Raw genomic sequence first — 57,280 nt, 5'->3', positions numbered from 1 at the left:
GCGGACTCGAGCTCGCTCCAACAGAGTTGCGGCAATGGGCATGCCCATCGCGAAATTCGTCGCGAGGAAAAGCTGGAGGGCAACCGCCTGCTGATCCATTGCCCCACGCACCAGAACGATGGGCCCTGAACCGAGCGCGGTCGCAATTATGGCGACGGCCGTTATAACGAGTACCGCCACAGCCGTGCCGACCAACCCGGTCCTGAACGCAGCATACAGGACAAGCGGTGAAGCTAGAAAGAGAAGCGGCAGATTGCTTTGACGGAAGATTAGAATGGATCCGACAGTGACCAATGCGATCATCAGGACCCAGTCATGGAATTCGCTGGGTGTCAGCTTTCTGCGCGCGTGCCACGTATCATAGGCGATCAGAAAAGTCGGGAGACCGATAATCAGACTCAAGGAATCTGCCAGCAACCATCGCTGCCAAACTGCCACTGCGCTGGACACGCCGCCATCGGCGAACAGGAAAGCGGCAACCAGCCCCGAGAAGGCCGATGCCGCAACCGAAGCGATGATGATCCAGACATGACTTGAAACCCGGGTGAGATCGAGATGATCGCCGCAAGCACGCCGCAGAACCATTGCAATGGCCGCGACTTCGGCCGCGTTAGCAATCGCCAGTCCGACCGCTATCTGCGTCGGATCCCCCACATAGAGATTGACGGCGATGTTGGCTGCGAAGCACGCACTTATGCAGTAAGGGGCGACTGCACGTGGGTGACGCAGCAGCCACGCTGCAGCGAGCGCATTGGGCAGCCAAAGCAGGGCGATCCGGCTCGTCTGACGGCTCAGCATGATGCCCCCATAGGCCAATAGGCCGAAAGCGAAGGCCACGACCAGAATCTGGAACACTTCGCGGCGGCTCGGAAGGGTCATCAGAGGAGAACTCGCATATGGTTTCCTAACTGGGGCATTCACCATCATAGACGTTCAAATGAGCGCGGAGTCGTCAATTCGCGAGGAAGTTTCAGTTCACCTTGACGTGCTCCCCAAAGCTCCTCCACTCATAAGTAGAGTCCGGGGTTGCCAGGATGCCCTGACGGGTGGGGTTGCGCAACGCGCCTGGCAGCATCGGCGGGCGTCAGCCCGCCTATCCCGCTATGCGGCCGCACGTGGTTGTAGTCGTCGCGCCATGTCCTCAGCACCGACCGCGCATGGCTGAGGGATGCGAACAGCGTCTCGTTCAGGCATTCGTCGCGCAAGCGACCATTAAAGCTCTCGACGTAGCCGTTCTGCTGCGGTTTGCCCGGCGCGATATAATGCCACTCGATCCGCCGGTCCTGTGCCCAGCGCAAGATCGCCAGGCTGGTCAACTCGGTCCCGTTGTCGCTCACGATCATCAGCGGCTTGCCGCGCACCGCGATGATCGCATCGAGCTCACGCGCCACCCGCGCACCGGATAGCGATGTGTCGACCACCAGCGCGAGGTTCTCGCGCGTGAAGTCATCGACAACGGCAAGGATGCGGATACGCCGGCTGCACACCAGCGTATCGCTCACAAAGTCCAGGCTCCAGCGCTGGTTTGGTCCTTGCGGCAGCGTCATCGGTGCCCGCGTTCCCATCGCTCGCTTGCGGCCCCGCCGACGCCGCACACGTAGGTTCTCCTCGCGATATAGCCGCAGCAGCTTCTTGTGGTTCATCACGATGCCCTCGCGGGCCAGCATGATCCCCAGACGCCGATAACCGAACCGGCGACGTTCCAGCGCGATCTCGCGAAGACGCGACCGAAGGTCGCCATCATCACCACGCCGATGCGCATAGCGCATCGACGATCGATCCACGCCAAGGATGGCACAGGCCCGACGCTCGCTGATGTCGAAGAGCTGCCGAACATCCTCGACAGCCCTCCGACGAGCGGCAGGCCTCACCAGTTTTTTGAGGCAACCTCCTTCAGCACCGCATTGTCGAGCATGGCATCGGCCAACAGGCGCTTCAGTCGCGCGTTCTCGTCTTCAAGCACCTTCAGCTTGCGCGCCTGCGACACGTCCATGCCGCCATAGGTCGCCTTCCACTTGTAGAACGTCGCACTGCTCACGCCGTGCTAGCGGCACACGTCCGCCGTCTTCGATCCAGCCTCCTGCTCCCGCAGAATCCCAATAATCTGCTCCTCGGTGAACCTGCTGCGCTTCATCGTCGTCCTCCTTCATGAAGGACTCTAGCTCAGACTGGCGGAGTTTCAGGGGAGCACGTCAATGGTGCCCAAGCGCGGCTGCAGCCCCCGGTTGGATTTCAAGCGCGGTGACATTGTCGATCCGCGGCGCCGCCAGTTCCTTTTTGCTCTTCTGCTCCGCTACCCACCAATCCGCGACCGCCAGATCGCTCAGATTGAGGACCACGGTTTGCGCGCCCTGTCGCACGGGGAATTGGATCTGGTTCGGCTTGTTCGCTCCAGGTTCGCTGGCGGCAAGTGGATTGTTGATCAGAGCAATCTGCATCTTGTCGCCAGGGCCGGTGTATCGAAACTTGATCGTCACCTGCTGGAAATCGGAAAAATCGATCCCCGTGCGCTGCGCGGACTGGTCGAACAGAATTCCGTAGCCGCAGAAGGGATAGGCATAGCCGGGCCGAAGATCGCACGACCATTTTAGTGCACGCACCGGGTCGATTGTGGCAGTGGAGCGTCCGCCGCTTGTCTGATCGCCATAGGAATATGGCGCGTATAGTGAGCGATTATAAGGGGTTATTACCAATTCGTTGGCTGTGAAGAGCGCCTGGAACTGGATCGCGGCGAAGGTGAATAGCAGAAGCGCGAGAACCACAGCCTCGAACCTGAGGCGGGACAGAAGTCCCCGGATCGTGCCGGGAAGCACATCGCTGTCGTCTGCGCGCGCCCGTGACTCGCTCGGAACGCTCGCCATGCGCAGTTCTCCGCCTCCTTCAGCCATTCCAGCTCGCTCCCCAATCCATGATCGGTAGGCAGCAGCCATTAAGGCCAGCTAAAGCCGCACTGCGGGATTCCCCTTATGCCCTAGTATAAGCCCGCCCCATTGTCGGAAGCCGGCGCGCATGGTCAATGTCGCGCACGTTCGGAATTTCGATGGCTAATTCAGCCCAACCTTGGTCACAGATCTATGCCGACCGAGACTGCGAAGCGCTGGCGACCGGTTACGCTGCGAGCTCGAAAAGTCTTCGGTGCCATGCGAGCTGACTTCTGAACGCATCAGCCGCTCAAAAAATCAGCCCATTCGTTCATCAGCACGCGACGGCGATCGAAGAAGTCAGTCCGGCGATATGCAGCTTCGACTGCGTTGGGGATGCGATGCGCGAGTGCCTTGTCGGCAACCTCCTTGGGCACGTTCGTGCACTCTGCCACCCAATCGGTGAAGGTGCTGCGGAATCCGTGCACCGTCGCATCGGTGATCTTCATATCCCGCAACACCTTGAGCATGGTCATGTCACTGATCGGCTTGCAGCGCGAGACGCTGAACAGGAGGCTGTCCGGGTGAACTGTTCCATGAAGCTCAAGGTGACGTTGATGGATCGATCGCAGCAGCTTCACGGCGGCGGGAGCCAGCGGAACCACGTGCGCCTCCTTCATCTTCATCCGGGCGGCAGGGATCGACCAGACCGCCTTATCGAGGTCGAACTCGCCCCAGGTCGCCTTCCGCGTCTCGTTCGAGCGGACAGCAGTCAGAACCGTGAGGCGGAGCGCGTCGCGCCCCAAGGTCGAGGGAAACGCCGTTAGCGCCTTCATGAAGGCGGGCGCGTCTTCGTGCGGCATTGCGGCTCGGTGTGTCACCCGGTGGTTCTGGCGCGGCAGACCTCGCGTCACCGATCGAAGCGAAACTTCCTCCGGCACCAGCCCCTTGATGTGCGCGAAGTCGAGAACCGTGCCGATACGCTGCAACACGCGTTTCGCGGTGTCAGGGATCTTGAGCCAGATCGGCTCCAACACGGACAGAACCGCCGCGCTATCGACGGCGGTAACTGCCTTGCTGCCGATGTGGGGAAACACATGCCGCTCGAAGCTGGAGATCCACGACGCATGTCGCTGATCCTTCCAGCCGCCCTTCATCGCCTCGTAGCAGTCACGGGTAACCTCCTCGAATGTCGAGACCGACTTGCGTCCCCTCCCCTTCCTCGCGCTCAGATCGACACCAGCTCGGACCGCCTTTCGCAGGTCGGCAGCGAGTAACCGCGCTTCTGCCAATGAAACCTCGTGCGCGGGTCCCAATCCGAAGTCACGCCGCTCACCCTCATGCTGAATTCTGAGCACCCAGGATCGCGTTCCGCTGTCGCGAACAAGGAGATGAAGCCCATGCACATCGACATGCCTGCCCGGCCCGGCATTCCTGACTTTGAGAGCGGTCAACGCCATAGGAAACCTCGTCCTGAAGTCCCACATCACGTCCCACGTTTTGACCCAGATTTTGCGAGAAACTGTGGGACCGAGTGGCCCGACGAATTTCAAATAGATTTCGCTAAATCAATAGGTTGAGACGCTTTGAGTGTTACTGGAATTTCAGAACGATGCCCGTAGGGGTCACCAGGCCGCCTTCCCAAGGCATCCCAAAACGTGCCGTAAACGGCTGTTTTCTGCGGTATAATCATCATAGCCGGATCAGTGGGAAACCACAGCGCAGCAATATGATGGGGCAGCACAGATCGGCATCGGCGGAGATACCATCATGGCGTCCTCGGTTGTCGCGATCAAAGCGGCCAACTTACAAGCGGGCTCTATCTCCTGGCGCCTCCAAGCGGTTGGCAATGGCGAATCGACTATCGATATCTCGGCGGCGAATTAGCCAAGGACGAGCGCGCCCGACGACACAGGGCTCCACGACATGAACGTGGTTTTCCTGTCCTTGCCCCCATAAGGACCCTAACGGCAGCAACCGAACCGCCAAACGGACGGCCGACCATCAAGGCCGCGCCAGACGCGTCCATTTATGCGCGCCGGCGCTGTTCTCGATCATCGCCTCGACAAATGCCATGGTGCGGAGGCCGTCCGTAACTCCGGGAAACCAATCCGCCGCGCCGCGACCAGGCGCGGCAGGCGCTCCGGTGCGGACCGCCCGCCCGAAACTGCGGTAGAGATTGGCGAACGCCTCGATATAGCCCTCGGGGTGTCCGGCGGGTGTCCGCAGCATTGCCACGGTCGACGGGGCAAGGCCAGGTCCGCCCGCCCGGACGATTTCTGCGGGACGGTCGAGCCAGCGCAGGGTGAGCGTGTTGGGCTCCATCTGCGACCAGTCCAGCCCGCCCTTTTCGCCATGGATGCGCAGGCGCAGGCCGTTTTCGTCGCCCGCCGCGATCTGGCTGGCCTTGAGCACGCCGCGCGCGCCGCCTTCGAGGCGCAGGAGCGCCGCGACGTCATCGTCGAGGCGGCGACCCGGGACATGCGTGGTCAGATCGGCGCTGAGTTGTTCGACCGCGAGCCCCGAGACATGCTCGGCGAGATGGAAGGCGTGGGTGCCGATGTCGCCGAGGCACCCGCCAAGGCCTGCGCGGGCGGGATCGGTGCGCCACTCCGCCTGCTTGTTGCCTTCGCGGTCCAGCGGCGCGCTCAGCCAGCCTTGCGAATATTCGACCTGCACCAGCCGGATCGCGCCGAAATCGCCCCGCGCCACGCGAACCCGCGCTTCTTCGACAAGCGGATAGCCGCTATAGGTGAAGGTCAGCCCATAAAGCCTGCCGCTACGCTCCACCGCCGCCGCGATCGCGCGCGATTCGGCGAGGTCCAGTGCCATCGGCTTGTCGGAGATCACATGGAAGCCGCCGTCGAGCGCGGCGATCGCTGCCGGGGCGTGGAGATGGTTGGGCGTGACGATCGACACCAGCTGCATCCGCTCGCCCTCCGGCAGCGCAGTTTCGCCCGCGAGCATGGCTTCAAGCGTGGGATAGGTGCGTGCCGGATCGAGGCCCAGCGCCACGCCGCTGCGCTGCCCGCGCGTCGCATCGCTGCTCAGTGCGCCGCACACCAGCGCATAGTCGCCGTCGAGCGCCGCCGCCATGCGATGCACCCCGCCGATGAACGCGCCCTCGCCGCCGCCGACCATGCCGTAGCGTATCCGCTGGTGCGCGCGCATCTCCATTGCCCCTCTCCCAATCTGTAAATCCGCGCGGTCCCGACAGGCAGGGTTGCGCTACCCGCCGGCATCCGCTTAGATGCTGTCAACGATGTCAACCTGAAGGTTGGCACAATCGGAGGGGTTAGTGAAAGCTCTCATCGCACTGCCCTTCGCGGCAGCACTTCTCGGCGTGGTAGCGCTAACGGCGCCAGCGCCCGGCGTTGGGGCAAGCCCCATGCAGAATCAGGGCGCGCAGGCATTTGCCGCATGTCGCGCCTGCCATACGCTCACCCCAGGCGGGAAAAGCGTGATGGGTCCCAATCTCAACAAGCTGTTCGGACGCAAGGCGGGAGCGGCGCCGGGGTTCAACTATAGCCCTGCGCTCAAGGGGTCCGGCATCGTGTGGGACGCGAAGACGCTCGACCAATATCTCGCCGCGCCGACCACCAAAGTGCCGGGCACGCGCATGGTGATGAAAGTGGGTGATCCCGCGCGCCGCGCCGCGCTGATCGCGTATCTCAAGGCCGAAACGAAATAGATCCAGTCTGCGGAGGGGTGTCATGAAGGGTCCGGCGGTTTTCCTCGCACAGTTTATGGGCGATGCTGCGCCGTTCGATACGCTGCCATCCGCGGCGCGCTGGATGGCGGAGGCGGGCTATCTCGGGGTGCAGATCCCGACCTGGGACAGCCGCTGTATCGATCTGGCGCTGGCCGCAGAGAGCCAGGATTATTGCGACGAACTGGCTGGCACCTGTCGCGAGGCGGGTGTGGAGATCACCGAGCTGTCGACGCATCTGCAGGGCCAGCTGGTCGCGGTGCACCCGGCCTATGACGTGGCATTCGATGCGTTTGCGCCCGATGCGCTAAAGGGCAAGCCGTCGCAGCGTCAGGCATGGGCTGTGGTGCAGCTCCACCTCGCTGCAAAGGCAAGTCGGCGGTTGGGCCTGAACGCGCACGCGACCTTCTCCGGCGCGCTCGCCTGGCCCTATCTCTATCCATGGCCGCAGCGGCCGGCAGGGCTGGTCGAGGAAGCGTTCGGCGAGCTTGCGAAGCGCTGGCGGCCGATCCTCGATGCATTCGACGAACAGGGCGTCGATCTCGCCTATGAGATCCATCCGGGCGAAGATCTGCACGATGGCGTGACCTTCGAACGCTTTCTGGCGGGCGTGGACAATCATCCGCGCGCCAACATCCTCTATGACCCCAGCCATTATGTGCTGCAGGCGCTCGATTATCTGAGCTTCATCGACATCTATCACGAGCGGATCCGGATGTTCCACGTCAAGGACGCCGAGCTCAATCCGAACGGGCGCTCGGGGGTTTATGGCGGCTTCCAGGATTGGGTGGACCGTCCCGGCCGCTTCCGCTCGCTGGGCGACGGGCAGGTCGATTTCGGCGGGATTTTCTCAAAGCTCACCCAGTATGGCTATGCCGGTTGGGCGGTGCTCGAATGGGAATGCTGCCTCAAGCACCCCGAGGACGGCGCGCGCGAAGGGGCACCGTTCATCGCTGCGCACATGATCCGCAAGGCCGACAAGGCATTCGACGATTTCGCCGGGGGCAGCGATCCGGGGCTTAACCGGGCGATGTTGGGGCTGACATAACTAAAAAAGGGGGGGAAGCGGCGATGGCCGAGACATTCAACAAGGGCCGGCTGTTCTGGCTGGGCATCCTCGCGCTGTTCACCGCAGCCGCAGGGCTGGCGATCCGGGGCGCCATCGCCAGCGGGCTCAAAAGCGAGTGGATCGATCCGATCGCGCCGTTGCAGGCGGGTGAATTGCTCGCCGCCGCACTGGGCGCTGCTTTTCTGAGCTTCGCGATCACGCTGTTCGTCGCCAGCGCGTTTCTCGACCAGATCGGCATGAAGCGGTGTCTGGTCGCCGCTGGCCTGTGCTTCTTCGCCGGGCCGCTGCTGATCGTCAGTGCGGGCCATCTCGCGACCGGCATGACCATTTACACGATCGTGTGGGTCGGCATGCTGCTGAGCGGGATCGGCTGGGGCCTGACCGAAGCGGCGATCAACCCGCTGACGACGCAGCTATATCCCGATGACGCCACCCACCGGCTCAACGTACTCCACGCCTGGTTTCCCGGTGGCATCATCATCGGCGGTCTGGCCGGGTTCTTCCTGTCGGCAACCCTGCCATGGCAGGGGATCATGGCGCTGGTGATGATTCCGGCGGCCGCGACGATCCTGGTCGCGGCGACCACCCACTTCCCGCCGCCGCTGCGCAGCGAAACCGGCGTGACTTTTGGCCAGATGATCGGCGAGGTGTTTCGCCGCCCGAGCTTCTTCATCTGGTTCGGTGCGATGTTCCTGACCGCCGCGTCCGAACTGGCGCCCGGACAGTGGATCGACGTCGCCCTGTCCAACCGCGTCGGCATGCGCGGCATCCTGCTGCTGGTGTATGTCAACGCGCTGATGTTCGTGTTTCGTCATTTCGCGGGGCGGCTGGCGAACAGGATCTCCAACCCCGGCCTGCTGTGGGTGTCGAGCCTGCTCGCGGGGATCGGGTTGTTCATGCTGTCGCAAGCGCAGTCGCCAGTTACCGCGATCCTCGCCGCCACTGTCTGGGGGCTGGGCGTGTGCGTGATGTGGCCGACGATGCTCGCCTCGGTCGCCGAACGCTATCCGCGCGGCGGGGCGTGGGCGATGGGGCTGGTCGGATCGGCAGGTGCGCTCGCCAGCTTCTTCGTGCTGCCACGGCTCGGGGCGATGTTCGATCAGGCGAAGATCGAGTTCGCGGGCGGGCCGGAGGCGTTCGCTGCGCTGACCGGCGCAGCAAAGCTGGCGGTCGAGGATGCGGCGGCGTCGGTGTCGTTCCAGAAGCTGGCGATCATGCCTGCGGTCCTGCTGGTGGTGTTCGGCTTCATCTGGATGCGCGAGCGGGGCAAGTCGCGCGCAGCGCTGGCGGGTGAGGCGGCGTGAAGATCACGCGGCGTTCCGTTCTGGCGACTGGTGCCGCCGCTGTGGGAGCGGTGGCGATGGCGCCCGGCGCGGCCAGATCGAACGCGCCGCGCTTCTCGCTCGGCTTCGCGCCGCATGAGGGCAGCTTCAAAAGCCGGGGCAGCCGGCTGGAGCAGATCGCCTATGCCGCCGATCAGGGCTTTACCGCGTGGGAGGATAATGAGGCCGCCGGTCGGCCGGTCGAAGAGCAAGTCGCGATGGCCAAGGCGCTACAGCAGCGCGGCATGACGATGGGCGTGTTCGTCGCCTCGATGCCCAAATGGGCGCAATCCCGCCCGGTGCTCGGCGCCAATGACGGTGGCGACCGTGACCTGTTTCTTGCCGATATCCGCGCGTCGATCGACGTCGCCAAGCGCCTCAACGCCAAGTGGATGACGGTGGTCCCCGGCTTTCTCGACCCCAGGGTGCCGATCGATATCCAGACCGGCCGGGTGATCGACACGATGCGGCGCGCCGCCGACATCGTCGCGCCGCACGGGCTGGTGATGGTGATGGAGCCGCTCAACACGATCGTCGATCATCCGGGCGTCTTCCTGCAGACGGTGCCGCAGGGCTATGCCGTTGCGCGCGGCGTCGACAGCCCGGCGGTGAAGATCCTCGCGGACCTGTATCACGAGCAGATTCAGGCCGGCCATCTGATCCGCACGCTGGACAGTTGCTGGAGCGAGATCGCCTATCTCCAGTTCGGCGACAATCCGGGCCGCAAGGAGCCGGGCACCGGCGAGATCAACTATTCCAACATCGTCCGCTGGCTGCGCGCGAAGCAGTTCGCGGGCGTGATCGGCATGGAACACGGCAATTCGATCGAGGGTCGCGCGGGCGAGGAACGCCTGCTCGCAGCCTATCGCGAGACAGACGCGGCATGAAGGGGAAGCGCGTGAAACTGATTCTGCCCATCGCGGCACTGGCGATCACCGCGACGAGCGGTTCCGCGCCGGCTCAGGAAAAGCCCGGTTTTCGGGATACGCCGACGCTGCCGGGTGGCGCGTGGAAGGTGCACGATAGCGAGCGCCCCTACCCCACCGTTGTGACACCAGCAGCCCAACCGGGCGGCGCGCCGTCCGACGCGGTAGTGCTGTTCGGCGGCACGTCGCTCGACTCGTGGCAGCCGCAGCAGACGCCCTGGACGATCGCCGATGGCGCGGTCACTTCCCGCCCGCGCACCGGGGGCGGAGGCGAGAATGCGCTGGTTAGCAAGCAGAGCTTCGGCGACGTCCAGCTTCACCTCGAATTCCGTTCGCCGAACCCGCCCGAGAAAAGCTCGCAGGACCGTGGCAATAGCGGCATCTGGTTCATGCAGCGCTACGAGATCCAGATCCTCGATGGCTATAACAACCCGACCTATGCCGATGGCACCGTCGGCGCGATTTACGGGGCGAAGCCGCCGCTGGTGAACCCGTCGCGCCGCCCCGGCGAATGGCAAAGCTACGACATCGTTTTTGAACGGCCGCGCTTTGCCCCCGACGGCACGCTGCTGCGCCCGGCGTATATCACCGCGTTCCTCAATGGCGTGTTGGTGCAGAACCGCCAGCCCTGGCTCGGCACCACCGTGTGGCGGCAGGTCGGACGCTATACGGCGCATGGCGATGCCGCGCCGATCCAGCTTCAGGATCACAATTCGCCGGTTTCGTTCCGCAACATCTGGGTGCGTCCGCTCCCCGAAGCCGCGGCGAGCCACGACCATCAGGGTGAGGTAAAATGAGACTGGATCGACGCGATGCGCTGGCCGGGATGGCGGCGATGTTCGGGACTGCCCTGTTCGCGCCGATCGCGCGTGCGGCAGCGGCACAGGTAACGCCGATCAGCGATGGCCCGCCGAGCGCGCCGGTGTTTACAGCGGAGCAGCGCGCGCTGATGACCGCGCTCAGCGAACGCATCATGCCGACCACCGACACGCCGGGCGCGATTGCCGCCGGCGTGCCCGAGTTCATCGAGAAGATGCTCGCCGACTGGGCGATGCCCGAAGAGCGCAAACCGATCCTCGCCGGGCTCGACGCGATCGAGACGCGCAGTCAGGCGGACTTCCAACTGCCCGCAACCAAGGCGTCGCCGGAACAGCAGGACGCGTTGCTCACGCTGGCGATGGAGGACAAGATTCCCGACGGCCTGAGCTTCTTCGACAAGTTCCGGCAGCTCGTCATCACCGGCTATTTCACGTCCGAAATCGGCATCACACAGGAGCGCGACTATCTCCCGGTCCCGGGGCGATATGACGGCGCCCACCGTTATTCCCCCGGCACGAAGGTGTTTTCCTCATGATGATCGACCGACGCCAATGGCTGGCGGGCGGCGCCGCGCTCGCGACCGCCTTCGCGGCGGCACCGTTAATGGCGCGGGTCAGCCCGGCGCGACCAATCGGGCTTCAGCTTTACACGGTGCGCGAACTGTTCGCCCCCGACCCGATCGGCACGCTCGAGAAGGTCGCGGCGATCGGCTATCGCGAGGTCGAATATGGCGGCGGCGGCTATGACAAGATGGACCACGCCGCACTGCGCAAGGCGATGGACCGGCTGAGCCTGAAATGCCCGTCGATCCATGTCGGCTATGAGGCGCTCGCCGCCGATCTGCGTGCCGTGGTCCGGATGGCGAACACGCTGGGCGCCGACACGATCGTCCTGCCCTGGCTGACCCCGGCGATGCGCGACCCGCAGGTGTTTCAGCGCGCGATCGGCGATTTCAACCGCTGGGCGGGGCAACTTAAACAGGCCGGGCTCGGCTTTGCCTATCACAATCACGATTTCGAATTCACCGTGAAGGCGCCTGACGGGCGCAGCCTGTTCGATATGCTGGTCGCGGACGGTGATCCGGCTTTGGTCAAGATCGAGCTCGACCTGTTCTGGACGGTCGCGGCGGGCGAAGATCCCAAAGCACTCATCAAGCGCCTGCCCGGCCGCATCTATGCCTATCACGTCAAGGATCGCGCCGCGGACGGCCGGATGGTCAGCGTCGGTGCCGGAACGGTCGATTTCGCCGACATCTTCACGCTCAACAGCCAAGCCGGCGTCCAGCATCTCTATGTCGAAAATGATCAGGCGCCCGCGCCCTATCTGCCCGACATCAAGGCCAGTTTCGACCATTTGCGCCGGATCGGCGCGTAACCGGATTTAGGGGGAATCGGCATGGCCGACATGTTCGACGCGATCGTCATCGGCTCGGGGGTGAGCGGCGGATGGGCGGCCAAGGAACTGACCGAGAAGGGGCTCAAAGTCCTGATGCTCGACCGCGGCGTGATGGTCGAGCATGGTCAGGATTACGACTATGACGGCAAAGCACCGTTCGAGATTCCCGCGCGCGACATTATGCCCAAGCATCTGATCGACAGCGATTATTTCATCGCGAAGAACGGCTATATCGCGCCCTCCAGCCAGAAATTCTACAATAACGACCGGCTGAACCCCTATGCCTATGGCGAGGGGGACAAATTCTACTGGATCCGCCCCGGCGCGGTTGGCGGCAAGTCGCTGATCTGGGGGCGGTGGAGCTTTCGCTGGAGCCCGGAGGATTTCGAGGCGAACAAGAAGGAGAATGTCGGGATCGACTGGCCGATCCGCTATGACGACCTCGCCCCTTGGTATGACTATGTCGAGAAGGTTGTCGGCGTATCCGGATCGCGCGAAAACCTGCCGCAGCTTCCCGACAGCCTGTTCCAGCCGCCGATGCAGATGAACGTCGCGGAGAAATGGCTGAAGGAAAAGCTCGAAGCGAGCTCGCCGGGACGCAAGCTGATCCCGTCGCGCCTGTCCAACATGACCGAGGACAAGCCCGATCAGGGGCGCAGCAAATGCCAGTATCGCAACCAGTGCGGTCGCGGCTGCTCGTTCGGCGCCTATTTCTCGACCCAGGCGGTGACGCTGCCCGCCGCACGCGCGACCGGCCGGCTGACGCTGCGCCCGGATTCGGTGGTCACCAGCCTGGAATATGACGCGCCACGCCGGCGGGTGACCGGGGTGCGCGTAGTCGATGCGAAGACCAAGCAGGTCGAAGTGATCCCGGCGCGGATGGTGTTCCTGTGCGCATCGGCAATGGCATCGACCCAGATCCTGATGAACTCGCGCGCGCCGGGCAGCGGGAAGAGCCATTTCGACAGCAGCGGCACGCTTGGCCGCTATGTCATGGACCATATCTTCCGCGTCGGCGCTGCGGGTGAAATCCCGGGGTTCAGCGAGTTTATCGAATATGGTCGGCGGCCCGGCGGCGTCTACATCCCGCGCTTCCGCAATGTCGGCGGCGAAGAGGGCATCGGCTTCCGGCGCGGCTATGGCTTCCAGGGCAGCGCGCGGCGCGAGCCCGCCACGCCCAAGGGCTTCGGCGCGTCGATGAAGCAGGGGATGCGCGACTATGGCCCGTGGAAATTCGCGATGGGCGCGTTTGGCGAATGCCTGCCCTATGAAGACAATCGCGTCAGCCTGCATGCCGACAAGCTCGACCGGTTCGGCGTCCCGCTGATGCGCTTCGATGTCCGTTTTCGCGACAATGAGATCCGCATGATGGATGACGCGCGGATCGAGGGTGAGAAGATGCTCAAGGCGGCAGGCCTGCGCAACGTGCACAGCTGGCGCGGCGAGCATGTGCCCGGTGATGCGATCCACGAGATGGGTGGCGCGCGCATGGGGCATGATCCGCGCCACGCCGTGCTCAACAAATGGAGTCAGGCGCACGACGCCGCGAACCTCTTCGTCACCGACGGCGCGCAGATGGCGTCGGTGTCGTGCGTGAACCCGTCGCTGACCTTCATGGCGCTGACGGCGCGCGCGGCCGATCATGCGGTCAAGCAGATGAAGGCCGGGGTGATCTAGTTCATCGCGTCTTGTCGGCGGCCAGACGACTTCCGGTGTGCGGCTCGGTGCGCCCCAATGGCGGCGTAGTCGACGTCCAACACCCCGTCAGGTCGCCGACAAAATTGATGTTGCGCAGGTCGAGCGCGGTATCATCTACGGCCTCAACGCCGCTCGATGCGATCCACCCACCGATTGAGCGCTCGCCCGAAGCCAAATACCGGTCGAGCTGCGGCGCGAGTGCGGCCGGCCAATAGCCGATGGCATGTTGCCGCAGAAGCGTCCGCGGCGGTCCGCCCGCAAGGCGCGCGCGCAGATCAAGCGGCAGAGGAAATACATCGACCGGCGCGCTCAAAACACCGTCATGCCCATGGACCAGCGCATAGTGGAGCGCCGCATTCAGGCCGGCCAGGGGCCCCAATCCCGGGGCAGGTCGATCGGGAATAGTCTGGAGACCAGGCCACGATCGCCCGCACACGACCAGGGCATCGACCTGCGGCGTCAGGGCAGCGACGACGTGATCGATCAGTTTGATGCCGTCGATCGTTGCCAGCGCCTTGTCGCTTCCGAACCGCCGCGATTGCCCGCCCGCGAGGATGGCGCCGAGAATGGAGTCCGCCACCGCTTAAAACCTCAGTGTCGGCACAAGCGTGCCGACAGGCAGAGTGGGTCCTGACCCCGCTAGCCGCACCAGCCGATCCGCGCGGGCGAGCAGAGCCTGCGACCCGGCGGATTGGCGCTCGAGAATCCGCACGGCACCCCCATCGGTCGCTCCGCACAGGAAGCGCTCCCGTCCGGTGCCGGGCGGAGCGGTGGCCGCCAGTGGCTGATCGCTCCACGCAAGCCCTGCATCCACGCCGCGCCCGGCCAGACCGGTCAGCAGCGGGACCAGCAGCAAGCGGGCCACGGTCATTGCTGCGGTCGGATTGCCGGGCAAGCCGATGACGTGTCGCTCACCAACGCGCCCGTACCAGACCGGCTTTCCCGGCTTGATCGCAAGCTTTGCGAACTGAATGTCGAGACCGAGCGGCTCCAGCGCCGCCCGGGCAAAATCGCGACGCCCGCGTGAGGCACCGCCAAGGAGGACCAGAAGGTCGCAATCGGCCAGAAGGCTGGCGGCTACCCGAGCGATGGTTTCGACATTATCGGGCGCACGCCGGTGCTCGACCGGCTTGGCGGCCCATTGATGGCACAGCAGCAGCACTGCCTCCGACAGGCTGTCTGGGATCGCATAGGGCGAGTCGGCATTCGCGGCGGTGCCCGGAGCGACAAGCTCGTCGCCGGTTGCGAGCACCGACACGCGCGGCCGTTTCCAGACTGTGACCATACCGGCGTCGGCAGCCCCGGCGGCCAGCAACGCGCGCGGATCGAGGATGCGGCCAGCGCTGAGGATTGCATCGCCGCGCGCGAAGTCGGATGCGCGCCGCCGCACGTTGCGGTTCGGGGAAAGCGCTCCGGCGAGCGTCAGAATGTCTTGCGCCTCGGTCGCATGCTCGCTCATCACCACACAGGTCGCGCCCTCCGGCATCGGCGCCCCGGTGGTGATGCGGACCGCTTCGCCCATCGCAATTCTGTGCCCGAACGGTGCGGCCGGGAAGCTGGCACCGACGATACGAAAATGGGTGCCCCCTGCTTCCACATCGGATGCGCGCAGCGCAAAGCCGTCCATCGCCGCAGTATCGACGCGTGGCGCATCGATCGCAGCATACACCGGTGCCGCCAGCATGCGCCGACCAGCCTTGGCCAACGCGATCACCTCCTGCCCGAGCGGGACGGCGTGCGATGCCAGCACCGCCAATGCGGCATCGAACGTCATCTCAGGGGCCGCCGGAGGCCCTGGTTCAGCGCCGGAAATCATTTAATGGGGGCCAGCAACGCGTCGCTGCGAACCAGAACCCGCAACGGCAAGCCGGCAGCCTCGGCACGCTGCATCGCCAGCGTGGTCGGTGCCGAGATCGTCGCAAGCAGCGGGCAGCCCGACAGCGCGGCCTTCTCGACCAGTTCATATGAGCAACGCGACGTCAGCAGCGCGAAACCCCCGTCCCAGCCGCTTCCGGCCCGGAGCATCGCGCCGATCAATTTGTCGAAGGCATTGTGCCGCCCGACATCCTCGCGCACCAGCCATGGCACGCCCAGCGCCGAACAGGCAGCGGCGCCATGCACCGCGCGCGTTTCGCGATTGAGCGGCTGGTGGTCGTCCAGCGCGGCGAACGCGCGAAAGATTGCGGCGTCGTCACCCTGCCAGATCGCCGACACGCGCGGGATCGGTCGCAACGCCTGTTCAAGATTTTCGATGCCGCACAGCCCGCATGACGACTCCGAAATGCGGTGCCGAACCCGTTCGACGACGCGATCCGCGACGGCTTGCGCGAGTGTCACGCGAAGCAGAATCCCGTTCTCGGCAGGATGAGCGTCGACATCCAGTATGTCAGCGGCACGATCGATCAACCGCTCGCACAGTGCAAAGCCATAAGCGAGGTCGGCCAGATCGGCGGGTGTCGCCATCAGCACCGCGTAGCCGATGCCATTGAACTCGATCGCGATCGGCGTCTCACTCGCGATGGCGCGCTCGATTGCCATCGCCTCGCCACCCGATCGCACACGATCGAACGGCGACCGCGCGCTCTCGGACAGGGCGTCAGTCAGCGCGGGTCGCCGCGCGGCTATCGATGAACTGCATGGCCATTGCGCGCCTCCCTTAGACAAACCGTGTCCCTGGTAGCAAACGGAACGCCAACCGGTTTGTTCACGCAGCCAAACTGGCTAGGGTCGGATCGTCTTCCCTTGTCAATTCTAGCACCGTGGCGGAACCGAACCGCAGCGGGTTATTTACCCTAAAAGCCAAGACAGCGGAGCAGGCCATGACCGACCAGCCTAAAACAGTCGAGTATAAGAGCGCGACCGGGGGCTGGGGCTCGCTGCGCGGTATGGGCCAGACGGCACTGAGCGAGATGCCGACGCCGGGGGTGCTCAGCACCTTGCTGAGTCAGAACAAGACCGGCGGGTTCATGTGCACCAGCTGCGCCTGGGGCAAACCGAAGCACCCGCATGCGTTCGAATTCTGCGAGAACGGCGCGAAGGCGACGATGTGGGAGCTGACCTCGCATCGCTGCACACCGGAGTTTTTCGCCAAACACAGCGTCACCGAATTGCGCGGCTGGAGTGATCACGATCTTGAGCATGAGGGTCGGCTGACGCATCCGATGCGCTATGACGCCGCGAGCGATCATTATGTCGCGTGCAGTTGGGACGAGGCGTTCACCGCGATCGGCGCGGAGCTCAAGGCGATCAATCCCAAAACGGCGATCTTCTACGCCTCGGGCCGCGCGAGCCTTGAGACTACCTACCTCTACGCGCTGTTCGCGCGGCTCTACGGGCACAACAACCTGCCCGACAGTTCGAACATGTGTCACGAAACGACCTCGGTCACGCTGAACAAGCTGATCGGCTCGCCGGTCGGCACCTGCACGCTTGATGACTTCGAGGAATGCGACGCGATCTTCTTCTTCGGGCAGAATACCGGCACCAACAGCCCGCGCTTTCTCCATCCGCTGCAAAAGGCCGTCGAGCGCGGCTGCAAGATCGTCACCTTCAATCCGATCCGCGAGAAGGGCCTGATCGAGTTCATCAGTCCGCAGAACCCAGCCCAGATGGTTACGGGCAAGGGAACGCCGATCAGCTCGCAATACCTTCAGGTGCGGTCGGGCGGCGACATCGCCGCGATCATGGGCCTGTGCAAATTCGTATTCGCCGAGGACGAGCGGCGTAGCGGCACACTGCTCGATCGCGCCTTTATTGCCGAGCATTGCACCGGCTTCGACGAATTCCGCGCCACCGCGGATGCGACAAGCTGGGAGCGGATCGAGCAGGAATCGGGGCTCAGCCGCACCGATATCGAGGCCGCGGCTAAGGTCTATGTCGAGGCCGAGCGCGTCATCGGGGTCTATGGCATGGGCCTGACCCAGCATGTCCATGGCTTCGAGAATATCGCGATGCTGGTGAACCTGCTGCTGATGCGCGGGAATATCGGCCGCCCCGGCGCCGGAATTTGCCCGGTACGCGGACATTCCAACGTTCAGGGCCAGCGCACCGTCGGCATGTCCGAGAAGCCCGACCTGGTGCCGCTCGGCAAGTTCGCCGAGCAGTTCGGTTTCGATCCGCCGCGCGACCGGGGCATGACCACGGTCGATGCATGCGAAGGCATTCTGGACAACAGCGTGCAGGCGTTCATCGGACTTGGCGGCAATTTCCTGCGCGCAATCCCCGATCAGGGGCGGGTCGAGCCGGCTTGGGAGCGCATGCGCCTGACGGTGCAGATCGCCACGAAGCTCAATCGCAATCATCTGTTCAACGGCAAGACCGCCTATCTGCTGCCGTGCCTTGGTCGCAGCGAGGAGGATTTGCAGGCCGGCGGTCCGCAGACGGTGACGATCGAGGACAGTTTCAGCCACATCCACGGCTCGCTCGGCCACCGCAAGCCCGCCAGCGAACACCTTAAGTCGGAACTGGCCATCGTCGCCGGCATCGCCATGGCCACCCTGCCCGCCAACCCAAAGGTGCGCTGGGCGGACTGGACCGGGGATTACGGCCTGGTCCGCGATCTCATCGCGGAAACCTATCATGAGCAGTTCCACGACATGAATGCGCGGATGTTCGAGCCCGGCGGCTTTTATCGCGGCAACAGCGCGCGCGAGCGGATCTGGAAGACCGAAAGCGGCAAGGCCGGGTTCACCGCGCCCGAGATGCTCTGCGCCACCGATGTCGCGGACGCCGAGGGCCGCTACCGCCTGGTCACGGTCCGCTCGAACGATCAGTTCAACACAACTATCTATGGCTATAGCGACCGTCTGCGCGGGATCGAGGGCAAGCGCGACGTGGTCCTCATCAACCCCGCCGATATGGCGCGCGCCGGGCTGTCCGCAGGCCAGCGCATCACGCTGGTCGGCGATGCGGAGGATGGACATGTCCGCCGGATCGAGCGCCTCGAAATCGTGCCCTTCGACCTGCCCGACGGGACCATCGTCGGCTATTATCCCGAACTCAATCCGCTGATCCCGATCCAGCACCATGATCGCAATTCCAAGACCCCTGCCAGCAAGGCCGTCCCGGTCCGCATCGAGGCGGGTTGATGGTGCAGGAAGCGACACAGGAGGATCCCAGCGGCGAGGTGATCGCAGGCGCGGCCCCTGAACTGCTGGTCGCCAAGGCGCAGCAGCCTTGGGCGCGGATGTTCGTGCTGGCGATCCTCGCCGGCGCCTTCATCGCCTTCGGGTCGGTCGCGGCAGTGGTGGCACAGGCGAATATGGGTGACGGCGGCGCAGTGCGGCTGTTGTCGGGCGCGGCCTTTTCGGTCGGGCTGATGACGGTGATGATCGTCGGCGCGCAACTCTTTACCGGCAACACAATGATGCTGCTCCCGTGCGTTAGCGGCGATCTGACGGCCGGGCGGTTGGCGTCCGCCTGGACAATTGTATGGCTGGGCAATCTGGTCGGTGCGGTCGGGGTCGCATTGCTGTTCGCCGCCAGCGGCGGATTGGGCGATGGCGTGGGTGAGGCCGCCATCGCGCTGGCCGACGGCAAGCTGGCCAAGGCACCCGGCGCCGTGTTCTCCTCCGCAATTCTGGCGAACATGCTGGTCTGTCTTGCGGTGTGGATGTCGATGGCGGCGCGCACCGTGCCCGCCAAAATCCTCGCGGTATTTGGGCCGGTAACGATCTTCGTGGCCGCCGGACTTGAGCATTCGATCGCGAACATGTCGATCCTGCCGCTCGGCTGGCTTGCCGCGCCCGCCACAGCCCCCGACCTTACGTCGGGTGCGCTCAATCTGCTGTTCAGCACGCTCGGCAACATTGTTGGCGGGGCTGCGCTCGCGATCGGCACTGCCTATGGCCACGACGCGCTGGCCCGGCAAAGTGGTTCGAAATGAGCAGCTACTGCGGGGAGCCACCCCTGCCCCACGACTGGCTGCTGCGCTGGAACCTTGATCCGGTCCTGCTGCTCGGCCTTGTGATCTGCGCCGCGATCGCGCTGCGCTCGGAACGCCCTCGCCTCGCGCTCGGCGGCGTCGGGGTGCTCGCGATCGCGTTCGTATCGCCGTTATGTGCGCTGAGCGTCGCTCTGTTTTCCGCGCGGGCGGTTCATCATATCGCGCTTGTCGCCATCGCGGCGCCGCTGATCGCGCTCGCTTTCCCCGCACGCCGTTCCGGGCAGCTGGCGGTGGCGCTGCTGGTCGCGACAATCACGCTGTGGTTGTGGCACGTCCCGACATTCTACGATCGGGCGCTGGCGAATACTGCCCTGTACTGGGTGATGCAGTTCAGCCTGATGGCGAGCGCGATCTGGATGTGGCGCAACGTGTTTGCAGCACCGCCGGTACCGGCACTGCTCGCGGCGATCTTCGCCATGGCGCAAATGGGGATGTTGGGGGCATTGCTGACCTTTGCCCCCGACGCGCTTTACGCTGCGCACGCCGGTACCACGCTGGCCTGGGGCATCGGGCCGTTGGCCGACCAGCAGCTTGCCGGGCTGATCATGTGGGTCCCGGGGGTCTTCCCCTATGCCATCCTAACGGCGTTGCTCGCGCGGCGCTCTTGGATGCAGGCGGCGCGCGCAACATGATCGTTGCGGTCAAGCTGTTGCACATCGCAGCCTTGTCGATCTGGTGCGCCGGGCTGGTGGGCTTGCCGCTGCTGCTCGCCAAGCACGAGGCGGGCGACGAGCAGGAGGACTATGCGCGCCTGCGGATGCTCACGCATCACGCCTATATCCGCATCGTCACGCCCGCCGCCGTCATCGCCATCGTGCTGGGGACAGCGCTGATCTTCATGCGCGGCGTATTCGTGCCGTGGATGTTCGCCAAGCTGGTGCTGGTCGGGGCGCTGGTCCTGCTCCACGCCTGGATCGGGCATGTTACCGTCAATATCGGGGAGAGCCGCGGCGGTTACACCCCGAAACGGGCCTGGCCGTTTCTCGCCGCTGCGCTGGCCGCGATGCTCGTCATCCTGGTGCTGGTGCTCGGCAAACCGCTTCTCGACGGTGAACGATTGCCGTCCTGGCTTGTCGCGCCGCAGGATCAGCCCTTGCCGGTCGACGAGGTGCCAAGGTGATAGTCGAAGACCAGCTTGCCCCCATGCCATCCGGTCACCGCAGTGAAGCCGGCAGCAAAGGCCGACAGCAAGATGCCCCACGGCAACACTGCCTGCTCATAGCCGGACGTGAGGCGATAGCCCCAGTTCGCACCGAGGATCGACAGCAGCATCACCGCGATCACAAAATGCGTCCAGCTCGCAGCGCGCGCGCGGATGCCCGGAACGAGCAGCAATTCGACGGTGCCCGAAAGGCCAGCAAGCAGACCGAACAGGAAGGCCATGCCGCTGGCCCACAGCGCCGCGCGCGCCCAGAAGACATCGCCAGTCCACCAATAAAACCCGTCGGCGCCCAGCGTGCACATCGTCAGTGCAATCGGAAACGCGACCAGCATCGCGTGGATCGGATGCCCAGCGATCGCAATCTGCGATTCGGTTCGGTGAAAACTGGGTTCAGCCGAGATCGGATCGACCAGCGCCCCCGTGTTTTTGGGTTCGTCATCCATCCCCCGGTCTTGCACCGAAGCGCAGCAACGATACCAGCCCTGATTGCAGGCGGCTGCGCCGGACCGTTGTCAACGCTGGACACGGCAGGGCCGGGCGCGGACGATGTTGCGACCCTGTGGTGGGTGATGGCGGCAGGGGCAGCCGTGCTGGCGCTGTTCACCTGGAGCCTGCTTGCGCTGGCCTTTCGCCGGCGGAGCGGCAGCGGCGCGCGCGGCGTTTCGCTGTGGATCGGCTGGCTTGGCCTCGCCATGCCGGCCGCCGTCCTGACGGTGCTGCTGGGCTATGCCTTCATTCTGGGTGAGCGTCACCTCGCCCGCCCCGCGCCCGACGTGGTGACGGTCGAGGCGACTGGGCACCAATGGTATTGGAGCTTCCGTCAGCCCGGCGCGGCGGGCGTGATCGAAACGCGCGATATCCTTCACATCCCCGCCGGTCGGGCGATCGACGTGCGGATCGCGTCCGCCGATGTGATCCACAGCTTTTGGGTGCCGCGGCTCGGGGGAAAAATGGACGCGATTCCAGGACAGGTGAACGTGCTGCGGATCGAGGCGGGCAGGCCCGGCATCTATGAGGGCCAGTGCGCCGAGTTTTGCGGGCTGAACCATGCCAGCAACCGCTTCCGCGTCGTCGCGCATGACGCAGCCAGCTGGTCAGCATTCCAGCGCGGAGGCGGGCAATGAACGCGCTCCAGCGCCACCGTGCGTTGACCGCCATCTGGGGCAGCCCAAAGGGCTGGCGCGGGACGATCGTCTCGGTGAACCACTCCGATATCGGCCGGCGCTTCATCCTAACGGCATTCGCCTTTTTCGCGATCGGCGGCGTGCTGGCGATGCTGATCCGCGCGCAGCTGGCGACCCCCGACAGCGCGTTCGTCGGTCCCGCAATCTACAACCAGCTGTTCACGATGCATGGCAGCATCATGATGTTCCTGTTCGCCATCCCGATGTTCGAAGGACTGGCGCTCTACATGCTGCCCAAGATGCTGGGCAGCCGTGACATGGCCTTCCCGCGGCTCTCCGCCTATGGCTGGTGGTGCTATCTGTTCGGCGGGAGCATTCTGATCGCGGCGCTGGCGTTCGGCGTCGCGCCCGATGGCGGCTGGTTCATGTACACCCCGCTCTCGTCCAAGGCGTTCACCCCCGGAATCAACGCCGATGTCTGGCTGCTCGGCATCACCTTTGTCGAAATCTCGGCGATTTGTGCGGCGATCGAGATCACCGTCTCCATTCTCAAGCTGCGCGCGCCGGGGATGCGGCTCGACCAGATGCCGCTGTTCGCCTGGTATCTGCTGATCACCGCCCTGATGATGATCCTTGCCTTCCCGCCGCTGATCCTCGGCTCGATCCTGCTCGAGGTCGAGCGAGCGTTCGGCTGGCCGTTCTTCGATCCCACGCGGGGGGGCAGCCCGATGCTGTGGCAGCATCTGTTCTGGCTGTTCGGTCACCCTGAAGTCTATATCATCTTCCTGCCCGCCGCCGGTGTGGTTTCGACGGTGCTGCCGGTGATGGCCCGCAACGCGATCCTTGGGTATGGCTGGATCGTTGCCGCGTTGCTGGCGCTGGCATTCCTCAGCTTCGGGCTGTGGGTCCACCACATGTTCACCACCGGCATCCCGCACATGGCGCTCGGCTTTTTCTCCGCCGCCTCGGCGCTGGTGGCGATCCCCACGGCGGTGCAGATTTTCGCGTGGATTGGAACGCTGTGGACTGGACGCCCCGAGCTCAAGCTGCCGATGCTCTATCTGCTCGGTTTTTTCGTGGTGTTCGTGCTGGGCGGGCTGACCGGGGTCATGCTGGCGATGGTGCCATTCGACTGGCAGGCGCATGACAGCTATTTCGTCGTCGCACACCTCCACTATGTGCTAGTCGGCGGGTTCATCTTTCCGATGCTGGCCGGTGCCTATTACTGGCTGCCGCACTTCACGGGTCGGGCGCGCGTACCGCGGCTGGGCGAGGCGGCGTTCTGGCTGATCGTGATCGGGTTCAACCTCACCTTCTTCCTGATGCACCTCACGGGCCTGCTCGGCATGCCGCGCCGGATCTATACCTATACCGAAGAGATGGGCTGGACCTGGCTCAACCTGCTCTCTTCGGTGGGCAGCTTCATCATGGCGTTCGGCTTTGCGCTGTTTGCCGTCGATGTGGCGCTGCAGATCTTCTTCTCGCGGCGCAGTCGCCGCAACCCGTGGCGCGCGGGTACCCTCGAATGGGCGATGCCGACCCCGGCGGCAGCCTATAACATCGCCAGCCAGCCGCATGTCGAAAGCCGCGAGCCGCTCGCCGACGACCCCGAACTCGCCGTGAAGCTGGCGCGCGGCGAAGGCTATCTGGGCGAGCCGCGTCACGGCTGGCGCGAGACGATGGCGGTGGACTCGGCCAGCGGCGCCGTCGACTATGTCGTGATCCTGCCCGGCAATACCCGCCTGCCCGTCGTAACGGCAGTGGTCACGGGTGGCTTCTTCCTCGCGTTGCTGTTTGGTTATTACTGGCTGGCACTGATCCCGCTGGCGGGCGTGGCCGCCCTCGGCTGGCGCTGGGCATGGGCTCTCGGCGCGCGCGAAGATGTTGGCCCGGTAGCGATCGGACGGGATCAGACTGCGCCGATCCATCGCGAAGCCCCCGGCGCACCCGGGTGGTGGGGCACGGTCCTGTTGCTCGTCGCCGACGGAACCCTCTTCGCCGCGCTGCTGTTCGGCTATGCGTTTCTATGGGTGATCGCGCCCAACTGGCCTCCGCCCGAACGGATCGATGGCGGCACGATCACCGCGCTGATCGCGGCCCTCGCGTCGATCACAGCCATGGTCCTGGCACGCGGTGCTGGCCGCGCGATCAGCGCTGGATCACTGCGCGCAAGCCGACAGATGGCATTGGCCGGCGCTGTAGCCCAGGCCGTTTCTGTCGCAGCGCTGGTGGCGACGGGCGCCAGCGCGCTGCCGATACCGGATACGCACGCCTATGCCGCTGCAAGCTGGGCGTTGATCGCCTATGCCGCCATTCATGGCTTCATCGCACTGCTATGCGCCGCATTCGCCTGGGCGCGGATCGGCGCCGGATTCGTCTCGGTCGCGCGCGCGCAAGAACTGGCGATCGCGCGCTTGTTTGCCGACTATTCGGCGGCCGCCACGATCCTGGTGCTGCTGTGTCTGTTCGTGCCGGGACTTTTGGCATGAGGCTCCTGATCCGCGCCAGCGCCGGGCTGTGGCTGTGGGCATTGGGCTTCTCGTTGCTCTATGGCCTTCATGGCATCGGCTGCGCGCAAGGATGGAACCGCGTCCCGCTCCTCGGTGGAACGATCTTCGGATGGAGCATGCTCGCCTTGTGGCTCATCCTGGTTGCAACCGCCGCCGCGATGATCATTTGGGCCCGTCGCAGCCCAGAGGGACTGGAACGCCGCCTTACCCTGACCTCGACACTCGCGGGATTCGTCAGCATCGTCGTTACCGGATCGCCGGTGATCGCTACAACCGCATGCCTCTGAACAAAGGCGACGAGGATCGTAGATACAGCTGAGTCTTCGTCCTTATGCTTTGGGAGCAGGCGGGTCGCCGGCGATCGAGCCTGCCGCATCCCCGCCAAGCGCAGGCTTTTGCCGCATCGCGCCGCTGATGTAGGGAAGCGGGCATGAACGGAGCTGAACAATCCGCGCCCGGCGCGCTGCGCGGTATGCGCTTCGTGCCGGGCGGCGCGTTTTCGATGGGGTCGGATGACTTCTACCCGGAAGAGGCGCCGGTACGGCGTGCCAGCGTGGCGAGCTTCTGGATCGACGCGGCGCCGGTGCCGAACGCCGACTTTGGCCGTTTCGTTGCGGAGACCGGCTATGTGACGCTCGCCGAGCGCGCGCCGGATCCGCGCGACTATCCGGGGATGCCGCCAGAGATGGCGAAGGCCGGCTCGCTCGTCTTTCAACGCACCGCGACACCGGTAGCGCTGCACAACCCGCTGCTCTGGTGGCGTTTCGTGTTCGGTGCGGATTGGCGCCATCCGCTCGGGCCGGACAGCTCGCTCGACGGACTGGACACGCATCCGGTCGTTCATATCGCCTGCGAAGACGCGGAAGCCTATGCAGGCTGGGCCGGCAAGGCGCTCCCGACCGAGGCCGAATGGGAGTTTGCGGCGCGTGGCGGGCTGGACGGCGCGGCCTATGCGTGGGGCGATGAACTGTCCCCAGATGGCGCGATGCTGGCCAATTATTGGCAGGGAGACTTTCCCCACGCCAATCAGCTTCTGGATGGATGGGAGCGCACCTCGCCGGTGCGGAGCTTCCCGGCGAACGGCTATGGCCTGTTCGACATGATCGGCAATGTCTGGGAATGGACGAGCGACTGGTACGCCCTGCCCTCGTTGGACGCACCGAAGTCCTCGACTGCCTGCTGCGTGCCCGAACACCCGCGCGGCGGGACCGAATCGGAGAGCTTCGACCCCACCGCGCCGCAGGTGCGGATCCCGCGGCGGGTGCTCAAGGGCGGGTCGCATTTATGCGCGCCGAATTACTGCCAGCGCTACCGCCCGGCGGCCCGATATCCCCAGCCGATCGACACATCGACGAGCCATGTCGGGTTCCGCTGCATCGTGCGCGACCCGCACGCCAGCGGCTGAACAGTCCGGCTCGCCGTTCAGTCCGCCAGCGGCTCAACCTCGATCGCCGAGACGATCGCCTCACCCCGGCGCGCAACGAACTGCAGATCGAGCATGCCGCCGGTCACGTCGGCATCGAACTGTTCGCGAACCGCAGTCAGGGGCGCGCCAGCCTTTGCATGAATGTCGAAATCCTTCAGCGCCACAGTGCCATTGGCGGTCACGTCGAACACGCGCGCGCCCTGCGCTTCCTTGGGCTCGATAAAGCTCAGCGTCACCCGGTAGCGGCCATTGGCGGCGGGGATGCGGTAGCCGAACGCGCTGCCGCTGCGGAAGCTGGCGACGACATCGCGACGATCGGTCCCGGCAATCGCGACCAGCACCGGCTGACGCCCACGACCGCCCGGCGTATCGGCGGTGCCCGCTGCGCCGCCGACGAAGAAGTTGTCCGACCCGAAGCGCTTGTCCGCCTTCGCCGCGACGATCGCGCCGCTGTCGATGCGGAAGCTGCGCGCCTGCGCCGTGTCGAGCGTCCAGTCGATGCGATCGGCAACCGTGCCGGAAGCGAACGCCCCCTTCGCCTCGATCCGGTTCGCACCGGCCTTCAGCCGCACGTCGCTCCACACGCAGATGCGGTCGGGGCAGTCGGCCATCCGCCCGATCTCGCGCCCGTTGACGCTCAGCACCGTCTGCGCCGCATTGCTGTACACGCGCACTTCGGTCACCGGATAGGCGCGGTCGACATAGCGTCGGCCGGTCACATGGACGGTGGGCTTGTCCGACCAGTTGGCGCGATAGAAGTAGAAGGCGTCCTTTTTGATCTTGCGATCATAGGTCACCACGCCCTTGGTATTGATGTCCTGCGCATCGCCCTCGCGCCGCACGGTCGATCCGAAATCGAACCCGTTCCACAACCAGATCCCCCACAGGTCGCGGCGGTCCTTCAGCACCTTCCAGCTCTCCTCATGGTACCAGGAGAAAAAGGCTTCGGGCTGGGTGCGTCCGGCGGATTCGATCGGGCCGCCGGTGGGATTGTCGGACTGCATATTGGGCGCCCCGCCCGCCCCGATCTCGCTGATCGAGACCGGCTGGTTGGGCCGGTTGGCACGCAGCGCGTCGAGATGCGCGCCCAGCTCATGCGGCGTGCCATAGTACCAGCCATAATAGCGGTTCGCGCCGACCGCATCGACCGTATCGGCGACCGGCGGCACATCGCGCAGCCCGCGCTCCTCACAGCATTGGGCCAGCACCACCGGGCGCAGCGGGTCGATCGCCTTTGCCTGTCCGTACAGGTCCTTGAGCAGCGGCAGCGGATCGGCCAGCACTTCGGGCGGGCGGCCCAGGAAATCGGGGCGGCCGGGGCCGAAATCGACCTCGTTCGCGATGCCCCACACGCCGACCGAGGCGTGGTTGTAATTCTGCTTGATCAGATCCTCCAGCTGCACCCGCGCATTGCGACGGATGCCATCGGGGGTTTCGACCTGATCCCTGGCGTTGGTCCAGGCGGTGACGAGGCCGATCTCATCCCACAGCACGATGCCGTAGCGATCGGCGAGCTCGTGGATCGGCTGGCCATGCTGATAGTGCGCGAGGCGAATGCTGTTCGCGCCCATGTCGCGCAGGATATCGACCGTCTCGGCGACATCGTCATAGCTGACCGCCCAGTCCGACGCCTCGCTATCCTGATGGATGCCGACGCCGACCAGCGGCACGCGCTTGCCGTTGAGGATAAAGCCTTCATTGGCGTCGAGCCGCATCGTGCGGATGCCGAAACGCTGGTCGAGCGCGTCGAGCAACGCCCCGTCCGCGCCGCGCACCTCGACCCGCAGCGTGTGAAGATAGGGGTCGGCGGTGCCGTGCCACAGCCGGGGATTGGCGACGCTCAGCGCGCCCTTGATCTCCGTTGGAGCACCCGGCGCCACCTGCCCGGCGTGACGCCAGCGCGCGACAGCCTTGCCCGTGTCGTCGAGCAGCTGCACGTCCACGGTCACGGCGCGCGCGGCCCCGCTATCGTTCCTGAGCCGCGCGACCAGACCGATCGTCGCGCTGGCCGCATCGGCGCTGCGCGTCGTGGCATAGACACCCGGCCCGCCCGAATCGAGCAGGTCGATATGCACCGGATTGGCCAGCACCAGACTGACCGGACGATACAGACCGCCGCGCACAAAGAAGTCGCCGGTCATCGGCAACACATCGGCCGTGCTGTTGCCGAAACGCGGCTGGCTGTTGTCGACCTTTACGTAGAGCGAATTGGCCTGCCCAAAGCGGATCGCGTCGGTCGCATCGAGGCGGAAGCGGCCAAAGGGGTTGCGATGCTCGCCCAACCGGACGCCGTTGAGCCACACTTCGGCAGTGCGGCTCGCCGCATCGAACTCGAGAAACGCGCGCTTGCCCGCTCCATCCGCAGCCGGGGTGAACGACAGATGGTACCAGCCCACCCCCTGCGCCTTGTTGACGCTCTGCGCGCTGTTCACATGGGTTTGCGGATCGGACAGGTAATAGCCGACCCGGTTCCAGGTGTGCGGAACCGAAACCTGCTGCCAGTTCTCCGGCTTGGGATTATGCGCGTCCGGGCCGGCGTCGCCGACGAAGTTGAACTGCCAGCCCTCCGCCAGCACGGTGCGCGCGCGCGGCCCCGCATCGGCAGCGCCCGCCGGATCGCGCGGCGATGCAGCGGCGGCCGAACACGCGGAGGACAGCATCGCGATCGCGGCCGCAGTTGTCTGCAAGGCCTGGACCCGTTTGCGCATAGGAACCTCAATCGTCGCTTGGGAAGCGGGATATGTCCGCTCCATCTCGCCGAACAGGAAACGGGCCGGACGGCAATCGCCCGGCCCGTCATCGCTATCAGAACCCGATGCGGGCGCGGACGCCGACATAACGCTTATAGTTGCGCGGGACCTGTTGGTAGATGATGTAGGGCGCGTCGCGCGTCGTCGTATTATCGATCAGCGAGGTCACATAATCCTGATCGAACAGGTTGTTGACGAAGAAGCTGACGCGCCAATCGCCGTCCTTGTCCTGCACCCCGATCGACGCGTTGGCGATGCCATAGGCATCGATCACCGTCCGCGGATTCTGGCTCAGGCCGTTGACCGAGCTCTGCCACACATAGTTGCCGTCGGTGACCAGCTCGAGGCTCTCGGTGATCGGCGCTTCGTATTTGAACCCGAAGTTGAACTTGAAGTCAGGCGAGTTCGCCAGCTTCTTGCCCGCCAGATCCTGCCGGAACTGACCGCTGGCAGTATCGAGCACACAGCCTTCGGCAACCGTCTGCCCATAATAGCATTGGGCATCGGGAAACTCGCGGACGCGCGCGTCGATATAGGCCGCCGATCCGAACAGGGTCAGTCCCGCAGTGGGATTGATCGACGCCTCGAACTCCACGCCGCGCGAGCGCAGCTTGCCGACATTGGTCAGCTCGAACTGCTGCGGGACCACTTCGTTGTTGATGCCCTGCGCCTGGAAGTCGTCATAGTCGGTCCAGAACGCCACCAGCTGGAACTGGGCGCGCCGGTCGAACGCGCGTCCCTTGATACCGATTTCGTAGTTCATGCTCGATTCCGAGCGGATCGGATTGCTCGCGCGGCGCTGGTCGAAGCCCGACGCCACGTCATAGGCCTGGCCCTTATAGCCTGTCGCGATCGAGGCGAAGGCCATCAGATCATCCGAGAAGTCATGCTGAAGCGCGGCCTTCCAGGTGAAGGCAGTCTCCGAATCCTCTCCACTGAACACGGTCGGCGTGGCAGTGCGGTTGTCCTGGAACCGTACGTCGATCTTCTCATGGTTGATGCGCGCGCCGCCGGACAGCTTGGTCGTCGGCGACAGGTCGAAGCCCAGCTGGACAAAGCCGGCATAGCTGCGGCTGTTACCCGTCGACGCCCAGTTCTGACGCAGCGGCGGGGTGTTCGGCGCGAGGCGGACGAAGGTGCGATCGGTACCGCCATCGCTGTAATAGAGGCCGACCATATATTCGAACGGCTCGCTCGGCGCTGAGGTCAGGCGCAGCTCCTGCGTCACGCTCTTCACGTCATAGCCTGAGAGCTGCAGGATCGACGGGCTGGGCGTCAGATCCTGATCATTCTCGATATAATAGTTCCAGTTCTGGTAGCTGGTGATCGAGGACAGGGTCGCAAAGCCGAGGTCAAGGTTGAGTTTCGCCGCGAGGAGCAGTTGGTCGCTGTCATTGACCTGCTCGTCATTGATACGGACGTTGACGTTGTCGGGTCCGGGGGTGATCCCGGTCAGGTTGTAGCTGGTGTTGACCGGATTTCCGGCTGCATTGCGCTGATCGAGGCGGCGGAACGTGTCGACGCCGCCATTGCCATAGGAGTCGCCATAGTCGGCGATCAGGCTCAAATCGAGCGCACCAATGCGATAGTCGAACTTGCCGCGAACGCCCCAGCTTTCGAGCTGACCGAGCTTGTTACCCGTGTGCAAATTGTTGATATAGCCGCCGAAATCGGAATAATAGCCCGACACGCGAAAGCCGCCATCCGGCCCGATCGGCCCCGACAGGCCCGCCTGAACCTTATATTCGTCGTCCGCCGTCGCCATCAGTTCGGCCGATCCGGTCAGCGTGCTGGTCGGAGCCTCGGTCGTGATGCTGATGACGCCCGCCGACGCGCTCTTGCCGAACAGCGTCCCCTGCGGTCCGCGCAGCACTTCGATCCGCGCCACGTCGGTCAGGTTGCCGAACGCCTGGCCCGGCAGGAGCAGCGGAACTTCATCGACCATCACCAGCACCGACGGCTCGACCGAGGTCGAGAAGCTGAACGTGCCGATGCCGCGCAGCGAGACGGTGTTCTGGTTCTGGTTGCCGCTGGCGGTGATGGTCAGCGACGGCGACACATTGGTCAGGCCGGAAAAGTCGTTGACCTGCGCCGCGTCCAGCACCGTCTGGTTGACGACCGAAACCGCGACCGGAACGTCGAGGACATTCTGTTCGCGCTTCTGTGCGGTGATGACGATTTCATCCGAAGCCGCCCCATCGTCAGCGGGCGCAGCGTCTTGCGCGAGCGCGGGAGCCGTGAGGCTCGCGCATCCAACCGCCAGGGCGATCCGCGCGACCGAGCTAACCAACTTTACAGAATTCATCTTTCAACTCCCTCCCTCAATGCGCATCCTCTCTTCCACTTGGTCAGGACGCTGCGATGAAATTGGTCATGCCACAAGCTGATTGGCGTTGGAAGAGTAATTTGTACGTGATGCATCCATCAAAGCACCGGGGGGTTACCGAGACGAGGGAATGCGACGTCCGTATCTGCATGTTTGACAGAGGTCTGGCCAATTGGCGCGCATCACGATAGCAGTATCAACACCGCCCAAAGGCGATCAGAACCGAGAGTGAAGATGGCGAACGAAAGCGAAGGCGGAAAAGATCGGCTCTACCAGACAATTGCGCGGCAGTTGCTGGAGGTGTTCGCAAGCGGCCGATATCAGCCGGGCGACCGCTTGCCGACCGAACGCGAACTGGCGATCGAGTATAATGTCAGCCGACCGACCATCCGCGAAGCGATCATCGCGCTGGAGGTTCAGGGCATCGTCGAGGTTCGGGTCGGATCGGGCGCCTATCTGCGCGGATTGCCCAGCGCTGCAGGTCAGGCGGAGTTCAACGTCACCGCGTTCGAGCTGACCGAAGCGCGGCTGCTGATCGAGGGGGAAGCGGCGGCACTTGCGGCATCGCACATCACCGATGAGGAGCTCGATACCCTGGCAAAGCTGATCGACGAGATCGCGCGCGAGAATGAGCGCAATGCCGGAACTGAGGATGCCGACTACCAATTCCATCTGACGATTGCGCGCGCGACGCGCAACGCGGCGATGGTGAACCTGATCGACACGCTGTGGTCGCTGCGCGCCAAATCACCGGAAAGCGCGCTGCTCTATGCGAAGGCGCGGTCGGCCAACGTCAAGCCGGTGGTGGACGAGCATCAGGTGATCCTCGATGCGTTGCGCACGCGCAATCCGGTGACTGCGCGCGCGGCGATGCGGGCGCATCTGTCTGCGGTGCTCGACAGCCTGTTATTCGCGACCGAGGAGCGCGCGATCGAGGAAGCGCGCAAGCTGTCGGCGTCGAAGCGCGCGCGCTATGCTCAGGCGCTGGGCTGAGCGGCGCGATCCGCTCAGCGATAGGTCAGACCAAATCCGTACGGATAAAGCGTCCCTTGCCCAGTCTCGCCATAGCCCGGCGCGTCGGAATGCTGGCGTTCGACCGCTGCGCGTGACGCGGGCAGCGCGAACGGCAACCGCCCCGCCGGTGCCCGCCGCCCGGTCAGCACATCGATCTGCGCCGCGTCGCTCGCGCCAAAGCTCGCCAGGATCGCCCCGGTCCCGCGCAGCCCGCTTTCCGCATCCAGCACATAGGGCTGGCGGAAATAGATGTTGAGGATCACCCGGCGCGGGTCGCCGATCTCGCGGATCACCCCCTGAATATCGGCGAGCGAGGGATAGACCGACCAGCTCTGCGCCTGTGCCATTGCCGAGAAGGACAGCATCCCCGCCTCCCACGGAAAGCTGCCCCCGAAGATCAGATTGTCGTCGACACAGGCGCGCTTCGGATCAGCGTCGGGCGCGGCGCAGGGATCCTGTTCGCTCCAGCTTTGCTGACGCTTTCCGGTCGCGCGGTCGAGGATCGTCACCGACGGGTCGATCGCGCGGCGGCCGGTCTGCGCATCCTTGCTCGAATAGCGGCGGGCGGGGTTGTTGTTGACGCGGACGTTGATGACCGCGAACTGCGTCCCCTCCGGCACGCGCGGGCGCGCCTCGCCCTTGGCGGCGTCGTAATTGCCGTCGGTCGCGACGAAGCCGCGTTTGGTGAAGTCCGAGCCGGCAAAGCCCATCGTATAGATCCGGCTGTTCGCCGCGAGCGGCAGCACGGGTGCGCCATCGATCGCCTGATTCTGGAGCAGCACCAGCGAGCGGCGCTGCATCTCCAGCCCCAGTTCGCGGTTCGCCGCGGTGCCGATCGCGCCCGCCGCAGCATCGGCATCGACATAGGGATTTTCAAACAGGCCGAGCGCGAATTGCTCGGTCAGCAGCCGCTCCACCGCCGGGTTCAGGTCACGCGCCTCGTCCAGTGCGCCGGCGCGGACCAGATCGATGATCGTATCCTTGCTGCGAAACTCCGACAGCACATCGGTGCCAGCGCGGATCGCCAGCGCGGTGCGGTCGGCGACGGTGTAGTTGCGCCCGGTTACGGGGTTGATCCGGCTGTCCTCCAGCCCCCAGCCGCGTTCCTCGATGATCCCGCTGTCCGAGTTCACATAGCCCTTGAAGCCCAGCTCATCGCGCAGGATGCCGGTGACGATCTGTCGCGAAAAGGCCATGCCGATGCTCTCGACATCGCGCCGCTTGTGCCGTGCGTCCACCGGCACGCCATAATAGGGCATGATCGACCCCACCCCGGCGGCAATCGCGCGCTCGAACGGGCGGAGGTGATAGTCGAAACCATAGCGGCCGCTCGGGTCGGTGTAGAACTGATCCTTGCCGAAGCTGTAATGCGCATCGAGCCCGAGCTGTTGCGGGCCACCGCCCGGGAAGTGCTTGAGCGTCATGCTGACATGGGTGGCGGGGGAGAGCGCGAGGCCGTTCGCCTGCTTGGCGCCCTGAAGCCCTGCGACCAGCGATGACGCGATGTCCCCGACGAGGTCGGCATCCTCGCTGAACGTCTCGTGGAAGCGCGACCAACGCGGTTCGGTGCCGAGATCGGCCATATAGCCATACATGCCGCGCAGCCCGATCGCGCGCCATTCCTGCCCCATCACGCGGGTGAAGTCGCGAATGACGCCCATGTCGCCGCGCAACCCGGCAGGCGGCGCCCCGACATCGGCGCGCGGCGGCGCAGCAGCACCGAGCGCGGCGGCGGCGAGGCCCGCCTCCTTGGGGAATTCGGTAAAGGCCCCCGCCCCCTGCCCGATGCCGAAGGTCGGGCTGACCTCGACATGGTTGCGGGCATTATCCTTGAACAAAGCCGGGATGCCGAGCCGCGTCCCCTCACGCAATTCCTGCACCGCGTTGGTGAAGCGCGCCATCTGCTCGGGCGTCTGGCGATAGCCGCCGCGCAGGCGGAATCCGGTCAGCTTGACCGAGCAATCGGCGGGCTGGGTCGAGACGGTCGCGCGCAGGATGAAGCGGCTCATCTCCTCCTTCTCAATCAGCGCGCGCCCATCCGCCGTGACCGATCCGTCGCAATTGGGATTATGCGTCGCGATCAGCATCATCCCCGCCTTTTCAGCCAGCGTCATCCGCGCGACCAGATCGCGTGCGCGCAGCTCGGGCGCGATCCGCCAGTCCTCATAACGCTCAAGCGTGCCCAATGCGTTGAGGTCCTTGAACCGCAGCCCGGCGACCGTGAGGATCGGCTTGCCCCGCGCCGCGACCACCGGCTGCGTCGGCGCCTGCGCGGCGTCGCGCGTCACCGCGCACCCGCCCAACGCAGCGCCTGCCGCCAGGATTGAGGTAGCGAGGCGGAGCGTTCGGGTCGTGGGCATGGTCAGCGTCCTGTCATCATGGGGTCGGTGTCGAACGGTGCCTCACCAGTTCCACATGCTCCCGTCGGACAGCCGCGCGACCGGCAGATAGGCGGGCTTGTAGGGATATTTCGCCGCCAGCTCCTCATCGATGTCGACGCCGTGACCCGGCGTTTCGCCGCAGAACAGGTAGCCCTTGTCGAAGTGATAATCGTGCGGGAACACCGCATCGGTCTCTTCGGTGTGGCGCATATATTCCTGGATTCCGAAGTTCGGCACCCAGGTGTCGAAATGCAGCGCGGTGCCCATCGTCACCGGCGACAGGTCGGTCGCGCCGTGGCAGCCGGTCCGCACCTGATACAGCGACGCCAGATCGGCGATGCGGCGCAGATGCGTGACGCCGCCTGCCCCGACGATGGTGGTGCGGATATAGTCGATCAGCTGGTTCTGGATCAGATCCTTGGCGTCCCAGATCGTGTTGAAGATCTCGCCCACGGCCAGCGGCGTGACCGTGTGCTGACGGACCAGCTTGAATGCTTCCTGATTCTCCGCCGGGGTCACATCCTCCAGCCAGAACAGCTGATAGGGTTCGAGCATCTTGCCGAGATTGGCGGCTTCCTGCGGGGTGTAGCGGTGATGGCCGTCATGCAGCAGATGATGGTCGAAACCATAGGTCGCGCGCACCTTGTCGAACATCTTGGGGATGTAGTTCAGCGCCTTGCGCGTATCCCAGCCGGTGACCGAGGGGAGCGCGGCATCGGCGGGCTCGTAATACATCGTGCCACGCCCGACGCCGTACGCGTCCTTGATCCCCGGCACGCCGGTCTGCGCGCGGATCGCCTTGTAGCCCATGTCGATATACTGGCCGACCGCATCGACGGTTTCTTCGATGTCAGACCCGTTGGCATGACCATAGACCATCACCCCGTCCCGGCTGCGTCCGCCGAGCAGCTGGTAAAGCGGCATGTTCGCCATCTTTGCCTTGATGTCCCACAGCGCGACATCGACCGCGGCGATCGCGCGCATCGTCACCGGCCCGCGCCGCCAATAGGCGCCGCGATACAGATACTGCCAGATATCCTCGATCCGGCGCGGGTCCATGCCGATCAGGCACGGCGCGACATGATCCTGAAGGTAGGAGACGACCGACAATTCACGCCCGTTCAGCGTGGCGTCGCCGATGCCGTACACGCCCTGATCGGTCTCGATCTTCAGCGTCACGAAATTGCGTCCGGGGCAGGTCACGATGACCCGAGCGGCGGTGATCTTCATTTCAGGCTTAACTCCCCTCCGGTGCCCCATTCGGCATCGTCTTACAATCAATACTAGATTGGTCAGACATTGTATGGCAAGGGGCGATTTCACGAACATGGAGAGGGAAATGAACCCGCTGAACTTGCATCCCGACCGCCTGTTTCCGGCGGATGCGACCACACGGGACATCGCCCGCACGCTCTATGCGCAGGTCGCGAACCTCCCCATCATCAGCCCGCACGGTCATACCGACCCGATATGGTTTGCGGACGACCAGCCCTTCACCAACGCCGCCGAACTGCTGCTGACCCCCGACCATTATGTCCTGCGCATGCTCTACAGCCAGGGCGTGGCGATGGAGCAGATGGGCGTCACGCCACGCGGCGAACAACCGCAGGTAACCGCGCGCGAAGCATGGCGCACCTTTGCCGCGCATTATCATCTGTTCCGGGGCACACCGTCGCGGCTGTGGCTCGACTGGGTATTTGCCGAAGTGTTCGGGATGGAGCAGCGGCTCGACCCGAACAGCGCCGACGCCTATTTCGACGCGATCGGCGAGCAGCTGGCGCAGGACCATTTCCGTCCCCGCGCGCTGTTCGACCGGTTCGGGATCGAGGTGATCGCGACCACCGAATCGCCGCTTGACCCGCTCGACCATCATCGCAAGATCGCGGAGAGCGGCTGGTCGGGCCGGGTCATCACCGCCTATCGCCCCGATCCGGTGATCGACCCGGAGTTCGAAGGGTTTCGCGCCAATCTGCGCCGCCTCTCCGACCTGACCGGTGAGGATTGCTTCGGTTATGACGGCTATCTCGCCGCGCACCGCAATCGCCGCGCCTATTTCGCGGCGATGGGCGCGACCTCGACCGATCACGGCCACCCGACCGCAGCGACCGCCGACCTGAGCGATGCGGAGGCACGCGCGTTGTTCGACCGGGTGACCGGAGATTCCGTCAGCGCCGCCGACGCCGAGCTGTTCCGCGCGCACATGCTGACGGTCATGGCCGGGATGAGCATCGAGGACGGGCTGGTCATGCAGATCCACCCGGGATCGTTCCGCAATCACAATCCGGCGCTGTTCGCGCGCTTCGGTCGCGACAAGGGCGCGGACATCCCGGTGCAGACCGAATATGTCCGCGCGCTGCGCCCCCTGCTGTCGAAATATGGCAACGACCCGCGCCTGTCGATGATCGTCTTCACGCTCGACGAAACCAGCTATGCCCGCGAACTCGCGCCGCTCGCCGGCCATTATCCGGCGCTCAAGCTCGGCCCGGCGTGGTGGTTCCATGACAGCCCGGAAGGGATGCGCCGCTTCCGTGAGCAGGTGACGGAGACCGCCGGTTTCTACAACACCGTCGGGTTCAACGACGACACCCGCGCCTTCCTGTCGATCCCGGCGCGCCACGATGTCGCGCGCCGCGTCGATTGCGCGTTCCTTGCCCGGCTGGTCGCCGAACATCGCATGGAGGATTGGGAGGCCGCCGAACTGGCACAGGACCTGTCCTACAATCTCGCCAAGGCGGCGTACAAGCTGTGAGGCTGTCGCAAACGACCGCAGCGATGCTCCCCGACGCCGTGCGCCGGGTCGATTATGACCGCGACAGCGCGGCGCATCAGATCGTCCATCTCGGCATCGGCGCGTTCACCCGCGCGCATCAGGCGGTGCTGACCGAGGATGCGATTGCCGCCTCTGGCGACTTCTGGCGCATCATCGGCGTGTCGATGCGCAGCGCGAGCGTGCGCGACCAGCTTGCGCCACAGGACCATCTGTTCACCGTGACCAGCAAAGGCGAGGGCGCGCCGGTCACCCGGCTCGTCCGCTGTGTCGGCGACGCGATCGTCGCGCCCGAGCATCCCGACCGGGTGGTCGCGGCACTGGCCGATCCGCGCACGCAAGTCGTGACGCTGACCGTCACCGAAAAAGGCTATCACCTCGTCCCCGCCGACGCCGAACTCCCGGCGCTGCTTCGCGAAGATGCGGCGCGCGCGACCCCGCATACGATCTATGGCTATTTCGCGCAGGGACTGGAGCAGCGGCGCGCGAACGGGCTGGCGGGCCTGACGATCCTGAGTTGCGACAATCTCGCCGAAAACGGCACGCGGCTGCGTGAGATGCTGCTGCGGGTGCTGGCGGCGCGCGACCCGGCGCTGGCCGAGTGGTGCGCCGTTCACTGCACCTTCCCCAATTCGATGGTCGACCGGATCGTGCCTGCAAGCCAGCCCGCCGACCTCGATGCGGTGGAGGCCCGGATCGGCCTGCGCGACGAAGCCGCAGTGTTCACCGAACCGTTCCGGCAATGGGTGATCGAGGACAGCTTCGCCGGCCCGCGTCCCGCCTGGGACGCGGCCGGCGCGCAGATCGTCGCGGATGTGCGACCCTATGAGACCGCCAAGCTGCGGATGCTCAACGGCGCGCACTCGGCACTGGCCTATCTCGGCCTCGCCAACGGACTCGAACTGGTCAGCGAGGCAGTCGCCGACCCGGAGATCGGCCCGCTGGTCGTTCGCCTGATGCGCGACGAGGCCGCCGACAGCTTTACCCCGGCGCCCGAACAGGATCTGGCCGCCTATGCCGATTCGCTGATCGCACGCTTTGCCAACCCTGCCCTGCCGCACCGGCTGGCGCAGATCGCGATGGACGGGTCGCAGAAGATCCCGCAGCGCTGGCTGGCGACGCTCGCCGACCGGCAGGCGCGGGGCAAGGCATCGCCGGCGATCCTGCACGCGCTGGCGGCATGGATCGTCCATGTCCGCGGCGACACGCCGCATGTCAGCGATCCGCGCGCCCAACCGCTCGCCGCGCTGTGGCGCACGGCGGGGGCTGCGGGGATCGTCGCCGCGCTGCTCGATGGCGGCGGGCTGATGGCGTCGCCCTGGGTACCGACGGCCGAGGATCGCGCGGCGCTGGACCGCCACATCGCGGCACTGGGCTGAAACCAGCCTTTAGCAACAACTTACGGGGAGAGCGGGCGTGAACGAGCGGAGGCGCATGCCGATCATGGGGCTGCGGTGGTGGATCATCACGCTGGTGACGGTCGGCACGATCCTGAACTATCTGGCGCGATCGTCGCTGTCGGTCGCCGCGCCGACGCTGATGCAGGTGTTCGACATGAATACCCAGCAATATAGCTGGGTCGTCTTCTCGTTTCAGGCCGCCTACACCGTCATGCAGACGTTCAGCGGCGCGATCCTCGACTGGCTCGGCACGCGGGTCGGCTTTGCCATCTTCGTCGTGGGCTGGGGCGTCGCCAATATGTGCCACGCCTTTTCGACCGGCTGGTTCAGCCTCGCGTTCTGGCGCGGCCTGCTCGGCAGTTTCGAGGCGGCGGCGATCCCGGGCGGGCTCAAGGTCGTGTCCGAGTGGTTTCCCCCGCGTGAGCGCACCGTGGCGACCGGCGTGTTCAACATGGGGTCGTCGATCGGCAATATGATCGCCCCTGCACTGGTGGCGTTCTGCATCCTCTATTTCGGGTGGCAGTCGGCGTTTCTGATCACCGGCGGCCTCAGCCTGATCTTCGCGTTCGTGTGGTACTTCGTCTATCGCAGCCCAGAGCAGAGCAAGCGGCTGAGCCAGGCCGAGCTCGCGCATATCCAGATGGCGGGCGACGATGCCGGCGTGGTCGCGCGCCCCGCGCACTGGCGCGACGTGGTGCGAACGCGCGGCTTCTGGTCGATCGCGATTCCGCGTTTCTTCGCCGAACCGGCGTGGCAGACCTTCAACTTCTTCATCCCGCTCTATCTGGTTACGGTCTGGGACTTCAATCTCAAGGACCTGGCATTGTGGGCGTGGTTGCCCTTCCTTGCCGCGGACGCGGGGTCGCTGATCGGCGGACTGACAGCGCCGGCGCTGATCCGCTGGTTCGGGGTCGACCTTCTCACCTCGCGCAAACTGACCGTGACGATGGGCGCGGTGCTGATGATCGGGCCGGCCTGTATCGGGCTGGCGACGTCCCCAGCGGTCGCCATCGCGCTGTTCTGCGTCGGCGGCTTTGCGCACCAGATGCTGTCGGGCGCGCTGCTCACCTTGTCGGCCGACCTGTTCGACAAAAAGGCGGTCGGCACCGCCACCGGTATGGCCGGATCGATCGGCTGGATCGGCGGCGCGATCTTCACGCTGATCGTCGGCGGGCTGGCCGAAGTGATCGGCTATAGCCCATTGTTCGTCATGCTCGCCGCGTTCGACCTGATCGGCGTCGTCGTGCTGTGGGGATTGTTGCGGTCCGAAAAGCCCGTAGCGGCAGCCGAGTAAGGGAGCGCATGATGCCGATCGATCGCCGCACGCTGCTGACCGGGATGGCCGGTGCCGGTCTCGCCGGTGGGTGCGCCACGACCGGCGCGGGCACCCGCCCTGACCCGCGCGGGCGGCCCAACATCCTGTGGCTGGTGAGCGAGGACAATAACCCCTTCATCGGCGCCTATGGCGACGCGCTGGCGCACACGCCGCACATCGATGCGATGGCGCGCAGCGGGCTGCTGTACCGAAAGGTGTACGCCAATGCGCCTGTGTGTGCGCCATCGCGCTTCTGCCTGCTGACCGGCATCCACCCGGAGTCGAACGGCCCGGCGCATCACATGCGCGCCGATTCGACCCTGCCCGCCTTCATCAAGACCTATCCCCAGCATCTGCGCGCGGCGGGCTATTACTGCACCAACAACGAGAAGACCGACTACAACGCCACGGTCGATCCCAAGGCGATCTGGGACGATTCGAGCGCAACCGCGCACTACGGCAACCGGCCCGCGAACACGCCTTTCATGGCCGTGTTCAACTTTGAAACCACGCATGAATCCCGCCTGTTCGGCGTGACCGAGGGCCGGGTAAGGCCACAGGACGTGCGCGTGCCGTCCACCATGCCCGACAGCGACGCCGTCCGGCGCGACTATGCCAGCTATTACAACCTGATGGAGAAGATGGACGCGCAGGTCGGCGAAAAGCTCGCCGAACTGGAGCGCGCGGGCCTCGCCGAGGATACCATCGTCTTCTATTATTCAGACAATGGCGGGTGCCTGCCGTGGTCGAAGCGGCACTGCCGCGAAGAGGGGCTACGCTGCGCGCTGGTCGTGCATGTGCCCGCGAAATGGGCGGACTATGCCCCGGCGGCGATGGGCAGCGAGATCGCCGCGCCGGTCAGCTTCATCGACTTCGTCCCCACGCTGTTGTCGATCGCCGGCATCGCGCAGCCGGCCGAACTGCCCGGCACGCCATTCCTTGGCCGCACGATCGCGGCGCCGAAGCGGCTGGCGTTCGGGATGCGCAACCGCATGGACGAGCGCTATGATTTCGTGCGGACGGTATCGGACGGCAGCTACCGCTACATCCGCAATTACATGCCGCATCGCCCGATGGCGCAGGTCAACGCCTTCCCGCTGATGCTGCGCAGCTATCAGGACCTGTATCGGCGGCATCAGGCGGGGCAGCTCAACGCGGTGCAGGCGCGCTTCTTTGAGCCGCGGCCCTATGAGGAGCTGTACGACCTCATCGCCGATCCCGATCAGACCCGCAACCTCGCGGGCGACCCCGTGCAGCATCCGCGGATGCAGGCGTTCCGCGAGGCGCTCGACCGGCACATGCTGGCGATCACCGACAATGGCTTCATCCCCGAAGGATCGCCGCTTGAGGGCTATGAGGCAAGCCGTGCGCCGGGCGCCTATCCGCTGGCGCGGATCATGGCGCTGGCGGAGCGCGCCGCATCGGGCGATCCGGCAGGGCTGCCCGATCTGGTTGCCGGCCTCGCGTCGCCGAATGACGTAATGCGCTATTGGACGGCAACGGGGCTAGTGATCCTCAAGGCGCGCGCAGAACCGGCGCGCGCGGCGCTGATCGCGGCGCTCGATCGTGAAGCCTCGCCGCATGTTCGCGTCGTGCTGGCCGAGGCACTCACCCATGTCGGCGAAGGCCCGCGCGCACGCGACGCGTTTCGCCAGGCGCTGGCGTCGGGGTCGGACTCGGTCGCCCTTCAGGCGCTGAACGCGATGACTTATGTCGATCCGGCCTTCCGCCCGCTCGACGCGATTGCGCGCTGGGCGAAAGACCCCGGCTATCTCGGGCGCGCGACCCGCTACCTTCAGCGCGTTGCGGCGGGCGGGTTCGACCCGTCGGTGTCGCTGCTGCCACAGCGCGGGTAAGCGCGATCGGTCAGCGCGATGCAGCCGTCTCCGTCGCGATGCGTTACGCAGCCATGTCCGACACCTTGGAAACCCTGCACAAGAAAATGGAGGCCGCAGCGCTCGCGCTCGATTTCGAGGAAGCGAAGCGGCTGCGTGACCGTATCAGCCTGATGCGGGGCGGCGCGACTGCGGTTGAGGCGAAGGACGCCGATGTCGCAGGTCTGGTGCGACAGCAACCGGGCGCGATGGGCCTTGGCACAAGCCAGCAACGCATGACGCCGCCGCCCGGCTGGAAACCGCCGCCCAAACCCGATCCCATGACGAAGGGGAGCAATCGTCGTGGGCCGCGTAAACCCTGAGTCGCCTTAGCGCGCGGCGGCTTCTCCGAGCACATCCCGATACAATGCGAGGTACGCGTCCGCCATCCGATCGATGCTGAAGCGCTCGCTGACCGAGCGGCGAACCACGCTCCGGTCGATGTCGCCGACCGCATCGACAGCGGCATTCGCCTCATCGATCGTGTCCACAAGCATGCCGGTGACGCCATGTTCGATCAGTTCCGGCATCGAGCCGCGCCGAATCGCGATCACCGGGGTGCCACAGGCCATCGCCTCGATCACCGACAGGCCGAAGGGTTCGTCGAAATTGATCAGGTGGAGCAGCGCGCGGGCGCCGCCAAGCGCATGGATGCGGTCTGCTCCGCCGACGACACCGTGATAGCGGATCGACGGGCTGAGTGCCGGGATCACCTCGCGCGCATGGTAGCCCTCGTCCTGCACCACCCCGTACATGTCGAGGGTGCGGCCGCTCGCGCTCGCGACGGCGATGGCCTCCTTCGCGCCCTTGTCCGGATGGATTCGCCCGAAGAAGAGCAGGCCCTCGCCGCCCACCGGGTCGAACGCGAAGCTGTCGAGCGGGATGCCGTGGTGGATGGTCGCGGCATAGCGGAGCGCCGGGTGCCGATCGGCTTCGCTGATCGCGACATAGTGCACGCGATCCTGAAACGGCGCGTACATCGGCAGGATGCGGTCGGATGAGAAGCCATGGATCGTCGTGACGATCGGCGTATTCGTCAGCGGCGCGAAGGCGTGCGCCGGGAAATCCGCCTGATTATGGATGAGGTCGAACTGGTCCGCCCGCGCGAACAGATGCGACAAATGGCGAAATTCCCAGACCTTGGCATCGATCGACGGGTCTTCGTTATAGGATGCGGGTACGACGCCATCGAGCGTCGCGCTGGTCACGCTGTCGAGCGTCGCGAACAGGGTGACGTCGACCCCGCGCGCGACAAGCGCTTCGGTGAGCAGGCTGGTGACGAGCTCCCACGGACCATAATGCCGGGGCGGCGTGCGCCAGGCGATCGGCGCAAGCATGGCGATCCGCATATCAGTCGGCCTTTTCAAGACGCAGGATGAAGCCTTCATCGGGGGCGATGGACCCGTCCATCGCGCGCGCTGGATGCGTCGACGCCAGTTGCGCTGTCACCACGGCATCGTCGGGAAGGACTAGCGCGCGCCGCTGCGCACCCAGGTTCAGCACGATGAGCACCCATTCGCTGCCGTGACGGCGTTCATAGGCCAGAACATCCTCGTCCCCCGGCACCAGCGCCATACTTCCAATCGACAGCGCATCGCTGCTGCGCCGCAATGCCAGCAGGTCCTTGTAGAGCCTCAGCATCGATGACGGATCGTCGGCTTGCGTTGCCACATTGCGCGTTTGCCAGTCGGCGTTGAGCGGCAGCCATGGCTCGACCGAGCTGAACCCGGCATAGGGGGATCCGTCCCACGGCATCGGCGTGCGCGATCGATCGCGCCCGATGCCAAGCCCCGGCTGGCGCAGATCCTGAGGGTCGCGCACGCGTTCGGGCGGGATGGTGACTTCCCCGATTGCCAGCTCGTCGCCCTGATACAGCGTCGGCGTGCCGCGCAGGGTCAGCAGCATGACGGCAGCGACCCGTGCCTGAGCCTCGCCGATCCGCGCGGCGATACGAGGGGCGTCGTGGCTGCCGATTACCCAATTCGGCCAGCCGAACTCCGGCAGCGATGCCTCATAGTCCGCGATGACCTGGCGCAGAACAGCGGCATTCCATGGGTTTTCGATCAGTTGGAAGTTGAAGGGCAAATGGACCTGCGGGCGCGCGGGCGTCCCGTACCAACGGGCATGACGCGCGTTGGGCAGGAAGATTTCGCCGATCAGCACGCGCTCGCCATATCCGTCGGCGAGTGCACGCATCTGCGCGGAAAACGCATGCGCCTCAGGCTGATCGGTCGAGTGAAGCTGGATCACGCGGTCACGCTCGGACCGTTCGGGAGTCCAGGCGGGGTTGAGCGGATTGTCCTCGAACTGCTCCGACTTCACGATGTGCCACAGCACGTCGATCCGAAAGCCATCGACGCCGCGGTCCATCCAGAAACGCAGGACATCCATCATCGCCGCGCGCAGCTCCGCGTTGCGCCAGTTGAGGTCAGGCTGTTCCTTCAGGAAGGCGTGGAGATAATATTGGCCGGTCGCCGCGTCCCACTCCCACGCCGATCCGCCGAAATCGCTGATCCAGTTATTGGGTGGCCCACCATCGGGCGCAGCATCGCGCCAGATATACCAGTCACGCTTTGGATCATCGCGCGCGCGGCGGCTTTCGCGGAACCATGGGTGCTGATCCGAGCTGTGGTTGGGAACGAAGTCCAGGATCAGCTTCAACCGATGCGCATGGGCGGCGGCGAGCAGCCGGTCGAACGCGGCGAGGTCGCCGAACATCGGATCGACGCCGCAATAGTCCGCCACGTCATAGCCGAAGTCCGCCATGGGTGACGGGAAGATCGGCGACAGCCAGATCGCGTCCACACCCAGATCGGCGATATGCCCGATCCGACGCTCGATCCCGGCCAGATCGCCGATCCCGTCGCCGTCACTGTCCTGAAACGAGCGCGGATAGACCTGATAGATCGTGCCGCGTTTCCACCATGGTTCTGTAACGGGCATATCGCGCCAACTCCTGAACAGGGCATCTGGCTGCACGGTCCCGAAATTCAGACCGTTGCAGCCCTGCCCGACCCGTCCGCCCGCCGTCTCGCCCGATCAGATCAGCCGTTTGAGCTTCTCCAGCGCGACCTTCTGGTCCTCCTTATGGTCGATCGTCGCAACGAAGCGGCCTTCACCGTCCATCAGGAACACCGATGCGGTGTGGTCAATCGTATAGTCACCGCCCGCAACCGGCACCTTGGCGTAATAGACGCGATAGGCCTTGGCGATCTGTGCGATCTGCGCGTCGGTCCCGGTCAGGCCGATGATCGGTGTGCCGAACAGATCGAGATAGCCGCCGATGTCCTTGGCCTTGTCATGCTCGGGATCGACCGAGACGAAGACGATGTCGAACTTCTCCCCATCAGCGCCCATCTGCTTGCGCAGAGCCGCCATTCGGCTGAGCGTCGTCGGGCAGACATCGGGGCAGCGGGTGAAGCCGAAGAAGATCGCATAGGGACGGCCGCGCAGGGTCTGGTCGGTGACGGTGCGCCCGGTCTGGTCGACCATTTCGAACCTGCCGCCAAACGCGCTGGCATAGCTTTGCGCGGGCGAGAGCGCGGGTTCGCGCTCTCGCAGCAGATACAGCGCACCGCTGGTGATCGCCGCAATCGCGACGCCGACCCACAGCACGATCCGCAGCCGCGCCAGTCCCGACCTAGTGGTGTTTGTGGACATCGCCCGCCCCCGTGCCATGGCTGATCGCTTCGACCTTGAGCTGCACCGTCACCGCGCCCCCGCGCTGGAACCGCAAGGTCAGCGGCACGGTGGTGCCCAGCTTCAGCGGCGCTTTCAGCCCGATCAGCATGATGTGATAGCCGCCGGGCTTCAGCTCGAGCCGGCCGCGCGCCGGCACCGCCAGCCCGTCGGGCAGCGGACGCATCCGCATGATGCCGCCGTCCATCGACATGGTGTGGATCTCGACCCTGGCCGCCGCCGGGGAACTGCCGCCGACCAGCCGGTCGGCCTGGCCCCCGGAACTGGTAATAGTCATGAAGCCACCGCCATTCGCCTGACCCGGGGCGGTCTGGCGCGTCCACGCCGTGGCGATGGTGAGGTCGCCGCGTTTGACGCTTTGCGCGACGACCGGGGTGGCCGCGGCCAGCGCGAGTGCGCCGGCCACGAAAGTGCGGGAAATGTTCATGCGTGCCCCCTGCATGTCAGCGTGCCGTCGCGGCGGCGTAGCGGTCGGACACGGCCTTCCAGTTCACGACCTGCCACCAGCCGTCGAGATAGTCGGCGCGGCGGTTCTGATATTTGAGGTAATAGGCGTGTTCCCACACGTCATTGCCGAGGATCGGGGTCCCCTTCACCTCCGCCACGTCCATCAGCGGATTGTCCTGATTGGGGGTCGAGGTGATGGCGAGATTGCCATCCTGACCGACGATCAGCCAGGCCCAGCCCGAACCGAACCGGCCGGTCCCCGCCGCCTTGAACGCCGCCTTGAACTTGTCCATCGATCCGAAGCGCGCATCGATCGCACGGGCGAGTTCGGGAGACGGCGCACCGCTCTGGGCGACGGGTGCCATCGTCTGCCAGAAGAAGCTGTGGTTCCAATGCCCCCCGGCGTTGTTGCGGACGACCGGTGCCAGCGTACCGGCCTTGGCCACCAGCTGTTCGAGGGTCTGTCCGGCGAGTGCCGGGGTCTCGTTCACCGCCTTGTTCAGCGTGTCGACATAGGCCTGGTGATGCTTGCCGTGGTGGATCGTCATCGTCTGGGCATCGATCGCCGGATCGAGTGCGTCGGCGGCGTAGGGCAGCGGCGGCAGCGTGAACGCGGCGCGTTGTGCAGTTGCTGGCGTGGCTTGCTGCGCCAGCGCTGCGCCGGGCAGGGTCAATGCCATGATGGCGGCGAGGCCGGTCAAACGGATGGACATGGAACTTCTCCTCATTGCACTCAGGAAATCGGCGATCGGGCAGGGCTGCCCGATCGGATGAAATGGATGATCCGCTCTAGGGCGAGGATCGCGATAAGCGATGCGCCGAATAGCGGAAGTAGGAAGCCGAGCAGGACGATCGCAACCACCATTGTGCGCGGCATCCGCACATCGCTGGCGGGGGGCGCGCCCAGCGAACCGGCGGGGCGTCGCCTGAGCCACATCAGGACGCCGAGCACGCTGATCGCAATCAGCGCGAGCGCCGTGGCGACCCCGATCAGCTGATTGGCGAGGCCGAGCAACTGTCCCTCATGCCAGGCGATGCCGGTATTCACCACGCGATCGATGACATGGCGATCGGCAAAGCCGCTGCGCCCGGTTTCAGTGCCCGTGACCGGGTCATAGGTCACTTGCCGCGCGAGCGGGCGGTTCTGGGTTTCGGTCTTGACCGTCCACACATTCCCGGTCGGCGGTCCGAAGCGCTGTGGCGCGTGTGGCGGGATCACCAGCACCGGGAACGCCATTCTCTGTGCCTGCGCCCGCGAGACGAAGGTCGCTAGCGGCAATGTCGCTGGGCGCGGGGCCGCGGCGGCGGCCCGCAGCATCGCTTCATGGTCATGGTCGTGCGCCGCGTGATCGGCGCCCGCCCCCACTTTCCAGTTCTGGCCGCCCTGCACCCAGCCCATCTGGGCGCGGACCGCCTTGAACGCGCTGCCCCATACACCTGCCCAAGGCAGGCCGCTGGCCAGCATCACCAGCACTAGCCCTGCGATCCAGAAGCCGGTGACGCGGTGGATATCCTGGAGCAACGGCCGCCCCCGCAGCGAAAGCCGGGGCCAGAAGGTCCCCGCCGCGCGGAACGGGCGCGGCCACCACAGATACAGACCGGTCAGGATCATCACGATCGTCCAGCTTGCCGCAAGCTCGACCAGCCAGTCGCCCCATTTGCCCAGCAGCAAGCTGCCATGGATCGTCGCGACCATGTCGGAAATGCGGGTCCCGGCATCGATGCTGCCCAGCACCTTGCCCTGCGGCGACACGAACACGTCGGTCACGCGACCATCGGGAAGGCCGAGCTGAACCATCGCCGCATCGCCCGGCTCACGCGGCAGGCGGTAATAGTTGAAGCGCGCATCGGGATAGGCGGCGAGCGCAGCCGCCAGCTGGCGGTCGGGCGACACCGCGCCCTGCACGCCCTGCGCCAGATAGGCCCGCTCCTCCCACCGATCGATCTGCGGCTTGAACAGGTAGATCGCGCCGGTGACCGAGAGGATCAGGATGAAGGGCAGCACGAACAGGCCGGCGTAGAAATGCCAGCGCCACAAGGTGCGATAAAGCGTGGCACTGGCTGCCCGGTTGAACATAGACAAGTCGAATTCCATTCGCCGTGCACCGGTCGCGAATGCGATGGCGCGGGAGGGCGAGGCGTCAGGCACCTCGCGCAATCAGGCGGCGGACTGAACTGTCGGCCGCGCGGCTGTCAGGCGCGCGCGGGTGGCCCTTGGGACGGCGGTGGTGGGGCGGCGAGGCGATGGACCGTGCGGTGGGCGGGAGCGCGCGATGCTACGCCCGCATAGGCCGGCGCGATCGCCGGCATGGGATCGCCCGTCGCCGGCGCGAGCAGCCCGCCACCCAGTCCGGCGGCAAAGGTGCACGGACTTTCGGCGTCGCTGTGGCGGTCCTGATCGCCCGGCTTTTCGATCGGCAGAAACGCCTTGGCCGCGCCCATCCCGGTGCACACCGAGATGACGATGCCGTTCGGCGCCTGGGTCGGCATGAAGCCGGTCGGGATCGCCACCCGGATCGCCAGGACGAGCGCGAACAGCACCACAAGGATGCTGCGTGCGCCGCGCGCGTTCCGGATCCAGCCCGCCATGCCGACGCCTGTAGCGGCGCCCGATTTGTGTGTCATGCGGTTTGACGCGCGAACGCGTCCGGCAATGCGCACATCGACCGCTTTTCGGTTGCCGCGCCGGTGTGATCGCGTGCATCGGTGAATGCCCATTGCCGCCGAGGAAATCCGCGTGACGCTGCCCGACCTGATCATTCCCACCTATGTCCAGATGCTGGCGGCGCTGTCCGGATGGCTGCGCAAGGCCGAGGCGCAGGAGGGCGTCACCGACGCGCTGATGTCCGCACGGCTCGCGCCCGACATGTTCCCGCTCGCGACCCAGATCCGCTTTGCCTGTGTGCAGGCGCAGGAGGGCGTGTATCGGCTGCGCGGGGAAGCATTTTCCGCCTCCATTACGGAACTGCTCGACGAGGGCCGCAGCGCCGGCGATCGCCCCGGCACGATTGCCGATGCCTGCGCGCGGATCGCGGAGACGCTGGCGCTGCTCGAACAGGTTCGCGGCAATATGCCGGCGATCGACCCGGCTGCACCGATCGCGCACACCCTGCCACAAGGCATGGTGTTCGACCTGACGGCGGAGCAGTTCGTCCGCGACTGGGCGCTGCCGCAATTCTACTTCCACCTGATGACCGCCTACGCGATCCTGCGCGCGCAGGGTGTGGAACTGGGCAAGGTCGATTATGTCGCGCACATGTTCGCCTATCTGCGTCCCGGCACCGCGCCTGGCGCATAAGCGCTTCAGCAAGCGTGATATAAAGAATCCTTTATATAAGGCTTGCCGGGACACCGATGCGGGCGTAGAGGCCCGCTCGAGGCACGGGGGCGACCCCGTGTTTCATGATCGCGCCGGTGCCCCGAAAGGGGCTTAAACGGGAATGCGGTGCGGGCGGCCTTTGCCGTCCAAATCCGCAGCTGTCCCTGCAACTGTAAGCGGTGAGCGCGATGCACCGGCTCCTTTCGGGGGAGCAGCCACTGGACATTCGTCTGGGAAGGCCGTGCATCAAGCCCTGACCCGCGAGCCAGGAGACCTGCCGGCGCATGGTCGCTCTTGCCTTGGTCCAGGGAATGGCCGCGGCACGGTCCTCCGTCTGAGCGACGAACCAAGCGGCGGGGGCCGCGTCGGTGTCGTGCGTCAGGCGTTCATGCGCCCGGCTGGCGCGTGCATACCGGCCGTTCGGACTGGACGGCAGGCCCCTGCCCTCGTTGCACGGCGCCGGGGGTAGAGTTTCCCATGTTGAAGTTGTTGTCCGTTTCCACGCTCGCCATCGCTGCGGCATCGCCCGCCTTTGCGCGCGAGACCATCATTGCCGAAGACGCCAGCGAGATGGTGGTCGTCACCGCGTCGCGTTCGGGCGAAGCCGTTCCGATCGATGAGGTCGGCGCGTCCGTCACCGTGATCGATGCTGAGGCGCTCGAGCAGCGCCAGACGCGCACGCTGTCCGACGTGCTGCGCGACGTGCCGGGCGTCGCGGTCAGCCGCCAGATCGGCGGGCTGACCCAGATCCGTATTCGCGGGACCGAGGGCAATCACGTCCTCGCACTGATCGACGGGATCGAAGTGTCCGACGCGTTTCAGGGCGAGTTCGATTTCAGCGGGCTGCTCGCCGACAGCGCGGCCCGGGTCGAGGTGCTGCGCGGTCAGCAAAGCTCGCTCTATGGCTCCGACGCGATCGGTGGCGTGATCCACTATCTGACGCTGTCGGGCCGCGAGGCGCCGGGGTTCAGCGCGCGGATCGAGGGCGGTTCGTTCGGCACGGTTAGCGCGGCCGCGCGCGCGGCGGGCGTATCGGGTGATTTCGACTATGCGCTGTCGGCGACCGGCTATCTGACCGATGGCACCCCCACCGCACGCGGTGGTACGCGCAATGTCGGATCGGAAAGCGGCGCGCTGAGCGGCAAGTTCAACTGGACGCCGACCGACAGCCTGACGCTGACCGGCGTGCTGCGCTATAGCGTCAGCGATTCCGACGCCAATGGCACTGACAACGACCCCACCAGCCCGACCTTTGGCTACACCGTCGACACGCCCGGCATGCACCAGCGCAATGAGGGCCTGTACGGCCTGCTGAGCGCCGCATTCACCGCGCTCGACGGGCGCTGGACGACGACCCTGTCGGGCCAGTTCGCCGACAGCGAGCGCACGATGTACCGCAACGAAGACGATGTCGATTTCGGCAGCGAGGCGCAACGCTACAAGGGCTCGCTGGTGTCGAGCCTGCGCTTTGGCAGCGACGCGGTCACCCACCGCGTGACCGGCGCGGTCGATGTGGAACGGGAAGAGTTCCGCAACACCACGCCGGGCAGCGGATCGCCGTTCGACGCCTTCACCGGCAAGCGTGACACCGACAATCTCGGCCTGGTCGCGCAGTATGAGCTCACCGCGGGCGGCTTTGCGGCCGGCGCATCGGTGCGGCACGATGACAATAACCGCTTCGACGACGCCACCACCTGGCGCGTGCAGGGCAGCTATCGCCTGCCGACCGGGACGCGTGTGCGCGGCGCCTATGGCACCGGCGTCAAGAATCCCGGCTACTATGAGCTCTATGGCTTTTCGGACGGGCGCTATATCGGCAACCCGAATTTGAAGCCGGAAAAGTCGGAAGGCTGGGAAGCCGGGATTGAACAGAGCTTCGCCGACGACAGCGTGACCCTCGGCGCAACGTATTTCGATTCCACGCTGAAGGGCGAGATCTACACCACCTACCCTGCCCCGACCTATGTCGCGACGCCGGCTAACCGCACGACCCTGTCCAAGCAGCATGGCGTCGAGCTGTTCGCGAGCGCGCGCCCGATCCCGCCACTGCGGCTCGACGCGAGCTACACGCATCTCAATGCCAAGGAGAATGGCGTCGAGGAAGTGCGCCGTCCGGGCGACATTGCCAGCTTCAACGCGACCTATATCTCCAGCGACGAGCGGCTTTCGACCACGCTGACCGTGCGGCATAACGGGCGGATGACCGACGTCGCCTTCACCGACCCAAGCTACAATCCGGTGCGGGTGTCGCTGAAGCCGTACACGCTGGTGAACGTCGACGTCGCGTTCGATGTGGTCGAGAAGGTGCAGCTGTTCGGCCGCGTCGAGAATTTGTTCGACGTCGATTACGAAGAAGTGTTCAGCTTTGCGACCCCCGGCATCGGCGCGTTCGCCGGTGTGCGCGTAAAGCTGTGATGCGACGCGCCGGCATCCTGCTGGCGATCGCGGTGTTGGCGCTGCCGGTTTCGGCCGGCAGCGCTCCGCCGCCGCGTGCGCAAACTGCTTTGCCGATGCGGGTGATGTCGATCAACCAATGCACCGACCAGCTGGTGCTGATGCTGCTCCCGCCCGAGCGGATCGCGTCGGTCACCTGGCTGTCGCGCGATCCGTTGCTGTCGCTGATGGCATCGCGGGCGCGCGACGTGGCGGTCAATCGCGGCGAGATCGAGGATGTGGTACGGCAACAGCCGGACCTGATCGTCGCCGACAGCTTTGGCTCGGCGGCGACCCGCGCGGCGCTGCGCCGCTTCGGCTTTCCGATGATCGAGGTGGCACAGCCGCAGAGCTTCGACGAGATCCGCGCCACCGTCCGCACGCTCGCCGCGCAGTTCGGCACGGTCGAACGCGGCGAGGCGCTGATTGCAGGGATGGACGCGCGGCTGACCGAGCTGGCGCGCCGCCCTGCCCTCAATTTGCGCGTGGCGTCGTGGAGCGGCGATGGCCTCTCGCGCGGCGAGGGGGCGCTGTATGACGCGGTGCTCGACGCGGCGGGCGCGCGCAATGCGGTGAAGGAGGGCGTGGCCGGCACCGATGTCGAGGCGCTGCTGGCGCTCAACCCCGATATCCTGGTCGCGCCCGTTGGCGGCGTGGTCGGGCAGAGCCTGCGCGATCGTGTTGCGCGGCATCCGCTGGTACGCAAGCGCTGGGCCGGGCGGCAGGTCAGCGTCAGCCCGCGCGCCTATATCTGTGGCACGCCGTTGATCGCGGGGGCGGCGGCAGAGTTGCGCGATCAGCTTGAGGCGGCGCGATGAGCCGGCGGTTGCTGATCCCGGTGCTGGTAGTGCTGACCCTCGTGCTGGGGCTGATCTCGCTCGGCATCGGAACGCTGGGGCTCGATTATGCCGGATGGCTGGGCGGTGAGACCAGCGGCACAGCGCGGCTGACCGGCGTGGTCATCACCGAAATTCGCCTGCCGCGCATGCTGCTCGGCGTGCTGACCGGGGCGATCCTCGGGCTGTCGGGCGCGGTGCTGCAGGGGTTGTTGCGCAATCCGCTGGCCGAGCCGGGGTTGCTCGGCATTTCGGGCGGCGCGTCGCTGGGTGCGGTGATCGCGATCTATTACGGGCTGGCGGCGGTCGCGCCGTTGGCCGCACCGCTGGCCGGGCTGGCCGGTGCTATGGCGGCGGGGTTTGCGGCGTTGCTGCTCGCGCGCGGCGGGGGGACGTTGGCGCTGATCCTTGCTGGCGCTGCGATTTCGAGCCTTGCGGGCGCCGGCATCAGCCTCGCGCTCAACCTCGCGCCCAATCCCTATGCGGCCTATGAGATCATGACCTGGCTGATGGGCTCGCTCGCTAATCGCGGGTGGGAAGAGATCATGCTCGCCGCGCCGTTGATCCTGCTCGGCGGGGGCGCGCTGCTTGCCACCGCCCGGTCGCTCGACGCGCTGGCGCTGGGCGAGTTGCAGGCTGAGAGCCTGGGCGTCGATGTGCGGCGCACGCGGCTGCTGGCGCTCGCGGGCACCGGGCTGGGCGTCGGGGCGGCGACGGCCGTTGTCGGGACGATCGGCTTTATCGGGCTGGTCGCGCCGCATCTGGTGCGCCCGTTCGTCGGGCATCGGCCCGCCGCGACGTTGGTCCCGGCAGCACTCGCGGGCGCGGCGCTGCTGACCGCTGCTGACATCGCGACGCGGCTGATCCGGCTCGACAGCCCGATCCATCTGGGCGTGTTCACCGCGCTGGTCGGGGCGCCGTTCTTCCTGTGGCTGGTGCTGCGGATGCGGAGCCGGACGCCATGACCGCACTTACGCTTGACGCGATCACGCTGCGGCGCGGCGGGCGGCTGGTGCTGGATGGCGTCGACGCGCGGTTCGCGGCGGGGCGGCTGACCGCAGTGATCGGGCCCAATGGTGCGGGCAAATCGAGCCTGCTTGAGGTCGCGGCGGGGCTGCTGACGCCGGAACGCGGCAGCGTGCGGCTGGGCGACACCCCCCTGCCCGCGCTGCGGCGACAGGAGCTGGCGCGGCGGCGGGCGTATCTGCCCCAGCGGGTTGGCGTGGACTGGCCGATCAGCGTTGAGCGGGTGGTCGCGCTCGGCCTGCTGCCCCAGCTTCCCGCATTTGGCGGGCTGCCTGCTGCGTTGCTGCCCGCAATCGAGCGCGCGCTGGAGGAATGCGACCTGCTGGCGCTGCGTGATCGCCCGGCGACCGATCTGTCGGGCGGCGAGCTGGCCCGCGTGCTGCTCGCGCGCGCGATCGTCGGCGATCCCGAGCTGCTGATCGTCGACGAGCCGACCGCCGATCTCGACCCGCGCCACGCGATCGACGCCGCCCGCCGCCTGCGCGCGCGGGCCGATGCCGGGCGGACGGTGGTGATGGCGATCCACGACATCGACCTCGCCTTCCGTTTTGCCGATGATGTCATCGCAGTGCGTGAGGGGAAGATCATCGCCGCCGGGCGAACCGACGAAGTGATGCGCGATCAGACGCTGTCGGTGCTGTACGATGTGCAGGTGCGGATCGTCCGCGATGAATATGGGCCGACGATCCGCTTCCTGGATTAACCCCGTATCGTCTGGACCAGCACCCAGATGCCGATCGCGAGGAACAGCAGCGCCGCGACGATCCGCACGGTCTTCATGGGCACGCGCTTGACCAGTTCGTTGCCGAGATAGACTGCGGGGACGTTGGCCAGCATCATGCCGAGCGTGGTGCCCGCCGTGACCCAGCCGACCTCGGCAAAGCGCGCGCCGAGCGCGACGGTCGCGATCTGGGTCTTGTCGCCCATTTCGACCAGGAAGAAGGCGACGGTGGTGGTCAGGAACGGCCCGAAGCGGGCGGGCTTGGCCTCCAGATCGTCGATCTTGTCGGGGACCAGGGTCCACGCCGCCATGGCGATGAAGGATGCGGCGATCAGGTAGCGGAACCAGACCCCCTCCAGCAGCGCCGCCGCCTGTTGCCCGACTAGCGCCGCGAGGAAATGGTTGGCGAGGGTCGCGACGAGGATGCCCGCCACGATCGGCAGCGGCCGCTTGAACCGCGTTGCCAGCAGGATCGCGAGCAATTGCGTCTTGTCGCCGATTTCGGCGAGCGCGACGACGGCGGTGGAGGTGAGAAAGGGTTCCAAGATCGTCTCCGGGCCGGGCGGATGCGAATTCCAACGACACCACACCCCTCCGCCCAGCCCGGACGGAAAGCATGGCGCCATTGGTCTCGCCCGAACCGTTTCCGGTTCCCCTCGCACCATGGTCTCTCGACCAAGTATGTTGACGCGAAGGCCCGTCGCAAGACGGCTGGCTACTCCCCAGATGACTGTGGCGGCCCCTAGCCCATGTTGCGCCGCAGCGCAAGTTGCGTCGCCCCGCCCGCTCATGGCATACATACCGCAACCACGAAAAATGGAGAGGATCATGGCTACTGCCGCTGCCGCGCCCCGCGTGATGACTGACGCCGAATGGGAGGCGCGCCAGCAGCTCGCCGCCGCCTATCGCGTGTTCGACCATCTTGGCTGGTCGGAGATGATCTACAACCACATCACGCTGAAGGTGCCGGGCGAGGATCACAGTTTCCTGATCAACCCGTTCGGCCTGCATTTCAGTGAGGTGAAGGCGTCGAACCTGGTCAAGATCGACATTGACGGCAACAAGCTCGACGACAGCCCCTATCCGGTCAACCGCGCGGGGTTCGTCCAGCATGCGGTGTTCCACCGCAATTTGCCCGATGTGCATTGCATCATGCACACGCACACCACGGCGGGGATGGCGGTGAGCAGCCTCGAAGGCGGGTTGCAACCGATCAATTTTTACGCGTGCAATTTTGCCGGGCAGATCGCCTATCATGATTTCGAGGGCGTCACGGTGCGCGACGAAGAGGGCGCGCGGCTGGTCGCCAATCTGGGCGACAAGCGCATGCTGTTGCTGCGCAACCATGGCATCGTCGCGATGGGGCGGACGCTGCCCGAGGCCTTCATCAAGCATTGGTCGCTGCAGCGCGCGTGCGAGATCCAGCTGGCGACGCTGTCGATGGGCAAGCCGTTGACCGTTTCGCCGGAGGTGGTCGCGGTGCACCAGCGCGATCTGCATATGGCGCAGGTGCCGGGAGGTGCTGGCGCGGCGGATTTCGCGGCGATGGTGCGGTTGGTGGATCGGGTGGACCGGAGCTGGCGGGACTAAGCGTCATGTGTGTACATTCTCATTTTCGGTTGGTTTGTGAGAATGTATTTTAGCCAAATGGGTTCTTGTAGGAAAGGTGTGGCGCTGTAGGCCGCAGTTTTCTGTGGGTTTTTGGCGGTTGCGGGCGGGGTGTTTGGATCGCTTGTTCTGCGTGGCGGGGTGATTCGGCGATGGGTGGTTGTATCGGCGATGCGAACATGTCGCGGGGGAACGCGCCGTGGGTCTCGGAGCGTCGTTGTCTTTCGCGGTAGGGAATGTCGTAGGTTTGCAGGCGGCTGGTCAGGCGGCCGCCGTCGCCCCGGCGGAGGCCGGGGCCGCCAAGTTTTGCGGGTAGCGCTATTCTTCTGGCGGCCCCGGCCTGCGCCGGGGCGACGGTCCACCTCAGCGACGGCTATTCCGCCTTCACCACCTTCGCCAGCAGGGCATCGACCTGCACCTGCGCGCCGGGGGTTGCGGTCAGCGTTTCTACCACGCCGTCGAACGGGGCGAGCAGCGCCTGTTCCATCTTCATCGCCTCCAGCACCAGCAGCTTCTGGCCGGCGGTCACCGTCTGCCCCTCAGCGACCTCGACCGAGACGATGCGGCCGGGCATCGGGGCGAGGATGGCGCCGTCGCCGGCTGCGCCCCCTGCCCCGCCTTCGGTGCGGTCGGCGGTGACGCGGAAGGTTGCGCCTTCGAACACCAGCAGCGCCGCGCCGTCGCGCGGGTGGCGGTAGAAGTGTGAGGAGATGTCGCCGTCATCTGCCTCGAACGCGACGCGGCTGCCGCTGACGCTGACCGCGCGCTGGGTCGCGGCGGCGCGGTTGAGGCGGAAGCCCTCGAGACCGCGCGCGATGAGGTAGGTGTCGGAGGACGGGTCTGAGTCGAGCCAGTAGAGCGCGTGGGTCAGGTCCGCCGCGCCGGGCAGCGGGTCGATCAGCAGTGCTTCGCCGCGCCGCTCGATGAGGCCGGTGTCGAGGCGCGCCGCCTGGAAATCCGCGTCGCCGAGCAGTCGGTAGAGGAACCCTGAATTGGTCCGCACCGGCCAGACGGTGAGGTAGCACAGGTCAGCGCGGAGCAGCGCAATCGCATCGGCGCGCGTGTCGCCATGCGTGATCAGCTTGGCGACCATCGGGTCATAGAAGGGCGAGATGGTCGAGCCTGCCTCAACCCCGGTATCGACGCGCGAATTGGTGGGAAAATCGAGCACTTCGAGCTTGCCGGTGCTCGGCAGAAACCCCTTGGCCGGGTCCTCGGCATAGAGCCGCGCCTCGATCGCGTGGCCGTTGATCGCCAGCTCCTCCTGCCGCAGCGGGAGCGGTTCGCCGCTGGCGACGCGGAGTTGCCATTCGACCAGATCGACGCCGGTGATTGCTTCCGTCACCGGGTGTTCGACCTGAAGCCGCGTGTTCATTTCCATGAACCAGATGCGGTCGGC

At 65.6% G+C, this 57,280-nt stretch carries 49 protein-coding genes, 1 pseudogene and 2 riboswitches (2 of these 52 only partly in view); of the genes and pseudogenes, 28 read left to right on the top strand and 22 right to left on the bottom strand.

Annotation, left to right across the window (positions count from 1 at the left end; genetic code table 11):
* The 5 genes and pseudogenes from VGN66_RS09430 to VGN66_RS09410 all read right to left on the bottom strand — a co-directional run.
* Positions 1–879, bottom strand: the start of a protein-coding gene (locus tag VGN66_RS09430; protein WP_327518539.1) for a PAS domain S-box protein. The gene continues 3,006 nt to the left of window position 1, outside the view; the window shows 879 of its 3,885 coding nt (coding positions 1–879); the start codon lies at positions 877–879; its stop codon lies beyond the left edge, outside the window.
* 128 nt (positions 880–1,007) lie between these two features.
* Positions 1,008–2,134 (bottom strand): annotated as a pseudogene (locus VGN66_RS09425) (IS3 family transposase).
* A gap of 58 nt (positions 2,135–2,192) precedes the next feature.
* Positions 2,193–2,888 (bottom strand): hypothetical protein, encoded by a 696-nt coding sequence (locus tag VGN66_RS09420; protein ID WP_327518538.1) that lies wholly within the window; start codon positions 2,886–2,888, stop codon positions 2,193–2,195.
* Between the two features lie 275 nt (positions 2,889–3,163).
* On the bottom strand, positions 3,164–4,321 hold the full coding sequence (locus VGN66_RS09415) for a site-specific integrase (RefSeq protein WP_327518537.1): 1,158 nt from the start codon (positions 4,319–4,321) through the stop codon (positions 3,164–3,166).
* A gap of 544 nt (positions 4,322–4,865) precedes the next feature.
* Positions 4,866–6,032 carry a Gfo/Idh/MocA family oxidoreductase gene (locus tag VGN66_RS09410; RefSeq protein WP_327518591.1) on the bottom strand — a complete coding sequence of 389 codons (1,167 nt, stop codon included), beginning with the start codon at positions 6,030–6,032 and terminating at the stop codon, positions 4,866–4,868.
* A 217-nt stretch (positions 6,033–6,249) separates the two neighbouring features.
* Here VGN66_RS09410 and VGN66_RS09405 point away from each other — a divergent pair, with 217 nt between their 5' ends.
* Genes VGN66_RS09405 through VGN66_RS09370 form a run of 8 tightly spaced genes read left to right on the top strand, consistent with a single transcriptional unit; the run spans position 6,250 to position 13,778 of the window.
* A complete protein-coding gene (locus tag VGN66_RS09405) occupies positions 6,250–6,552 on the top strand; it encodes a c-type cytochrome (protein ID WP_327518536.1) in 303 nt (100 codons plus the stop codon).
* A 22-nt stretch (positions 6,553–6,574) separates the two neighbouring features.
* Entirely contained in the window at positions 6,575–7,618 is a 1,044-nt protein-coding gene (locus VGN66_RS09400; protein ID WP_327518535.1) for a sugar phosphate isomerase/epimerase, read from the top strand.
* Positions 7,619–7,641: 23 nt separating this feature from the next.
* The gene (locus tag VGN66_RS09395) at positions 7,642–8,943 is read left to right on the top strand and encodes an MFS transporter (RefSeq protein ID WP_327518534.1); all 1,302 of its coding nucleotides are present in this window, start codon (positions 7,642–7,644) and stop codon (positions 8,941–8,943) included.
* 56 nt (positions 8,944–8,999) lie between these two features.
* Positions 9,000–9,848, top strand: a complete 849-nt coding sequence (locus tag VGN66_RS09390) for a hydroxypyruvate isomerase family protein (protein ID WP_327518533.1) — start codon at positions 9,000–9,002, stop codon at positions 9,846–9,848.
* 11 nt (positions 9,849–9,859) lie between these two features.
* Positions 9,860–10,684: a DUF1080 domain-containing protein gene (locus VGN66_RS09385; protein ID WP_327518532.1), complete on the top strand. Its 825-nt coding sequence runs from the start codon at positions 9,860–9,862 to the stop codon at positions 10,682–10,684.
* A complete protein-coding gene (locus VGN66_RS09380; protein WP_327518531.1) occupies positions 10,681–11,241 on the top strand; it encodes a gluconate 2-dehydrogenase subunit 3 family protein in 561 nt (186 codons plus the stop codon). Before VGN66_RS09385 ends, VGN66_RS09380 begins: the two co-directional genes overlap by 4 nt.
* Positions 11,238–12,080: a sugar phosphate isomerase/epimerase gene (locus VGN66_RS09375; RefSeq protein WP_327518530.1), complete on the top strand. Its 843-nt coding sequence runs from the start codon at positions 11,238–11,240 to the stop codon at positions 12,078–12,080. Before VGN66_RS09380 ends, VGN66_RS09375 begins: the two co-directional genes overlap by 4 nt.
* Positions 12,081–12,101: 21 nt before the next feature.
* On the top strand, positions 12,102–13,778 hold the full coding sequence (locus VGN66_RS09370; RefSeq protein ID WP_327518529.1) for a GMC family oxidoreductase: 1,677 nt from the start codon (positions 12,102–12,104) through the stop codon (positions 13,776–13,778).
* Between the two features lies 1 nt (position 13,779).
* Here the strand turns inward: VGN66_RS09370 and mobA are convergent, their stop codons facing one another.
* Genes mobA through fdhD form a run of 3 tightly spaced genes read right to left on the bottom strand, consistent with a single transcriptional unit; the run spans position 13,780 to position 16,337 of the window.
* Positions 13,780–14,379: a molybdenum cofactor guanylyltransferase gene (gene mobA, locus VGN66_RS09365; protein ID WP_327518528.1), complete on the bottom strand. Its 600-nt coding sequence runs from the start codon at positions 14,377–14,379 to the stop codon at positions 13,780–13,782.
* Positions 14,380–14,382: 3 nt separating this feature from the next.
* Positions 14,383–15,573 (bottom strand): molybdopterin molybdotransferase MoeA, encoded by a 1,191-nt coding sequence (locus tag VGN66_RS09360; RefSeq protein WP_327518527.1) that lies wholly within the window; start codon positions 15,571–15,573, stop codon positions 14,383–14,385.
* Positions 15,574–15,611: 38 nt separating this feature from the next.
* Positions 15,612–16,337, bottom strand: a complete 726-nt coding sequence (fdhD, locus tag VGN66_RS09355) for a formate dehydrogenase accessory sulfurtransferase FdhD (RefSeq protein ID WP_327518526.1) — start codon at positions 16,335–16,337, stop codon at positions 15,612–15,614.
* A 281-nt stretch (positions 16,338–16,618) separates the two neighbouring features.
* Between fdhD and VGN66_RS09350 the strand changes: the two genes are divergently transcribed.
* Genes VGN66_RS09350 through VGN66_RS09335 form a run of 4 tightly spaced genes read left to right on the top strand, consistent with a single transcriptional unit; the run spans position 16,619 to position 20,863 of the window.
* Positions 16,619–18,886, top strand: coding sequence for an FdhF/YdeP family oxidoreductase (locus VGN66_RS09350; protein ID WP_327518525.1), 2,268 nt, complete (start codon positions 16,619–16,621; stop codon positions 18,884–18,886).
* A 2-nt stretch (positions 18,887–18,888) separates the two neighbouring features.
* Positions 18,889–19,683, top strand: a complete 795-nt coding sequence (locus VGN66_RS09345) for a formate/nitrite transporter family protein (protein ID WP_327518524.1) — start codon at positions 18,889–18,891, stop codon at positions 19,681–19,683.
* The gene (locus VGN66_RS09340; RefSeq protein ID WP_327518523.1) at positions 19,680–20,375 is read left to right on the top strand and encodes a cytochrome c oxidase assembly protein; all 696 of its coding nucleotides are present in this window, start codon (positions 19,680–19,682) and stop codon (positions 20,373–20,375) included. The genes VGN66_RS09345 and VGN66_RS09340 overlap by 4 nt, the downstream gene beginning before the upstream one ends.
* Complete coding sequence (locus VGN66_RS09335; RefSeq protein ID WP_327518522.1) at positions 20,372–20,863, top strand: CopD family protein; 492 nt, start codon at positions 20,372–20,374, stop codon at positions 20,861–20,863. The genes VGN66_RS09340 and VGN66_RS09335 overlap by 4 nt, the downstream gene beginning before the upstream one ends.
* On the opposite strand, the gene VGN66_RS09330 is transcribed toward VGN66_RS09335, so the two are convergent.
* Positions 20,830–21,348 (bottom strand): DUF2231 domain-containing protein, encoded by a 519-nt coding sequence (locus VGN66_RS09330; protein ID WP_224920671.1) that lies wholly within the window; start codon positions 21,346–21,348, stop codon positions 20,830–20,832. The two genes, VGN66_RS09335 and VGN66_RS09330, sit on opposite strands and share 34 nt — an antisense overlap.
* 66 nt (positions 21,349–21,414) lie before the next feature.
* Between VGN66_RS09330 and coxB the strand changes: the two genes are divergently transcribed.
* From coxB to VGN66_RS09310, 4 genes are all read left to right on the top strand, one after another.
* Positions 21,415–22,029 (top strand): cytochrome c oxidase subunit II, encoded by a 615-nt coding sequence (coxB, locus tag VGN66_RS09325; protein ID WP_327518521.1) that lies wholly within the window; start codon positions 21,415–21,417, stop codon positions 22,027–22,029.
* The gene (ctaD, locus tag VGN66_RS09320; protein ID WP_327518520.1) at positions 22,026–24,518 is read left to right on the top strand and encodes a cytochrome c oxidase subunit I; all 2,493 of its coding nucleotides are present in this window, start codon (positions 22,026–22,028) and stop codon (positions 24,516–24,518) included. The genes coxB and ctaD overlap by 4 nt, the downstream gene beginning before the upstream one ends.
* A complete protein-coding gene (locus VGN66_RS09315) occupies positions 24,515–24,826 on the top strand; it encodes a hypothetical protein (RefSeq protein ID WP_327518519.1) in 312 nt (103 codons plus the stop codon). The genes ctaD and VGN66_RS09315 overlap by 4 nt, the downstream gene beginning before the upstream one ends.
* Before the next feature lie 185 nt (positions 24,827–25,011).
* Positions 25,012–25,944 carry a formylglycine-generating enzyme family protein gene (locus VGN66_RS09310; protein WP_327518590.1) on the top strand — a complete coding sequence of 311 codons (933 nt, stop codon included), beginning with the start codon at positions 25,012–25,014 and terminating at the stop codon, positions 25,942–25,944.
* Positions 25,945–25,961: 17 nt separating this feature from the next.
* Here the strand turns inward: VGN66_RS09310 and VGN66_RS09305 are convergent, their stop codons facing one another.
* Together VGN66_RS09305 and VGN66_RS09300 are read right to left on the bottom strand one after the other, a co-directional pair.
* Complete coding sequence (locus VGN66_RS09305; RefSeq protein ID WP_327518518.1) at positions 25,962–28,652, bottom strand: glycoside hydrolase family 2 TIM barrel-domain containing protein; 2,691 nt, start codon at positions 28,650–28,652, stop codon at positions 25,962–25,964.
* A 118-nt stretch (positions 28,653–28,770) separates the two neighbouring features.
* Positions 28,771–31,020 (bottom strand): TonB-dependent receptor, encoded by a 2,250-nt coding sequence (locus tag VGN66_RS09300; RefSeq protein ID WP_327518517.1) that lies wholly within the window; start codon positions 31,018–31,020, stop codon positions 28,771–28,773.
* 255 nt (positions 31,021–31,275) lie between these two features.
* Between VGN66_RS09300 and VGN66_RS09295 the strand changes: the two genes are divergently transcribed.
* Entirely contained in the window at positions 31,276–32,034 is a 759-nt protein-coding gene (locus VGN66_RS09295; RefSeq protein ID WP_327518516.1) for a FadR/GntR family transcriptional regulator, read from the top strand.
* Positions 32,035–32,048: 14 nt separating this feature from the next.
* On the opposite strand, the gene VGN66_RS09290 is transcribed toward VGN66_RS09295, so the two are convergent.
* Complete coding sequence (locus VGN66_RS09290) at positions 32,049–34,415, bottom strand: glycoside hydrolase family 3 protein (RefSeq protein WP_327518515.1); 2,367 nt, start codon at positions 34,413–34,415, stop codon at positions 32,049–32,051.
* A gap of 42 nt (positions 34,416–34,457) precedes the next feature.
* Complete coding sequence (manD, locus tag VGN66_RS09285) at positions 34,458–35,666, bottom strand: D-mannonate dehydratase ManD (RefSeq protein ID WP_327518514.1); 1,209 nt, start codon at positions 35,664–35,666, stop codon at positions 34,458–34,460.
* Between the two features lie 109 nt (positions 35,667–35,775).
* Between manD and uxaC the strand changes: the two genes are divergently transcribed.
* From uxaC to VGN66_RS09260, 5 genes are read left to right on the top strand one after another with little or no spacing between them, the layout of a single operon-like run.
* Entirely contained in the window at positions 35,776–37,185 is a 1,410-nt protein-coding gene (gene uxaC, locus VGN66_RS09280; RefSeq protein ID WP_327518513.1) for a glucuronate isomerase, read from the top strand.
* On the top strand, positions 37,182–38,582 hold the full coding sequence (locus VGN66_RS09275; RefSeq protein ID WP_327518512.1) for a mannitol dehydrogenase family protein: 1,401 nt from the start codon (positions 37,182–37,184) through the stop codon (positions 38,580–38,582). The genes uxaC and VGN66_RS09275 overlap by 4 nt, the downstream gene beginning before the upstream one ends.
* A gap of 37 nt (positions 38,583–38,619) precedes the next feature.
* Positions 38,620–39,897 carry an MFS transporter gene (locus VGN66_RS09270; RefSeq protein ID WP_327518511.1) on the top strand — a complete coding sequence of 426 codons (1,278 nt, stop codon included), beginning with the start codon at positions 38,620–38,622 and terminating at the stop codon, positions 39,895–39,897.
* An 11-nt stretch (positions 39,898–39,908) separates the two neighbouring features.
* Positions 39,909–41,774, top strand: a complete 1,866-nt coding sequence (locus VGN66_RS09265) for a sulfatase-like hydrolase/transferase (RefSeq protein WP_327518510.1) — start codon at positions 39,909–39,911, stop codon at positions 41,772–41,774.
* A 53-nt stretch (positions 41,775–41,827) separates the two neighbouring features.
* On the top strand, positions 41,828–42,115 hold the full coding sequence (locus VGN66_RS09260; RefSeq protein WP_327518509.1) for a UvrB/UvrC motif-containing protein: 288 nt from the start codon (positions 41,828–41,830) through the stop codon (positions 42,113–42,115).
* A 6-nt stretch (positions 42,116–42,121) separates the two neighbouring features.
* On the opposite strand, the gene VGN66_RS09255 is transcribed toward VGN66_RS09260, so the two are convergent.
* The 7 genes from VGN66_RS09255 to VGN66_RS09225 all read right to left on the bottom strand — a co-directional run bounded on the left by VGN66_RS09255 (position 42,122) and on the right by VGN66_RS09225 (position 48,563).
* On the bottom strand, positions 42,122–43,141 hold the full coding sequence (locus VGN66_RS09255; protein ID WP_327518508.1) for a glycosyltransferase family 4 protein: 1,020 nt from the start codon (positions 43,139–43,141) through the stop codon (positions 42,122–42,124).
* A 1-nt stretch (position 43,142) separates the two neighbouring features.
* On the bottom strand, positions 43,143–44,735 hold the full coding sequence (locus VGN66_RS09250) for an alpha-amylase family glycosyl hydrolase (RefSeq protein WP_327518507.1): 1,593 nt from the start codon (positions 44,733–44,735) through the stop codon (positions 43,143–43,145).
* 96 nt (positions 44,736–44,831) lie between these two features.
* Positions 44,832–45,452, bottom strand: a complete 621-nt coding sequence (locus tag VGN66_RS09245; protein ID WP_327518506.1) for an SCO family protein — start codon at positions 45,450–45,452, stop codon at positions 44,832–44,834.
* Positions 45,433–45,918, bottom strand: coding sequence for a copper chaperone PCu(A)C (locus VGN66_RS09240; RefSeq protein ID WP_327518505.1), 486 nt, complete (start codon positions 45,916–45,918; stop codon positions 45,433–45,435). Before VGN66_RS09240 ends, VGN66_RS09245 begins: the two co-directional genes overlap by 20 nt.
* A gap of 16 nt (positions 45,919–45,934) precedes the next feature.
* Positions 45,935–46,651 carry a superoxide dismutase gene (locus VGN66_RS09235; RefSeq protein ID WP_327518504.1) on the bottom strand — a complete coding sequence of 239 codons (717 nt, stop codon included), beginning with the start codon at positions 46,649–46,651 and terminating at the stop codon, positions 45,935–45,937.
* Positions 46,652–46,671: 20 nt separating this feature from the next.
* On the bottom strand, positions 46,672–48,015 hold the full coding sequence (locus tag VGN66_RS09230; protein WP_327518503.1) for a PepSY domain-containing protein: 1,344 nt from the start codon (positions 48,013–48,015) through the stop codon (positions 46,672–46,674).
* A 116-nt stretch (positions 48,016–48,131) separates the two neighbouring features.
* Positions 48,132–48,563, bottom strand: a complete 432-nt coding sequence (locus tag VGN66_RS09225) for a hypothetical protein (protein ID WP_327518502.1) — start codon at positions 48,561–48,563, stop codon at positions 48,132–48,134.
* Positions 48,564–48,675: 112 nt separating this feature from the next.
* Between VGN66_RS09225 and VGN66_RS09220 the strand changes: the two genes are divergently transcribed.
* The 5 genes from VGN66_RS09220 (at position 48,676) to VGN66_RS09200 (ending at position 54,255) form a co-directional block, all read left to right on the top strand.
* Positions 48,676–49,236, top strand: coding sequence for a DUF1993 domain-containing protein (locus tag VGN66_RS09220; protein WP_327518589.1), 561 nt, complete (start codon positions 48,676–48,678; stop codon positions 49,234–49,236).
* Positions 49,237–49,333: 97 nt separating this feature from the next.
* Positions 49,334–49,553: riboswitch (cobalamin riboswitch) on the top strand.
* Between the two features lie 181 nt (positions 49,554–49,734).
* On the top strand, positions 49,735–51,672 hold the full coding sequence (locus VGN66_RS09215) for a TonB-dependent receptor plug domain-containing protein (protein ID WP_327518501.1): 1,938 nt from the start codon (positions 49,735–49,737) through the stop codon (positions 51,670–51,672).
* Entirely contained in the window at positions 51,672–52,508 is an 837-nt protein-coding gene (locus VGN66_RS09210) for an ABC transporter substrate-binding protein (protein WP_327518500.1), read from the top strand. Before VGN66_RS09215 ends, VGN66_RS09210 begins: the two co-directional genes overlap by 1 nt.
* Positions 52,505–53,491 (top strand): iron ABC transporter permease, encoded by a 987-nt coding sequence (locus tag VGN66_RS09205; RefSeq protein ID WP_327518499.1) that lies wholly within the window; start codon positions 52,505–52,507, stop codon positions 53,489–53,491. Before VGN66_RS09210 ends, VGN66_RS09205 begins: the two co-directional genes overlap by 4 nt.
* Complete coding sequence (locus tag VGN66_RS09200) at positions 53,488–54,255, top strand: ABC transporter ATP-binding protein (RefSeq protein ID WP_327518498.1); 768 nt, start codon at positions 53,488–53,490, stop codon at positions 54,253–54,255. Before VGN66_RS09205 ends, VGN66_RS09200 begins: the two co-directional genes overlap by 4 nt.
* Here VGN66_RS09200 and VGN66_RS09195 read toward each other — a convergent pair.
* Entirely contained in the window at positions 54,252–54,818 is a 567-nt protein-coding gene (locus VGN66_RS09195) for a TMEM165/GDT1 family protein (RefSeq protein WP_327518497.1), read from the bottom strand. The two genes, VGN66_RS09200 and VGN66_RS09195, sit on opposite strands and share 4 nt — an antisense overlap.
* A 12-nt stretch (positions 54,819–54,830) precedes the next feature.
* Positions 54,831–55,012: riboswitch (yybP-ykoY riboswitch) on the bottom strand.
* Positions 55,013–55,101: 89 nt separating this feature from the next.
* On the opposite strand from VGN66_RS09195, the gene VGN66_RS09190 reads away from it, so the two are divergent.
* Positions 55,102–55,863, top strand: coding sequence for a class II aldolase/adducin family protein (locus VGN66_RS09190; RefSeq protein ID WP_327518496.1), 762 nt, complete (start codon positions 55,102–55,104; stop codon positions 55,861–55,863).
* Between the two features lie 391 nt (positions 55,864–56,254).
* Here the strand turns inward: VGN66_RS09190 and VGN66_RS09185 are convergent, their stop codons facing one another.
* Positions 56,255–57,280: the 3' portion of an acetyl/propionyl/methylcrotonyl-CoA carboxylase subunit alpha gene (locus VGN66_RS09185; RefSeq protein ID WP_327518495.1), read on the bottom strand. 855 nt of this gene lie beyond the right edge of the window; 1,026 of the gene's 1,881 nt are visible here — the last part of the coding sequence; the start codon falls outside the window, past its right edge; the stop codon is at positions 56,255–56,257.

This window comes from Sphingomonas sp. (assembly GCF_035998645.1).
GTDB lineage: Bacteria > Pseudomonadota > Alphaproteobacteria > Sphingomonadales > Sphingomonadaceae > Sphingomonas.
This window is presented reverse-complemented; position numbering and strand designations above follow the sequence as displayed.

Bases quoted from the DNA above. Each gene is read 5' to 3' on its own strand.
- VGN66_RS09415 (WP_327518537.1), bottom strand. From the start codon at position 4,321: ATGGCGTTGACCGCTCTCAAAGTCAGGAATGCCGGGCCGGGCAGGCAT.
- VGN66_RS09330 (WP_224920671.1), bottom strand. From the start codon at position 21,348: ATGGATGACGAACCCAAAAACACGGGGGCGCTGGTCGATCCGATCTCG.
- VGN66_RS09420 (WP_327518538.1), bottom strand. From the start codon at position 2,888: ATGGCTGAAGGAGGCGGAGAACTGCGCATGGCGAGCGTTCCGAGCGAG.
- VGN66_RS09255 (WP_327518508.1), bottom strand. From the start codon at position 43,141: ATGCGGATCGCCATGCTTGCGCCGATCGCCTGGCGCACGCCGCCCCGG.
- VGN66_RS09245 (WP_327518506.1), bottom strand. From the start codon at position 45,452: ATGTCCACAAACACCACTAGGTCGGGACTGGCGCGGCTGCGGATCGTG.
- VGN66_RS09400 (WP_327518535.1), top strand. From the start codon at position 6,575: ATGAAGGGTCCGGCGGTTTTCCTCGCACAGTTTATGGGCGATGCTGCG.
- VGN66_RS09375 (WP_327518530.1), top strand. From the start codon at position 11,238: ATGATGATCGACCGACGCCAATGGCTGGCGGGCGGCGCCGCGCTCGCG.
- VGN66_RS09265 (WP_327518510.1), top strand. From the start codon at position 39,909: ATGCCGATCGATCGCCGCACGCTGCTGACCGGGATGGCCGGTGCCGGT.
- VGN66_RS09405 (WP_327518536.1), top strand. From the start codon at position 6,250: ATGCAGAATCAGGGCGCGCAGGCATTTGCCGCATGTCGCGCCTGCCAT.
- VGN66_RS09295 (WP_327518516.1), top strand. From the start codon at position 31,276: ATGGCGAACGAAAGCGAAGGCGGAAAAGATCGGCTCTACCAGACAATT.
- VGN66_RS09240 (WP_327518505.1), bottom strand. From the start codon at position 45,918: ATGAACATTTCCCGCACTTTCGTGGCCGGCGCACTCGCGCTGGCCGCG.
- VGN66_RS09205 (WP_327518499.1), top strand. From the start codon at position 52,505: ATGAGCCGGCGGTTGCTGATCCCGGTGCTGGTAGTGCTGACCCTCGTG.
- VGN66_RS09230 (WP_327518503.1), bottom strand. From the start codon at position 48,015: ATGTTCAACCGGGCAGCCAGTGCCACGCTTTATCGCACCTTGTGGCGC.
- VGN66_RS09335 (WP_327518522.1), top strand. From the start codon at position 20,372: ATGATCGTTGCGGTCAAGCTGTTGCACATCGCAGCCTTGTCGATCTGG.
- VGN66_RS09340 (WP_327518523.1), top strand. From the start codon at position 19,680: ATGAGCAGCTACTGCGGGGAGCCACCCCTGCCCCACGACTGGCTGCTG.
- manD (WP_327518514.1), bottom strand. From the start codon at position 35,666: ATGAAGATCACCGCCGCTCGGGTCATCGTGACCTGCCCCGGACGCAAT.
- VGN66_RS09215 (WP_327518501.1), top strand. From the start codon at position 49,735: ATGTTGAAGTTGTTGTCCGTTTCCACGCTCGCCATCGCTGCGGCATCG.
- VGN66_RS09200 (WP_327518498.1), top strand. From the start codon at position 53,488: ATGACCGCACTTACGCTTGACGCGATCACGCTGCGGCGCGGCGGGCGG.
- VGN66_RS09410 (WP_327518591.1), bottom strand. From the start codon at position 6,032: ATGCGCGCGCACCAGCGGATACGCTACGGCATGGTCGGCGGCGGCGAG.
- VGN66_RS09380 (WP_327518531.1), top strand. From the start codon at position 10,681: ATGAGACTGGATCGACGCGATGCGCTGGCCGGGATGGCGGCGATGTTC.
- fdhD (WP_327518526.1), bottom strand. From the start codon at position 16,337: ATGGCAATCGAGCGCGCCATCGCGAGTGAGACGCCGATCGCGATCGAG.
- VGN66_RS09225 (WP_327518502.1), bottom strand. From the start codon at position 48,563: ATGACACACAAATCGGGCGCCGCTACAGGCGTCGGCATGGCGGGCTGG.
- VGN66_RS09300 (WP_327518517.1), bottom strand. From the start codon at position 31,020: ATGAATTCTGTAAAGTTGGTTAGCTCGGTCGCGCGGATCGCCCTGGCG.
- ctaD (WP_327518520.1), top strand. From the start codon at position 22,026: ATGAACGCGCTCCAGCGCCACCGTGCGTTGACCGCCATCTGGGGCAGC.
- VGN66_RS09235 (WP_327518504.1), bottom strand. From the start codon at position 46,651: ATGTCCATCCGTTTGACCGGCCTCGCCGCCATCATGGCATTGACCCTG.
- VGN66_RS09315 (WP_327518519.1), top strand. From the start codon at position 24,515: ATGAGGCTCCTGATCCGCGCCAGCGCCGGGCTGTGGCTGTGGGCATTG.
- VGN66_RS09250 (WP_327518507.1), bottom strand. From the start codon at position 44,735: ATGCCCGTTACAGAACCATGGTGGAAACGCGGCACGATCTATCAGGTC.
- VGN66_RS09260 (WP_327518509.1), top strand. From the start codon at position 41,828: ATGTCCGACACCTTGGAAACCCTGCACAAGAAAATGGAGGCCGCAGCG.
- uxaC (WP_327518513.1), top strand. From the start codon at position 35,776: ATGAACCCGCTGAACTTGCATCCCGACCGCCTGTTTCCGGCGGATGCG.
- VGN66_RS09395 (WP_327518534.1), top strand. From the start codon at position 7,642: ATGGCCGAGACATTCAACAAGGGCCGGCTGTTCTGGCTGGGCATCCTC.
- VGN66_RS09190 (WP_327518496.1), top strand. From the start codon at position 55,102: ATGGCTACTGCCGCTGCCGCGCCCCGCGTGATGACTGACGCCGAATGG.
- VGN66_RS09390 (WP_327518533.1), top strand. From the start codon at position 9,000: ATGGCGCCCGGCGCGGCCAGATCGAACGCGCCGCGCTTCTCGCTCGGC.
- VGN66_RS09290 (WP_327518515.1), bottom strand. From the start codon at position 34,415: ATGCCCACGACCCGAACGCTCCGCCTCGCTACCTCAATCCTGGCGGCA.
- VGN66_RS09310 (WP_327518590.1), top strand. From the start codon at position 25,012: ATGCGCTTCGTGCCGGGCGGCGCGTTTTCGATGGGGTCGGATGACTTC.
- VGN66_RS09370 (WP_327518529.1), top strand. From the start codon at position 12,102: ATGGCCGACATGTTCGACGCGATCGTCATCGGCTCGGGGGTGAGCGGC.
- VGN66_RS09350 (WP_327518525.1), top strand. From the start codon at position 16,619: ATGACCGACCAGCCTAAAACAGTCGAGTATAAGAGCGCGACCGGGGGC.
- VGN66_RS09360 (WP_327518527.1), bottom strand. From the start codon at position 15,573: ATGACGTTCGATGCCGCATTGGCGGTGCTGGCATCGCACGCCGTCCCG.
- VGN66_RS09210 (WP_327518500.1), top strand. From the start codon at position 51,672: ATGCGACGCGCCGGCATCCTGCTGGCGATCGCGGTGTTGGCGCTGCCG.